General features: G+C 71.6%; 48 protein-coding genes (1 of these 48 running past the window's edge). 28 read left to right on the top strand and 20 right to left on the bottom strand.

Going from position 1 to position 57671, the window contains the following annotated elements:
• Nucleotides 1-154: 154 nt before the first annotated feature.
• On the bottom strand, nt 155-1792 hold the full coding sequence (locus ACFXKG_RS03745; RefSeq protein ID WP_384831816.1) for an ABC-F family ATP-binding cassette domain-containing protein: 1638 nt from the start codon (nt 1790-1792) through the stop codon (nt 155-157).
• Between the two features lie 207 nt (nt 1793-1999).
• Here ACFXKG_RS03745 and ACFXKG_RS03750 point away from each other — a divergent pair, with 207 nt between their 5' ends.
• Complete coding sequence (locus ACFXKG_RS03750; protein ID WP_384831819.1) at nt 2000-2962, top strand: FAD-dependent oxidoreductase; 963 nt, start codon at nt 2000-2002, stop codon at nt 2960-2962.
• A 117-nt stretch (nt 2963-3079) separates the two neighbouring features.
• Here the strand turns inward: ACFXKG_RS03750 and ACFXKG_RS03755 are convergent, their stop codons facing one another.
• A complete protein-coding gene (locus ACFXKG_RS03755; protein ID WP_384831822.1) occupies nt 3080-4432 on the bottom strand; it encodes a M14 family metallocarboxypeptidase in 1353 nt (450 codons plus the stop codon).
• The gene (locus tag ACFXKG_RS03760; RefSeq protein WP_384831825.1) at nt 4429-6456 is read right to left on the bottom strand and encodes a Xaa-Pro dipeptidyl-peptidase; all 2028 of its coding nucleotides are present in this window, start codon (nt 6454-6456) and stop codon (nt 4429-4431) included. Before ACFXKG_RS03760 ends, ACFXKG_RS03755 begins: the two co-directional genes overlap by 4 nt.
• Nucleotides 6457-6718: 262 nt before the next feature.
• Here ACFXKG_RS03760 and ACFXKG_RS03765 point away from each other — a divergent pair, with 262 nt between their 5' ends.
• Entirely contained in the window at nt 6719-7759 is a 1041-nt protein-coding gene (locus ACFXKG_RS03765) for a LacI family DNA-binding transcriptional regulator (protein ID WP_384831828.1), read from the top strand.
• A 64-nt stretch (nt 7760-7823) separates the two neighbouring features.
• On the opposite strand, the gene ACFXKG_RS03770 is transcribed toward ACFXKG_RS03765, so the two are convergent.
• Nucleotides 7824-10079 carry a glycosyl hydrolase gene (locus tag ACFXKG_RS03770; RefSeq protein WP_384831831.1) on the bottom strand — a complete coding sequence of 752 codons (2256 nt, stop codon included), beginning with the start codon at nt 10077-10079 and terminating at the stop codon, nt 7824-7826.
• A gap of 344 nt (nt 10080-10423) precedes the next feature.
• Here ACFXKG_RS03770 and ACFXKG_RS03775 point away from each other — a divergent pair, with 344 nt between their 5' ends.
• From ACFXKG_RS03775 to ACFXKG_RS03810, 8 genes are all read left to right on the top strand, one after another.
• Nucleotides 10424-11728, top strand: a complete 1305-nt coding sequence (locus ACFXKG_RS03775) for an ABC transporter substrate-binding protein (RefSeq protein WP_384831834.1) — start codon at nt 10424-10426, stop codon at nt 11726-11728.
• 330 nt (nt 11729-12058) lie between these two features.
• Complete coding sequence (locus ACFXKG_RS03780) at nt 12059-13027, top strand: carbohydrate ABC transporter permease (RefSeq protein ID WP_384831837.1); 969 nt, start codon at nt 12059-12061, stop codon at nt 13025-13027.
• Nucleotides 13024-13935, top strand: a complete 912-nt coding sequence (locus tag ACFXKG_RS03785) for a carbohydrate ABC transporter permease (RefSeq protein ID WP_384831840.1) — start codon at nt 13024-13026, stop codon at nt 13933-13935. The genes ACFXKG_RS03780 and ACFXKG_RS03785 overlap by 4 nt, the downstream gene beginning before the upstream one ends.
• A gap of 135 nt (nt 13936-14070) precedes the next feature.
• A complete protein-coding gene (locus ACFXKG_RS03790) occupies nt 14071-15468 on the top strand; it encodes a GH1 family beta-glucosidase (RefSeq protein WP_384831843.1) in 1398 nt (465 codons plus the stop codon).
• A 303-nt stretch (nt 15469-15771) separates the two neighbouring features.
• Nucleotides 15772-17145 carry an MFS transporter gene (locus ACFXKG_RS03795; protein ID WP_384831846.1) on the top strand — a complete coding sequence of 458 codons (1374 nt, stop codon included), beginning with the start codon at nt 15772-15774 and terminating at the stop codon, nt 17143-17145.
• A 101-nt stretch (nt 17146-17246) separates the two neighbouring features.
• Nucleotides 17247-17717 (top strand): type II 3-dehydroquinate dehydratase, encoded by a 471-nt coding sequence (gene aroQ / locus ACFXKG_RS03800; protein WP_384831849.1) that lies wholly within the window; start codon nt 17247-17249, stop codon nt 17715-17717.
• A gap of 35 nt (nt 17718-17752) precedes the next feature.
• Complete coding sequence (locus ACFXKG_RS03805) at nt 17753-18634, top strand: shikimate dehydrogenase (RefSeq protein ID WP_384832766.1); 882 nt, start codon at nt 17753-17755, stop codon at nt 18632-18634.
• A 126-nt stretch (nt 18635-18760) separates the two neighbouring features.
• Nucleotides 18761-19420, top strand: coding sequence for a TetR/AcrR family transcriptional regulator (locus ACFXKG_RS03810; RefSeq protein WP_384831852.1), 660 nt, complete (start codon nt 18761-18763; stop codon nt 19418-19420).
• Between the two features lie 41 nt (nt 19421-19461).
• On the opposite strand, the gene ACFXKG_RS03815 is transcribed toward ACFXKG_RS03810, so the two are convergent.
• From ACFXKG_RS03815 to ACFXKG_RS03830, 4 genes are all read right to left on the bottom strand, one after another.
• Nucleotides 19462-21675: a 3-hydroxyacyl-CoA dehydrogenase NAD-binding domain-containing protein gene (locus ACFXKG_RS03815; protein ID WP_384831855.1), complete on the bottom strand. Its 2214-nt coding sequence runs from the start codon at nt 21673-21675 to the stop codon at nt 19462-19464.
• 40 nt (nt 21676-21715) lie between these two features.
• Nucleotides 21716-22930: an acetyl-CoA C-acetyltransferase gene (locus ACFXKG_RS03820; RefSeq protein WP_384831858.1), complete on the bottom strand. Its 1215-nt coding sequence runs from the start codon at nt 22928-22930 to the stop codon at nt 21716-21718.
• An 86-nt stretch (nt 22931-23016) separates the two neighbouring features.
• Nucleotides 23017-24207 (bottom strand): CaiB/BaiF CoA transferase family protein, encoded by a 1191-nt coding sequence (locus ACFXKG_RS03825; protein ID WP_384831861.1) that lies wholly within the window; start codon nt 24205-24207, stop codon nt 23017-23019.
• Nucleotides 24208-24392: 185 nt separating this feature from the next.
• Entirely contained in the window at nt 24393-24974 is a 582-nt protein-coding gene (locus ACFXKG_RS03830; RefSeq protein ID WP_384831864.1) for a helix-turn-helix domain-containing protein, read from the bottom strand.
• 236 nt (nt 24975-25210) lie between these two features.
• Here ACFXKG_RS03830 and ACFXKG_RS03835 point away from each other — a divergent pair, with 236 nt between their 5' ends.
• The gene (locus ACFXKG_RS03835) at nt 25211-25918 is read left to right on the top strand and encodes a B3/4 domain-containing protein (protein ID WP_384831867.1); all 708 of its coding nucleotides are present in this window, start codon (nt 25211-25213) and stop codon (nt 25916-25918) included.
• Here ACFXKG_RS03835 and ACFXKG_RS03840 read toward each other — a convergent pair.
• On the bottom strand, nt 25908-26612 hold the full coding sequence (locus ACFXKG_RS03840) for an endonuclease V (RefSeq protein WP_384831870.1): 705 nt from the start codon (nt 26610-26612) through the stop codon (nt 25908-25910). The genes ACFXKG_RS03835 and ACFXKG_RS03840 overlap by 11 nt on opposite strands.
• A 236-nt stretch (nt 26613-26848) precedes the next feature.
• Here ACFXKG_RS03840 and ACFXKG_RS03845 point away from each other — a divergent pair, with 236 nt between their 5' ends.
• The 5 genes from ACFXKG_RS03845 to ACFXKG_RS03865 all read left to right on the top strand — a co-directional run bounded on the left by ACFXKG_RS03845 (nt 26849) and on the right by ACFXKG_RS03865 (nt 32276).
• Nucleotides 26849-27265, top strand: coding sequence for an SsgA family sporulation/cell division regulator (locus tag ACFXKG_RS03845; RefSeq protein WP_382891989.1), 417 nt, complete (start codon nt 26849-26851; stop codon nt 27263-27265).
• Between the two features lie 323 nt (nt 27266-27588).
• Nucleotides 27589-29226 (top strand): ABC-F family ATP-binding cassette domain-containing protein, encoded by a 1638-nt coding sequence (locus ACFXKG_RS03850; protein ID WP_384831875.1) that lies wholly within the window; start codon nt 27589-27591, stop codon nt 29224-29226.
• A gap of 107 nt (nt 29227-29333) precedes the next feature.
• Nucleotides 29334-30104, top strand: a complete 771-nt coding sequence (ddaH, locus tag ACFXKG_RS03855) for a dimethylargininase (RefSeq protein ID WP_384831878.1) — start codon at nt 29334-29336, stop codon at nt 30102-30104.
• A gap of 142 nt (nt 30105-30246) precedes the next feature.
• Nucleotides 30247-31224 (top strand): acyl-ACP desaturase, encoded by a 978-nt coding sequence (locus ACFXKG_RS03860; protein WP_365811914.1) that lies wholly within the window; start codon nt 30247-30249, stop codon nt 31222-31224.
• A 128-nt stretch (nt 31225-31352) separates the two neighbouring features.
• Complete coding sequence (locus ACFXKG_RS03865; RefSeq protein ID WP_384831882.1) at nt 31353-32276, top strand: chitosanase; 924 nt, start codon at nt 31353-31355, stop codon at nt 32274-32276.
• Between the two features lie 26 nt (nt 32277-32302).
• Here ACFXKG_RS03865 and ACFXKG_RS03870 read toward each other — a convergent pair whose 3' ends face one another.
• Nucleotides 32303-32560, bottom strand: coding sequence for a WhiB family transcriptional regulator (locus ACFXKG_RS03870; RefSeq protein ID WP_365811910.1), 258 nt, complete (start codon nt 32558-32560; stop codon nt 32303-32305).
• 244 nt (nt 32561-32804) lie between these two features.
• Complete coding sequence (locus ACFXKG_RS03875) at nt 32805-33668, bottom strand: NAD(P)H-binding protein (RefSeq protein ID WP_384831885.1); 864 nt, start codon at nt 33666-33668, stop codon at nt 32805-32807.
• 157 nt (nt 33669-33825) lie between these two features.
• Between ACFXKG_RS03875 and ACFXKG_RS03880 the strand changes: the two genes are divergently transcribed.
• Nucleotides 33826-34437: a TetR/AcrR family transcriptional regulator gene (locus ACFXKG_RS03880; RefSeq protein WP_384831888.1), complete on the top strand. Its 612-nt coding sequence runs from the start codon at nt 33826-33828 to the stop codon at nt 34435-34437.
• A gap of 24 nt (nt 34438-34461) precedes the next feature.
• Here the strand turns inward: ACFXKG_RS03880 and ACFXKG_RS03885 are convergent, their stop codons facing one another.
• Nucleotides 34462-35538 (bottom strand): multicopper oxidase domain-containing protein, encoded by a 1077-nt coding sequence (locus ACFXKG_RS03885; protein ID WP_384832769.1) that lies wholly within the window; start codon nt 35536-35538, stop codon nt 34462-34464.
• Nucleotides 35539-35784: 246 nt separating this feature from the next.
• The gene (locus ACFXKG_RS03890; protein ID WP_384831891.1) at nt 35785-36036 is read right to left on the bottom strand and encodes a hypothetical protein; all 252 of its coding nucleotides are present in this window, start codon (nt 36034-36036) and stop codon (nt 35785-35787) included.
• On the opposite strand from ACFXKG_RS03890, the gene ACFXKG_RS03895 reads away from it, so the two are divergent.
• Together ACFXKG_RS03895 and ACFXKG_RS03900 are read left to right on the top strand one after the other, a co-directional pair.
• Nucleotides 35990-38293, top strand: coding sequence for a ThuA domain-containing protein (locus tag ACFXKG_RS03895; protein WP_384831894.1), 2304 nt, complete (start codon nt 35990-35992; stop codon nt 38291-38293). The genes ACFXKG_RS03890 and ACFXKG_RS03895 overlap by 47 nt on opposite strands.
• An 83-nt stretch (nt 38294-38376) precedes the next feature.
• A complete protein-coding gene (locus tag ACFXKG_RS03900) occupies nt 38377-40557 on the top strand; it encodes an OmpL47-type beta-barrel domain-containing protein (RefSeq protein WP_384832772.1) in 2181 nt (726 codons plus the stop codon).
• 78 nt (nt 40558-40635) lie between these two features.
• On the opposite strand, the gene ligD is transcribed toward ACFXKG_RS03900, so the two are convergent.
• Nucleotides 40636-41661 carry a non-homologous end-joining DNA ligase gene (gene ligD, locus ACFXKG_RS03905; RefSeq protein WP_384831897.1) on the bottom strand — a complete coding sequence of 342 codons (1026 nt, stop codon included), beginning with the start codon at nt 41659-41661 and terminating at the stop codon, nt 40636-40638.
• 138 nt (nt 41662-41799) lie between these two features.
• Here ligD and ACFXKG_RS03910 point away from each other — a divergent pair, with 138 nt between their 5' ends.
• Nucleotides 41800-42864 carry an ATP-dependent DNA ligase gene (locus ACFXKG_RS03910; protein WP_384831900.1) on the top strand — a complete coding sequence of 355 codons (1065 nt, stop codon included), beginning with the start codon at nt 41800-41802 and terminating at the stop codon, nt 42862-42864.
• Nucleotides 42865-42879: 15 nt separating this feature from the next.
• On the opposite strand, the gene ACFXKG_RS03915 is transcribed toward ACFXKG_RS03910, so the two are convergent.
• From ACFXKG_RS03915 to ACFXKG_RS03930, 4 genes are all read right to left on the bottom strand, one after another.
• A complete protein-coding gene (locus ACFXKG_RS03915; RefSeq protein WP_384831903.1) occupies nt 42880-43374 on the bottom strand; it encodes a YchJ family protein in 495 nt (164 codons plus the stop codon).
• An 81-nt stretch (nt 43375-43455) separates the two neighbouring features.
• Nucleotides 43456-44376, bottom strand: coding sequence for an ATP-binding cassette domain-containing protein (locus ACFXKG_RS03920; protein ID WP_384831906.1), 921 nt, complete (start codon nt 44374-44376; stop codon nt 43456-43458).
• Nucleotides 44377-44381: 5 nt separating this feature from the next.
• Complete coding sequence (locus ACFXKG_RS03925) at nt 44382-45479, bottom strand: ABC transporter permease (protein ID WP_384831909.1); 1098 nt, start codon at nt 45477-45479, stop codon at nt 44382-44384.
• Nucleotides 45479-46501 (bottom strand): sugar ABC transporter substrate-binding protein, encoded by a 1023-nt coding sequence (locus tag ACFXKG_RS03930; protein ID WP_384831912.1) that lies wholly within the window; start codon nt 46499-46501, stop codon nt 45479-45481. Before ACFXKG_RS03930 ends, ACFXKG_RS03925 begins: the two co-directional genes overlap by 1 nt.
• A gap of 319 nt (nt 46502-46820) precedes the next feature.
• Here ACFXKG_RS03930 and ACFXKG_RS03935 point away from each other — a divergent pair, with 319 nt between their 5' ends.
• Both ACFXKG_RS03935 and ACFXKG_RS03940 read left to right on the top strand, forming a co-directional pair.
• Nucleotides 46821-47846, top strand: coding sequence for a LacI family DNA-binding transcriptional regulator (locus ACFXKG_RS03935; protein WP_384831915.1), 1026 nt, complete (start codon nt 46821-46823; stop codon nt 47844-47846).
• Between the two features lie 166 nt (nt 47847-48012).
• Nucleotides 48013-49029: a sugar phosphate isomerase/epimerase family protein gene (locus tag ACFXKG_RS03940; RefSeq protein WP_384831918.1), complete on the top strand. Its 1017-nt coding sequence runs from the start codon at nt 48013-48015 to the stop codon at nt 49027-49029.
• A gap of 71 nt (nt 49030-49100) precedes the next feature.
• Here ACFXKG_RS03940 and ACFXKG_RS03945 read toward each other — a convergent pair whose 3' ends face one another.
• Together ACFXKG_RS03945 and ACFXKG_RS03950 are read right to left on the bottom strand one after the other, a co-directional pair.
• Nucleotides 49101-49856: a GntR family transcriptional regulator gene (locus ACFXKG_RS03945; RefSeq protein ID WP_384831921.1), complete on the bottom strand. Its 756-nt coding sequence runs from the start codon at nt 49854-49856 to the stop codon at nt 49101-49103.
• Between the two features lie 166 nt (nt 49857-50022).
• A complete protein-coding gene (locus tag ACFXKG_RS03950; RefSeq protein ID WP_384832775.1) occupies nt 50023-50793 on the bottom strand; it encodes an IclR family transcriptional regulator in 771 nt (256 codons plus the stop codon).
• Between the two features lie 165 nt (nt 50794-50958).
• On the opposite strand from ACFXKG_RS03950, the gene ACFXKG_RS03955 reads away from it, so the two are divergent.
• The 6 genes from ACFXKG_RS03955 to mmsB all read left to right on the top strand — a co-directional run.
• A complete protein-coding gene (locus ACFXKG_RS03955; protein WP_384831924.1) occupies nt 50959-52122 on the top strand; it encodes a mandelate racemase/muconate lactonizing enzyme family protein in 1164 nt (387 codons plus the stop codon).
• A complete protein-coding gene (locus tag ACFXKG_RS03960; RefSeq protein WP_384831927.1) occupies nt 52119-53156 on the top strand; it encodes a zinc-binding dehydrogenase in 1038 nt (345 codons plus the stop codon). Before ACFXKG_RS03955 ends, ACFXKG_RS03960 begins: the two co-directional genes overlap by 4 nt.
• A 190-nt stretch (nt 53157-53346) precedes the next feature.
• A complete protein-coding gene (locus ACFXKG_RS03965; RefSeq protein ID WP_384831930.1) occupies nt 53347-54324 on the top strand; it encodes a hypothetical protein in 978 nt (325 codons plus the stop codon).
• Between the two features lie 7 nt (nt 54325-54331).
• Complete coding sequence (gene chvE / locus ACFXKG_RS03970; protein ID WP_384831933.1) at nt 54332-55438, top strand: multiple monosaccharide ABC transporter substrate-binding protein; 1107 nt, start codon at nt 54332-54334, stop codon at nt 55436-55438.
• Between the two features lie 53 nt (nt 55439-55491).
• On the top strand, nt 55492-57012 hold the full coding sequence (gene mmsA, locus ACFXKG_RS03975) for a multiple monosaccharide ABC transporter ATP-binding protein (protein ID WP_384832778.1): 1521 nt from the start codon (nt 55492-55494) through the stop codon (nt 57010-57012).
• A 5-nt stretch (nt 57013-57017) separates the two neighbouring features.
• Nucleotides 57018-57671: the 5' portion of a multiple monosaccharide ABC transporter permease gene (gene mmsB / locus ACFXKG_RS03980; protein ID WP_384831937.1), read on the top strand. The gene runs 597 nt beyond the window's last position; the window shows 654 of its 1251 coding nt (coding positions 1-654); it begins with the start codon at nt 57018-57020; the stop codon falls past the right edge of the window.

Genomic DNA, 57671 nt, shown 5'->3' on the forward strand with positions numbered 1-57671 from the left:
TCCGGGGCCCGTGGTCCGGGGCCCGTGGTCCGGGGCCCGTGGTCCGGGGCCCGTGGTCCGGGGCCCGTGGTCCGGGGCCCGTGGTCCGGGGCCCGTGGTCCGGGGCCCGGGGCTCTCGCCCGGACCGGCCCGGCGGGGTCCGGGGCGAAAGGCCTCAGATTTCCGTGACGCGGCCCGCGGCCACATCGAGACGGCGGGTCGTGCGGACCGCGTTCAGCATTCTGCGGTCGTGCGTCACCAGCAGGAGCGTGCCGTCGTAGGAGTCGAGCGCCGACTCCAGCTGTTCGATCGCGGGCAGGTCCAGATGGTTCGTCGGCTCGTCCAGGACGAGGAGGTTCACGCCCCGGCCCTGGAGGAGCGCGAGGGCCGCGCGGGTGCGTTCGCCCGGGGAGAGGGTGGTCGCGGGGCGGAGCAGATGGTCCGACTTGAGGCCGAACTTGGCGAGGAGCGTACGCAGCTCGGCGGGCTCGGTGTCGGGGACGGCCGGGCGGAAGGCGTCCAGCAGGGTTTCCGGGCCGTGGAAGAGGGCCCGGGCCTGGTCGACCTCGCCGACGAGCACACCGGAGCCGAGGGTGGCGTGCCCCGTGTCCAGCGGGAGCCGGCCGAGGAGCGCGGCGAGCAGGGTGGACTTGCCGCTGCCGTTGGCGCCGGTGATGGCGACGCGGTCGGCGCGGTCGATCTGGAGCGTGACGGGGCCGAAGTGGAAACCGCCACGGGTGACTTCGGCGCCGTTCAGGGTCGCGACGACCGCGCCGGAACGATCCGCGGAGGCGATCTCCATCCGCAGTTCCCACTCCTTGCGCGGCTCCTCGACCACGTCGAGGCGTTCGATCATCCGCTGCGTCTGGCGCGCCTTGGCTGCCTGCTTCTCGGTGGACTCCGTACGGAGGTTGCGGCCGATCTTGTCGTTGTCGGTCGCCTTGCGCCGGGCGTTCTTGACGCCCTTCTCCATCCAGGAGCGCTGGGTGTGGGCCCGGGTCTCCAGGGCCGCCTTCTTGTCCGCGAACTCCTCGTACTCCTCGCGGGCGTGGCGCCGGGCCCGCTCGCGCTCCTCCAGATAGGCGTCGTAGCCGCCGCCGAAAAGGGTGATCTTCTGCTGCGCCAGGTCGAGTTCGAGGACCTTGGTGACCGTACGGACGAGGAATTCGCGGTCGTGGCTGACGACGACCGTGCCGGCGCGCAGTCCGGAGACGAACTTCTCCAGGCGTTCCAGACCGTCGAGGTCCAGGTCGTTGGTCGGTTCGTCCAGCAGGAAGACGTCGTACCGGGAGAGCAGCAGGGAGGCGAGGCTCGCGCGGGCCGCCTGGCCGCCGGAGAGGCTGGTCATGGGCTGGTCGAGGCCGACGGTCAGGCCCAGCGAGGCCGCGGTCTCCTCGGCGCGCTCGTCGAGGTCGGCGCCGCCGAGGGCGAGCCAGCGCTCCAGACCGGCGGCATAGGCGTCGTCCGCGCCCGGCGCGCCGTCGACGAGCGCCTGGGTGGCCTCGTCCAGGGCGGTCTGCGCGGCGGTGACCCCGGTCCTGCGGCCCAGGAAGTCCCGTACGGTCTCCCCCGCGCGGCGCTCCGGCTCCTGCGGGAGGTGGCCGACGGCGGCGGTGGGCGGCGAGAGACGCAGCGCCCCGTCCTCGGGTGTGTCGAGTCCGGCGAGCAGCCGGAGCAGGGTGGACTTCCCCGCGCCGTTGGCGCCCACGAGCCCGATCACGTCGCCGGGCGCGACGACGAGGTCGAGCCCGGAGAAGAGCGAGCGGTCGCCGTGTCCCGCGGCGAGGTCCTTGGCTACAAGTGTGGCAGTCATCAGAGCGTCCGATCGTAGCGGAGTGCCGGTCGCGGCAGGCCCGCCGGAGCGGCGCGTCCGGGGCCGTCCGGGGCCGTCCGCGTCCGTTGTCGGGGGAGGTCCGTCCCGCGGGTGAGGGCAGGAGAGCAGGGTCTCCTCCGCAACGCGGGGGCGTCCAGCGGATATTGAGGGGCGGAGGGCGCTCCTCCGGACTTATAGGGTCGGTGCATGAGCGGCGGAACGTGCGATGTGATCGTGGTCGGTGGTGGGGTCATCGGGCTGACGACGGCGGTGGTGCTGGCGGAGAGCGGTCAGCGGGTGGGGCTGTGGACGCGTGATCCGGTGGCCAGGACCACCTCGGCGGTGGCGGGGGCGCTCATCTGGCCGTACCGCATCGAGCCGGCCCGGCAGGTCGGTCCCTGGCTGGAGCTGTCGCTGGAGCGGTACGAGCGGCTCGCGGCGGACGCGGAGCGGACCGGGGTACGGATCGTCCCCGGTCTGATGGCGCACACCCGGATCGAGGGGCTGGGGAGCTGGGCCTCCCGGGTGCGGGGGCTGCGTGAGGCGCGCCCCGGTGAACTGCCCGAGGGGGTCGGCCAGGGGCTGCGGGCCGAGGTTCCGCTGATCGACATGCCGGTCTATCTGCGGTACCTGAAGGCACGGCTGCGGGCCGCGGGCGGCACGGTCGAACGGCACTCGGTCACGGGTTTCGGCGAGCCGGCCGCCGTGGCGCCCGCCGTGGTGGACTGCACGGGGCTGGGCGCCCGGGAGCTTGTGCCGGACGTGTCGGTCCATCCGGTGCGCGGGCAGGTGGTGGTCGTGGAGAACCCGGGCGTCGAGGAGTGGTTCGTGGGGGCGCTGCCCGGCGCGCACGAGATGACGTACGTGATGCCGCAGCCGTACGGGGTGCTGCTCGGCGGGACAGCGACCGAGGGCTCCTGGGATCTGGGCCCGGACCAGGAGGAGGCCGACGCGATCGTGGCGCTCTGCGCGCGGGTGGTGCCCGCGTTGGCGGGCGCGCGGGTGCTGGAGCACCGGGTGGGGCTGCGGCCGGCCCGCCCCCGGGTGCGGCTGGAGGCCGTACCCCTGCCCGGCGGCGGGCGGCTGGTGCACAACTACGGGCACGGCGGCGCGGGCGTCACCGTGGCCTGGGGGTGCGCCGAGGAGGCCGCGCGGCTGGCCGTCGGCTGAGCACCCCACGGGAGGCCGGGGGCCGGGGCGGCCCGGGTCGGGGCTCGGACCCGCGGGGTGCGTCGGGTCCGGCTCCCCGCTGTCGGCTCCGGACTCCGGCCACCCGGCTCCCGGGGGTCAGCAGGCGGCGGGGGTGGCCTCGGTCAGGTGGTAGTCGGCCCGCTCGTCGAGGAGCAGCGCCGCCAGTGCCCGCCGGGACTGGCGCAGCGGTACGAACGCGCCCTCCCCCACGGGGACGGACACCACGCCGTGCAGGGCGAGTTCGTCCTTGACCTCCGCGTACTGCGCGGCGTCGAGCCGGTAGCCGCAGGGCGGGTCCTGGATGATCCGGTCGGGGGCCGCGGGGTCGTTGTCGGCGCCGCCGAGATAGATCGGTCCCCGGTCCTTCAGTCCGGCCAGCCGGGCGGCGGCGGTGGCCGCCGCGATCCGGGTCCGGCGCTCGTCGGTGAAGGTGAACAGACCGCCCAGGGAGTCGAGCTGGCTGGTCACCCGGCGCCGGTGGTTGAGGGACGGGTCGGCCTTCTCGGCGTCGGTCAGCGCGTTGACGCGGCTCTCGATGAGCAGGCCGACGGAGTGCTTGACGCCCGCCGCGTTGCGCAGGATGCGTTCCTGGCCGTCGCCCGCGGTCTGCCGGATGGGGTCGCCGGTCACCGGGTCGGTCCAGATGCCGTACGTGCCGATGGAGTGGCCCGCGGCCGTGGCCGCGGGGCGTACGTACCGCTCGGACAGGCTCCGCGACGCGTCGTGCACGCCGGGGGCGGTGTTGAGGTTGCGCGGCCAGAGGTCGAAGAGGTCCTTGTCGTAGTAGGGCGGGGTGGCGCCGTACTCGTGGAGGTCGTAGATGACGTCCGGGCCCCGGTCGCGGATGACGGCGGCCATGGCGCGGGCCTCGGCGGTGGTGAGTTCGATGTGGTCGCGGTTGATGTCTACGCCGTCGGAGTTGCCGCGGGTGTCGGCGGCGCGGCCGTCCGGGTTGGCGGTGGGCACGACCAGGACGCTCGTACGGTCCAGGAAGCGCCGCGTCGCGCGGTCCTGGGCGTAGGCGAGGTCACGGACGGTGGAGAGGCACGCCTCGCGTCCCGACGGTTCGTTGCCGTGCTGGCTGCACACCAGCAGGACGGTGACGGGGGCGCGCCGCGCGCCGAGTTCGACGAGCTGGAGCGGGCGGCCCTGCCGGGTGGTGCCGATGGTGCGGAGGGAGACGCGGTCGCCGCCCCGGACGACGGCGGAGAGGAACTCCTGCTCCTGCGGCTGGCTGGTCCAGTCGGCGCCGTCACTGGTCTCGAAGCCCGTACGGGGCGCGTCGGACGCGACCGACGATGCCATGCCCGGGGCCGGTCCGGCAGCCGTGGGCGCGGCGTGCGCGGGGACCATGGCGGTCGGCAGGACAAGGGCCACCGAGCACGCGGCCAGGACCAAAGCGCGTATTCCTGCCGTCAGGGCCGGCTTCATTTCCGTCGTCGTCCTCATCGGATGCGGTCTCCCGGGATCGGAGGGGTCGGGCGGGGCTCGGTCACGCCGGCGGTGAGGGGCGTGCGGGGCGCGTCCTGCGGGGGCGCGGCGCCGGTCGTGGCGCGGGCGAACGCCCGGGCGCCGCCGACGAACGGGACGTGCGCGGCGGTGCGGGCGAGGTCGAGGGTGAGCGTGGGGGTGGTGGACGGCGGTTCGATGAGCCCCTGGTCCGTACCGGCGACGATCAGCGCAAGCCGGTGCCCGGCGGGGACGACATGGTCGGTCGCGGCGAGTTCGAGGGTGATCGTGTACCGCGTGCCGGGGGTGAGCGGGCGGCCCTGGTCCGGGGACGCGTAGGTGCCCAGATCGGCCCAGCCGCGGCTGACGATGTTGTACCCCACGTCCGCGGTGCGAGCCGCGGTCTCCCGGTAACAGGAGCTGTCGGCCGTGGTACTCGGGCCCCAGCAGGTGCGTTCGGTGAGGGTGGTGATGCCCTCGCCGGAGGCGCCGTAGTCCCGGATGGTGTCGGGGCCGAGATCGACCAGGACCGCGGAGAGATGGGCGGTCGAGGTGGACGGGGTGGCCGTGACGGTCACCCGGGAGGAGCCGGACAGCCGCAGGTCCTGGCTGAGGGCCCGGGTGACGAAGCCGGTCTTGCCGGGGGTGGACCGGTCGATGTCGGCGGCCCAGTCGTACTCGCCGAGGCTCCGGTCGTCGGTGAAGGTCTCGGTGGAGCCGGGCGCGGCAGGTGTACGGCCGAGCGTGCCGACGCCGGGCTGTGCGCCGCTCGCGGGGCGCAGGGTCGTGGCGGCGGTGGTGCGCGGGGGCCAGACCCGGTCGGTGGTCCACCGGTCGGGGGCGCGTTCGATGTCCGCCATGGGCTCGCGGTCGATGCCGTTCTCGTAACCGAGGAGGTAGTGGTCGAACCAGCGGTGCAGGGTGGTGACCCAGGTGGCGCGGCGGAAGTCGAACGGGTCGACGTGGCCGGTCTGGGAGAGCCAGATCTTGCGCTCCACGCCGGCGTCGGCGAGCGCGTCCCACCACTGGCCGAGGTGCTTCGTACGGACGTTGAGGTCCTGCATGCCGTGGACGGCGAAGACGCTGGCCTTCACCTTGGCCGCGTTCCGCACGTAGTCGCGCTCGGTCCACAGGGGGGTCCGGTCGCCGCTGCGGGGGGCGCCGTCGACAAGCCGTTGCTGGACCGCCTGGCAGCGGGCGCGGGCCTCGGGGCTCTCCACGTAGTCGGAGAGCCAGGCCGGGCTCGAACGGTTGAGGGGCGCGCCCTGCGCGAAGTAGTAGTCGTACCAGGAGGAGATGGCGGCGATCGGGACGATCGTCCTGAGTCCCTCGACGCCGGTGGCGGCCACGGCGTTGGCGATGGTGCCGTCGTAGCTCTTGCCGATCATGCCGGTGGCGCCGGTGGTCCACCCCGCCCGGACGGGGTCGGTGCCGGTGCGGCTGCCGTAGGCGCGGGCGCGGCCGTTGAGCCAGTCGACGACGGCTTTGGCGGACTGGACGTCGGAGCGCCCGCCGGTGTCCACGCAGCCGTCGGAGCGGTTGGTGCCGGTCAGGTCGACGGCGACGAAGGCGTAGCCCCGCGGGACGAAGTAGTTGTCGTAGTGCAGGGGGAAGCCCGCCGGGTCGCCGTTCGCGTCGTAGGTCTTGCGCTGGCTCTCGTTGCCCCGTCCGCAGCAGGAGTAGTAGGGGCTCGCGTCCATGATCACGGGGATCTTGCGGCCCTGGAGGGCCGGCTCGCGGGGGCGGACGATGTCGACGGCGACGCGGTCGGCCTCGCCGTCCTCGTCGGCGTCGAGTCCGGTGTCGACCCAGACGGACTCCCTGACCGCGTCCTCGTACGAGTAGACGGGCCGGCTCTCCTTGACCCGCTCGGCGCTCACGCCGGGCGGGGCGCCCGGCTCGGCGCCCTGGGCCAGGGACGGGGTGAGCAGGACCCCGAACAGCGCGACGGAGGCCGCCGCGGCGAGCACGCGGCGCGACCTTCGTCCGTACGACCTGCGGGCACCCCGCGACCGGATCTCCATGGGGCGGAAGCTACCCCGGTCAACTCCCGTTCAAAAGAGGGCAGTCCTGGGATCGGGGAGACATCAGGAGGACACCGGAGGCGGGACCGGGGGGAATGCCGGGGAAGGTCGGGGGAACGTCAGGGGCCGCGGGCGTATGGGAGCGCTCTCAGCGACCATGGTCAGCGGCTAGTCTGGTGGTCCGTCCGGCTGCCGCGCCGCGCCCCCGCGCGGGCGCCGCTGCCGCGCGGTCCGCCGTATCCACCGACGAGGAGCGCACGTCGTGTCCGAGCCGCCCCCTGGGGCACGCCCCACTCTGGAAGCCGTCGCGGCGCGCGCCGGTGTCTCCCGGGCCACGGCCTCCCGGGTCGTCAACGGCGGCGCGGGGGTACGCAGGCCGCTGGTCGACAAGGTGCGGCGGGCCGTCGACGAGCTGGGGTACGTCCCGAACCACGCGGCCCGCTCCCTGGTCACCCGGCGCACCGGCGCGGTCGCGGTGATCATCGCGGAGCCGGAGATCCGGATCTTCTCCGATCCGTTCTTCTCCCAGCAGATCCGCGGGATCAGCAAGGAGCTGACCGCGCACGACACCCAGTTGGTGCTCCTTCTGCTGGAGGGGCCCGGTGACTACGACCGGATCGCCCGCTATCTGGCGGGCGGCCATGTCGACGGCGCGCTCGCCTTCTCCCTGCACACCGACGACCCGATACCGGCGATCACCCGGCGGGCCGGGATCCCGACGGTGTACGGGGGCCGGCCGGGCTGGACGTCGGCCGCGGACCAGCAGGACGTGCCGTACGTGGACGCCGACAACCGCGGCGGTGCCCGGGAGGCCGTGCGCTATCTGCGGGAGCTGGGGCGGCGGCGGATCGCGCACATCGCGGGGCCGCTCGACCAGACCTCGGCCATGGACCGGCTCGACGGCTACCGGGACGTGCTGATGGACGAGGATCCGGCGCTGCTCGCGGAGGGCGCGTTCACCGAGGAGAGCGGGGCGCGGGCGATGGCGGAGCTGCTGGAGCGCCGCCCCGATCTGGACGCGGTGTTCGCCGCGAACGACCTGATGGCGGCGGGTGCGCTCCGGGTGCTGAAGGAGCGGGGCCGTTCGGTGCCCGGCGATGTGGCGGTGGTGGGTTTCGACGACATGGACGCGGTGGTGGGGACCACGGCCCCGGCGCTGACGACCGTGCAGCAGGACATCGAGGGGCAGGGGCGGCTGATGGCGCGGCTGCTGCTGCGCGGGCTGGACCGGGACCGGGAGGGCTCCACCGCGCCCGCCTCCGTGATCACACCGACCACGCTGGTGCGGCGGGACTCGGCCTGAGCCGTGCCCCGCCGCACCGGTGGATCCGTCGGCGGAACGTCCGCCGGTGGACCGGGAGCGTCCGCTACTTCGTCGCGGTGGACCGGGCCGGGACGTCGAGCGTCGTACCGTCCGAGAAGGTGACGGTGGTGGCGGTGGCGCCGAAGTTGTGCGCCGCGTAGACCCGTACCCCGTTCCTGCTGAAGACGGCCGAGGTGGGCAGGGAGCCGGTCACCGTCGCGTCGGGGGCGCCCAGCGCGTCCAGTGTGGCGATCCAGTGGTAGGTGTGGGCCCTGGACTCGCCGGCCTCCGGCGTGTAGCCCGCGCCGCCCGCGTCCCACTTGGCCTTGGCGGCCGCGGGGTCGGCGAGCGCCTCGAACTCCCAGAGGATGTCCCGCCATTCGACGGCGGGGCCGCCGTTCTCCCGCTGCATCTCGGCGAGATTGCGCCTGATGGCGTCCTTCTCGCGGGCCAGGTGGAGCGAACCACCGGTGACGGGGAGGACGTTGATGCCGTGGATCTCCTCGGGGTTGGCGGTCCACCAGGTGGAGTACGCGGCGCCGCTGCCCCAGACCATGCCGACGGTGTCATGGCCGTACGAGGAGGGGAAGACCTCCTGGTCGGCGTCGAACCAGTACTGGGCGATCGCCTCGGACTCGGTGGCCAGCAGATAGCTTCCCAGGTCGCGCAGTTGGGTGTCGCCGGTGGCGGAGCCCCACAGCACCAGGGCGGCGCTGAGGTTGGTGGACTCCGAGGACGACTCCTGGTTGTTGCCCGCGGCGAAGCCCTGGTGTCCGGAGGCCCAGCTGTGGCCCGCGTACACGTCGAAGCCGCGCAGGAAGGGGAAGTCGGCGTCGGTGCGGCTGGGGTTGGCCGCGTCGCGCACCAGCGTCTTCACCATCGAGCCCCAGTTGGCGTCGGCGGCCCACGCCTGGTCGTACTGGGCGACGATCGCCGCGGCGTAGACGTAGTAGCTGTAGTGGAAGTGGTGGTCGTTCAGTTCGGTGTCGCTGCCGTACGACGCCGGGTAGCCGATGAGTGTCTTCCACTGCTGGTCGTAGCTGAACTCGCTCGCGCCGCCCGCCGTGAACCACTCCTCCAGCCTGCCCTTGAGCAGGCCGAGCAGCTTGTCACGCGTCGCGCCCTCGCCGATCTGGTCGGCCACGGGGACCAGTTGGGCGAGGCGGCCCAGCGCCTTGCCGGTCCAGTACGTGTCGGTCGCGCCGGAGAACGGATCGGCCGCGTTCGCCGCCTCGTCCAGATACCCCTTGAGCCGCGCCCGGTCCACACCGCCGCCCGCGGGCAGCGCCGGCAGCACCCCGGAGGTCTGCTGGCTCGTGGTGAAGGAGGTGGCCTCGCGGACCTTCATCGTGCCGCGCGGTGAGACATAGGTGTACGGGGTGAGCGCGTCGGTGGTGTGCAGCCACTGGTGCCGGTAGAGGGCCTGGAGGGTGCCGGTCTCGGTGCCCTCCTGCGGCTGGGTGGTGAGCCGGTAGGTCGCCCTGACCGTACCGGCGTCGGTGCTCCAGCTCACCTCGGAGCCGGTGACGAAGCTGTACGCGTACTTCCGGTACGTCGCCAGCGCGTCGGTGGAGGGCAGGACGGCGAGGGAGAAGTAGTCCTTGGCGCCGAGCCCCGCGGTGACCGTGGAACCGGACACCGACCAGTCGCTGCCGGTGGGCGCGAACAGGGCGTAGTGGTGGCCCGCGACGGTGATGCCGAGGACGTTGCCGTCGTCGGCGAAGACGGTGGGCGCGCCGGCGGTGGTGATCCGCGCGTCGCCGCCGGAGCCCTTGGCGTAGACGAAGGGCAGTCCGTGGCCGATGGTGGTCCGCAGGGTGCGGGCGCCGTCGGACCAGTAGGGCGTGACCGTCCAGTCGGACCAGGAGTCGGCCTTGGTGTCGGGCGAGTTGAGCCCGGTCAGGCCCAGGGTGAGATCGGCCTTGTGGGCGTACTCGTACTGGCGGCCCTCGCCGACGATCGCCGGGGTGGTCGGGTAGCCGACCTCCAGACCGCCCGCGGTCGCCTGGTAGGTGAGGGGGTGGCCGTACATCGGCGTGGAGTACGGGTTGTCGCCGTACCGCTGGAATGCCAGGGAGGACCACCAGTCGTTGGTGGGCACCGGCTCGTTCCGGGCGGCCTCGGTCACCTTCGGGGTGACGGGGGTGCCGGTGTTGGTGGTCGGGCCGGACGTGCCGGCGGGCCGGCTGTCCGAGTAACTGCCCGCTCCGACCGGGATGTCGGCGGCCACGGCCGGGGAGGCGGCGGGGCCGAGGCCGAGCGCGGCCAGAGTGCTGACCAGGACCAGCGCGGCGGCTGGTCTGGCACGGGAGACGGACATGAACGGCACCTCGCGGGGGGAGTTGTGGGGGTGTGCGGGGGTCTGTGGGGGATCGCGCGGGGAGACACGCGGTAGGGGGTGACCGCCGGGGCGGCCGGGCTGCCGGGAGCGCCGACGGTGGCCGCCGGGGCGACCGAGAGAGCGCTCTCAGATCCCAGGCAACGTAAAACTCCTGAAACAGAAGTGTCAATACGTTGGACACGGAGGCGAGTTACCGCTCAACGGCATCTGTTATGCGTTCGAGTCTTGACGGGGTGGGGCGCCCCGGGGCACGCTCCACCCCAGATTCTGAGAGCGCTCTCAATCGGCTCTCGTGTGTACTCCGAAGCCAAGGGAGGCTTCTCATGCCCATCGCCCGAGCCGCCAGCAGGGCCGCGGTCCGTCTCGGTGCGGTCGTGCTCTCCGGGACACTGCTCGTCGCCTGCGGGTCCGGTTCCTCGGGGGGAACCTCCGACAGCGCGGGAGGCAAGGTCACGCTGACCGTCGACCTCTTCGGATCCTTCGGCTACCAGGAGGCCGGGCTCTACGCGGAGTACCAGAAGCTCCACCCGGACATCACGATCAAGCAGAGCGACACCCAGGAGGAGCCCGACTACTGGAAGTCGCTCCAGACCCGGCTGGCCGGCGGGGGCGGTCTCGCCGACGTGCAGGGCGTGGAGGTCGGGCGGATCGCCTCGGTCACCCAGCAGCAGTCCGACAAGTTCGAAGACTTGAAGCAGTACGGCGCGGACACGCTCAAGGACCAGTTCGCCGAGGCCAAGTGGTCGGCGGCGACGACCCAGGACGGCCGGATCCTGGGGCTCGGCACGGATGTCGGGCCCGAGGCGATGTGCTACCGGACGGATCTGTTCAAGAAGGCGGGGCTGCCGACCGACCGCGCCGAGCTGGCGCAGAAGTGGTCCACCTGGGAGGGGTACCTCGACCTGGGCAAGCAGTACATGGCCAAGGCACCGGCGAAGAGCGCCTGGCTGGACAGCGTGGGCAGCCTCTACTCGATCATGATCGGCCAGGAGAAGGAGCGGTACTACGACGCCTCCGGCAAGCTGGTCTACGAGCGGAACCCGGCGGTGAAGACCGCGTGGGACACCTCGGTCGGAGCCGCGGGCGCCGGGCTGAGCGCCAAGCTCGACCAGTGGTCGCCGCAGTGGAACCAGGCGTTCGCGGCGGGCTCGTTCGCCACCATTCCGTGCCCGGCGTGGATGCTCAGCTACATCAAGGGCCAGGCGGGTGACACCGGTTCGGGCAAGTGGGACATCGCCAAGCTGCCCGGCGGGGCCGGCAACTGGGGCGGCTCGTACCTCTCCGTACCGCGCGCGGCCGAGCACAAGAAGGAGGCGTACGAGCTGATCAAGTGGCTCACCGCGCCCGAGCAGCAGGCCAAGCTCTTCCGTGAGCAGGGCCTCTTCCCGTCGTCCACCGGCGCCATCGCACAGGTCGCCGACGCGAAGGACCCGTACTTCTCGGGCGCCCCGATCGGCCAGATCTTCGGTGACGCCGCCAAGGCCGCGCCCGTACAGGTCCTCGGCGTCCACGACGCCAATGTCGCCCAGCAGATCACCAACGCGCTGAGCGAGGTGGAACGTAAGGGCACCCCGTCCGCGAAGGCGTGGTCGACGGTGAAGAAGGGCGTCGACAACGTCATCGGCTGACCCGGCCCCCGGTCGGTCCCGGCCCGCACCGACCGGGGCCGGGACCGACCGGGACCGCGACCGGCCAGGCCCGTTCGCCCCGCACCCGGCGGGAGGCACGGGCCGGGAGCAGCCGACGCCGCTTTCCCTCGGACTCCGGCATGCTCCTCACCGGGCTCCGTCACTCCTCTCTCCTGGCTCCGGCGCCCTCCTCCCCCGACTCCGGCACTCTTCTCTCCTGGCTCCGGCGCCCTCCTCCCCCGACTCCGGGACTCCTCTCCCTCGACTCCGGCGCCCTCCTCCCCCGACTCCGGCACTCTTCTCTCCCCCCCCGCTTGCGAAGGCCGATCCATGACCCTCACCGCCACCGCGAAGGCGGCGCCCCCGCCCGCGCCGGGGCCCCCGGCGTCCCGGGTGTCCGCCGTCCGCCGCTCCTGGCGCGCGTTCTCGCCGTACGCCTATCTCGCCCCGTTCTTCACCCTGTTCGCCGCCTTCGGGCTCTTCCCGCTGCTCTACACGGCGTATGTCTCGCTCTACCGGGTGGAGTTGCAGACGCCGGGCGACATGGAGTGGCGCGGCCTCGGCAACTACGCGGCGATCTTCACCGACACGTACTTCTGGACCGCGCTGCGCAACACCTTCACCATCGGTGTGCTCTCGACCGTGCCGCAACTGGTGATGGCGCTGGGGCTGGCCCATCTCCTCAACTACAAGCTGCGCGGCCGCACTTTCATCCGTACGGCGATGCTGCTGCCCTACGCGACCTCGGTCGCCGCCGCGACCCTGGTCTTCGCCCAGCTCTTCGGCCGCGACTTCGGTCTGGTCAACTACGTGCTGGGGCTGGTCGGCATCTCGCCGGTGGACTGGCAGACCGGTACCGTCGCCTCGCAGATCGCCGTGTCGACCATCGTGATCTGGCGCTGGACCGGATACAACGCGCTGATCTACCTGGCGGGCATGCAGTCCATCCCGAACGAGCTGTACGAGGCCGCCGAGGTCGACGGCGCGTCGCGCTGGCGGCAGTTCCTCCACGTCACGCTGCCGGGGCTGCGCCCGACGATCGTCTTCACCGTCGTCGTCTCGACCATCGGCGCCACTCAGCTCTTCGGTGAGCCCCTGCTCTTCGAGGGGTCCATCTCGGGCGGCATCTCCCACCAGTACCAGACGCTCGGTCTCTACCTGTACGAGCAGGGCTGGGGCTTCTTCCACCTGGGGCGGGCCGCCGCGATCGCCTGGGTGATGTTCCTGGTCATCCTGGTCCTCGTCGGGGTCAACACCCTGGTCGCGCGCCGCCGTTCGCGTAAGGAGGCCGGCCGATGACCACCCTCACCGCGCCGCCGACCCCGCCGTCCCCGCCCGACGGGGAGGAGCGGCGGCCTGCGCCCGCCCGGCGCCGGCGCCGGGCCGGACGCACGATGCACGGCGGCAAGCTCTCGTACGCGATCCTGACCGTCGCGCTGCTCTTCTCCGCGTTCCCGTTCTACTGGACGATCGTCGCGGCCAGCCGCTCCAACGCCGATCTGGCGAAAGTGCCGCCGACCCTGCTGCCGGGGCCGCACCTCATCGACAACTTCCAGGCGGTGCTGGAGGAGGCCGACATCGGCCTGGCGCTCCTCAACTCGCTGATCGTCTCCGGATCGATCACGGTGGGGACGGTGCTGTGCTGCACACTGGCCGGCTTCGCCTTCGCCAAGCTGCGCTTCCGCGGGCGCGGCGCGCTGCTCGCCGTCACCGTCGGCACGATGATGATCCCGCCGCAGCTCGGGGTGATCCCGCTGTTCATGCTGATCGCGGAGCTCCAGTGGGTCAACCAGCTCCAGGCCGTCATCCTGCCCGGGCTCGTCTCCGCGTTCGGTGTGTTCTTCATGCGGCAGTATCTGGTGCAGTCGCTGCCCGACGAACTCATCGAGGCCGCCCGGGTCGACGGCGCCTCCACCGCGCGCATCTTCTGGTCGATCGTGGTGCCCATCGCCCGGCCGGGGATGGCGGTACTCGGGATGCTGACCTTCATGGCCGCGTGGAACGACTTCTTCTGGCCGATCATCGCGCTCTCCTCGCAGAACCCGACCGTCCAGGTGGCCCTGCGCCAGCTCGGCGGCGGCTATGTGCACGACCAGTCCGTGATCATGGCGGGCACCCTGCTCGGCACCCTGCCGGTGCTGCTGGTCTTCGGCCTGCTGGGCCGGCAGATCGTCGGCGGCATCATGCAGGGCGCCGTCAAGGGCTGAACCCGGGCGCCCCGGGCCCGGCCCCTGAGCCCGCGCGTAAGGCGCCCAGGTCCGGGCCCCCGCGCGCCGTCCCCCCACCACCCGCACCACCCCTACCCTCACTGTTCCGTCGCTCACTCACGGGAGCCCCTCTTCATGACCGCTGTCGACGCTCACCCCCAGACCGCCGTGACGGCCCGCTTCCCCGCCGGCTTCCGGTGGGGTACGGCCACCGCCGCGTACCAGATCGAGGGCGCCGCCGCCGAGGACGGCCGTACCCCGTCCATCTGGGACACCTTCAGCCGCACGCCCGGCCGGGTACGCAACGGCGACACCGGTGACATCGCCGCCGACCACTACCACCGGATGGAGGAGGACGTCGCCCTCCTCAAGGAGCTGGGCGTCACCGACTACCGCTTCTCGGTGTCCTGGTCGCGCGTCCAGCCCACGGGGCGCGGCCCGGCCGTACAGCGCGGCCTCGACTTCTACCGGCGGCTGGCCGACGCGCTGCTGGCGGCGGACATCAGGCCCGTCGCCACGCTCTACCACTGGGACCTGCCGCAGGAGCTGGAGGACGCGGGCGGCTGGCCGCAGCGGGACACGGCGGGGCGGTTCGCGGAGTACGCGCGCCTCGCCGGCGAGGCCCTCGGCGACCGGGTGGCCACCTGGACCACCCTCAACGAGCCGTGGTGCGCGGCCTTCCTCGGCTACTCCTCCGGGGTGCACGCCCCCGGCCGTACGGACCCGGCCGCCGCGCTGCGCGCCGCCCACCACTTCAATCTTGCCCACGGCCTGGCCACCCGGGCGCTGCGCGACACGACACCGCGCGGAACCGAGATCTCGCTGACGCTCAACCTGCATGCCCTGCGGCCGCTCACCGACACACCGGCCGACCGCGACGCGGTGCGCAGGATCGACGCCGTGGGGAACCGGATCTTCCTCGATCCGGTCTTCCACGGGCGGCTGCCGGAGGATCTCGTCGCCGACACGGCCGCTCTGACGGACTGGTCGTTCGTCCGGGACGGTGACCTGGCGACCGCCGCGGCGCCCATCGACTCACTGGGCATCAACTACTACTCCCCCACCGTCGTCGCCGCGGGCTCCTCGGAGACGCCCTCGCCGTGGCCGGGCGCCGAGGGCCGGGTGCGCTTCGTACCGGCTCCCGGGCCGCGTACGGCCATGGACTGGCCGGTCGACGCGGACGGGCTGTACGAACTGCTCACCCGGCTCCGCGACGAGCTGCCCGGCACGCCGCTGATGGTCACCGAGAACGGGGCGGCGTACGACGACTACGCGGACCCCTCCGGCGCCGTCCACGACCCCGAGCGCGTGGCCTACCTCCACTCCCACCTCGGCGCCGTCCACCGGGCGATCACGGACGGCGCACAGGTCCGCGGCTACTTCCTCTGGTCGCTGCTGGACAACTTCGAGTGGGCCTACGGCTACAGCAAGCGGTTCGGCGTCGTCCATGTCGACTTCGCGACCCAGCGCCGTACGGTCAAGGACAGCGCGCGCTGGTACGCACAGGTCATCGGGCGCGGCGGCCTCGGCTGAGGCTTCCTGCCGCCCCTTCACCACCCCCCATGGCGCTCACCCCCCGGATCTCCCCGTCCGGGGGGTGAGCGCGTTCCGGGGCCGGTCCAGGACGACGAGCAGTTTCCGCGCGGTGTCTTGACAGTTTCGTACGCCGGTCCCAGGATCCTCGACAGCGTAATTAACTACCTAGTGCGTTAATTAGCGCCCCGGCGGATCCGGCGAGCCGGCCTGCCGTCATCCCCGTCATCCCCATCCCCCCGCTGCCTCTGTCATCCCCGTCCCCCCTCTGCCGCTGTCATCCCCTCCCCCAGAGGAGCACGCGTGTCCGCTCACTCGCTCGACGCCTCGAAACCGTCCCCCACCCCGCAGGGCAAGCCCCGGAAGGCGGCCGTGGCCGCCTGGGTCGGCAGCGCGCTGGAGTACTACGACTTCTTCATCTACGGCAGCGCCGCGGCCCTGATCTTCCCCAGGGTCTTCTTCAACCCGGACCATGCCGCGACCGCGACCCTGATCTCCCTCGGCACCTTCGGGGTGGCGTACGCGACCCGGCCGCTCGGCGCGTTCTTCCTCGGGCACATCGGCGACCGGCTGGGCCGGCGCCGGGTCATGGTGCTGACGCTCGTCCTGATGGGCATCTCCACGTTCCTGATCGGGTGTCTGCCCACGTACGACCAGGTCGGGGCCGCCGCGCCGGTCCTGCTGGTCCTGATGCGCATGCTCCAGGGGATCTCGGCCGCGGGCGAGCAGGCCGGTGCCAGCTCGATGACGCTGGAACACGCGCCGGAGCACCGGCGCGGCTACTACTCCAGCTTCACCCTCAACGGGACGCAGGCCGGTCAGATCCTCGCCACGCTGGTCTTCATCCCGGTCGCCGCGCTCCCCGACGACCAGCTCTACACCTGGGGGTGGCGGATCCCCTTCCTGCTCAGCGCGCTCGTCGCGGTGGGCGGCTATCTGATCCGGCGCAACCTGGAGGAGACCCCCGTCTTCCAGCAGGAGTCCGCGCGCCGGGCCCCGGCCGGGCTGCCGCTCGTCCACCTGCTGCGCGACCACTGGGCCGATGTGCTGCGCGTCGTCGCGGCGGCCACCATCGCGACCGTCTCCACCATCTTCACCGTCTGGGCACTGTCGTACGCCACCAGCGACGCGGTCGGCATGGACAAGACGGCGATGCTGTGGGTCGGTGTCGCCGCCAACGCCGTGGCCCTGCTCGCCATCCCGCTGTGGGCGAGGCTCTCGGACCGGATCGGCCGCAAGCCGGTCTTCCTGATCGGTTCGCTCGGCTCCGGGGTGATGATCTTCGTCTATCTGTGGGCGATCTCCACCGGTTCCTACCCGCTGGTGCTCCTCGCCGGCATCGGCTTCTTCGGTGTGGTCTACAGCGCGGCGAACGGCATCTGGCCCTCCCTGTACGGGGAGATGTTCTCCACCCGGGTCCGGCTCTCCGGCATGGCGATCGGTACGCAGATCGGCTTCGCCGTCGCCGGGTTCGCCGTGAGCTTCGCGGCACAGATCGCGGGACCCGACGGGGACGACTGGGTCGGCGTGGCGATCTTCACGGCCGCCTTCTGCGTACTCAGCTCGCTCGCGGTGGTGACCGGCCGGGAGACGTTCAAGGTGCCCACGACGGAACTCGGCGCCCGGCGGGACGCGTCCGGCGAGCGCTCGCCGGCCACGGAGTCGGTCTCGGCCTGAGCACCGCCCCGCCCCGCCCCTCCCTCACCCCGGTCCGTCCCTCCCCTCCCCTCCCCTCCCCTCCCCGCCCGGACTCCTCCGGCCCGACCGAAATGATCACGATGCCGAACTCGTCCGACCGGACGCCGGAGAACCCCGTACTCGTCCTCAACGGCCCCAATCTCAATCTGCTCGGCCTGCGGGAGCCGGCGGTGTACGGCACCGACACGCTCGCCGACATCGAGGCGCTCTGCCACACCACCGCGGCTCCGCTCGGCCTGCGGGTCGACTTCCGGCAGAGCAACCACGAGGGTGTCCTCATCGACGCCGTGCAGGAGGCACGCACCACGCACCACGGCATCGTGATCAACCCGGCCGGCTACAGCCACACCTCGGTGGCGCTGCGCGACGCGCTCGCCGCCGTGGACCTCCCGGTCGTGGAGGTGCACCTGTCCAACATCCACCGGCGCGAGGCGTTCCGGCACCACTCGTACGTCTCGGCCGTCGCCGACACCGTCATCTGCGGGGCCGGGGCGCACGGTTACGCGCTGGGCCTCGCGCAGCTCGCCCGGCTCGTGGGGGTACCCCGATGATGATGCCGGTGCCGCCCACGCAGCCCACACCGCCGATGCCGCAATCCTCGTACCTCACCGGGCTGATCGGCGCGGGCATCGGCCCCTCGCTCAGCCCCGCGCTGCACGAGCGGGAGGCGGACCGGCACGGGCTGCGCCTGCTCTACCGCACCATCGACATCGAAGAGCTGGGGGTCGGTCCCGAGGCGGTCGGCCAACTGCTGCGGGCGGCGCGGGCGCTGGGCTTCGACGGGCTCAACATCACCCACCCCTGCAAGCAGTTGGTGATCGAGCACCTGGACGAGGTGGAACCGGCCGCGGCGGCGCTCGGCGCGGTCAACACCGTGGTCCTCCGTGACGGCCGGGCGATCGGCCACAACACGGACGCCACCGGGTTCGCCCGGTCCTTCGCCCGGGGCCTGCCAGGCGTGGCCACCCGGCATGTCGTACAGCTCGGCGCGGGCGGGGCGGGCGCCGCCGTCGCGCACGCGCTGCTCACGCTCGGCGCGGACCGGCTCTCCCTCGCGGACACCGACCCGGTGCGGGCCACCGCGCTCTCCGACGCGCTGAACAGCCGCTTCGGCGCCGGGCGGGCGAGCGCCGTCGCGATGGAGCGGCTCGCGGCGCGGCTCGCCGACGCCGACGGGCTCGTCCACGCCACCCCCACCGGCATGGCCGGGCATCCGGGGCTGCCGCTGCCCGCCGGGCTGCTCCGGCCCGGACTGTGGGTGGCCGAGGTCGTCTACCGGCCGCTCGACACCGAACTGCTGCGGCTGGCCCGGGAGATCGGCTGCCCGACGCTGGACGGCGGCGCCATGGCCGTCTTCCAGGCGGCGGACGCCTTCCGGCTCTTCACGGGACGGGAGCCGCACGCCGAGCGGATGCTCGCCGATCTCGCCGACCTCGTCGGCGCTCCCGCCGCACAGCGCACCGCGTGAGCCCACCGCGCGGGGCGGGCGGACGGGTGCGGTGGCGACCAGGCGGGGCAGAGGCGTCTCGATAGACTGGGACGCCCGCCGCGCCGCGCCCGACCCGGGCCCGACGCCGACGCCACGAGGAGCCGTATGGCAGCCGCTGTCCCCCCGCCGCCCCCGCCCGCCACACGGACCCGGGACGCGGCACGGACGCGCGAGGAGATCCTCGACGCGGCGACGCGGGAGTTCGCCCGGGTCGGCTTCGCGGGTGCCCGGGTGGACGAGATCGCCGCGCACATCCACACCACCAAGCGGATGATCTACTACTACTTCGGCAGCAAGGAGCAGCTCTTCACCACCGTCCTGGAGCGGGCGTACGGGGTGATCCGCACGATCGAGCAGCGCATCGACGTCGAGCATCTCGACCCGGAGTCCGCGATCAGGCGGCTCGCCGAGGTCACCTTCGACCACCACGAGGCGCACCCGGACTTCATCCGGCTGGTCAGCATCGAGAACATCCACGAGGCCGAGCACATCAAGGCCTCGGCCACGCTCGGCTCGCTCAACTCCCCGGCCATCGACGTCATCCGCCGGATCCTGGAGGAGGGCAGGGCGAAGGGCGTCTTCACCGCCGAGGTCGACGCTCTCGACCTGCACGCGATGATCAGCTCGTTCTGCTTCTTCCGGGTCTCCAACCGGCACACCTTCGGCACCCTCTTCGGCCGTGACCTCACCGCCCCGGACCGGCGCGAGCACTACCGCACCATGCTGGGCGACATGGTCATCGCCTACCTGACAGCTGACGCCTGACGGAAGGCGCCTGACGCCTCGCGCCTGACGCGTAGTCGGGCCTACGCGTCCCGGAACGTCTCGCCCCGCTCCGCCTTCGCGACCAGCGCCGCCGGCGGCGCGAACCGCTCCCCGTACAGCTCCGCCAGCTCGCGGGCGCGCGCGACAAAGCCGGGCAGCCCGCCCTCGTACCCGTTGACGTACTGGAGCACGCCCCCGGTCCAGCCCGGGAAGCCGATGCCCAGGAGGGAGCCGATGTTGGCGTCGGCGACCGAGGTCAGGACGTTCTCCTCCAGGCAGCGGACGGACTCCAGTGCCTCGGCGAAGAGCATGCGCTCCCGCATGTCGCGCAGCGGCACATCGGTGTCACCCGTGCCGAAGTGTGTCCGCAGCCCCGGCCAGAGTCCGAGGCGCGCGCCGTCCTCGCCGTACTCGTAGAAGCCCGCGCCACCCGCGCGTCCGGGGCGGCCGAACTCCTCCACCATCCGGTCGACGACCTCGTCGGCGGGGTGCCCGGTCCAGTCGCCCCCGGCCTCCTCGACGGCGCGCCGCGTCTCCGCGCGGATCCTGCGGGGCAGGGTGAGGGTCAGCTCGTCCATCAGGGCGAGGACCTTGGCCGGGTAGCCGGCCTGCGCGGCGGCCTGTTCGACGGAGGCGGGCTCCAGCCCCTCGCCGATCATCGCGACGCCCTCGTTGAGGAAGTGCCCGATGACACGGGAGGTGAAGAAGCCGCGCGAGTCGTTGACGACGATCGGGGTCTTGTCGATCCGGCGCACCAGGTCGAAGGCGCGGGCCAGTGCCTCGTCCCCGGTCCGTCCGCCCCTGACGATCTCGACCAGCGGCATCCTGTCGGCCGGCGAGAAGAAGTGCAGTCCGATGAAGTCGGCCGGGCGCGACACGCCTTCGGCGAGCACGCCGATGGGCAGGGTGGAGGTGTTGGAGCAGAGCAGCGCGCCGGGCCGGACGGTCTCCTGGAGCTCCTGGAACACCTGGTGCTTGAGCGCCGTGTCCTCGAACACGGCCTCGATCACCGCGTCGCAGCCGGACAGGTCCGCCAGGTCGGCGGTGGGGGTGATCCGGGCGAGCAGCGCGGCACGGTCGGCCTCGGTCGTACGGCCCCGTGCGAGCGCCTTGGCGAGCCGCTTCTCCGCGTACGCCTTGCCCCGGGCGGCGGCTTCCCCGGAGACGTCCTTGAGGACGACATCCAGACCGGCGCGCGCGCAGGAGTAGGCGATGCCCGCGCCCATCATCCCGGCGCCGACCACGGCGACCTTGCGGACCTCGCGGGGCGCGATGCCCCGGGGCCTGCTCGCACCGGAGTTGACGGCCTGGAGGTCGAAGAAGAACGCCTGCATCATGTTCTTCGCGGTCTGTCCGGTGACCAGTTCGGTGAAGTAGCGCGCCTCGATGGTCCCCGCGGTCGCGAAGTCGACCTGCGCGCCCTCGACGGCCGCCGCGAGGATGTTGCGCGGCGCCGGGTAGGGGGCGCCGGCCAGCTGCTTCCGCAGGTTCGCGGGGAACGCGGGGAGGTGGGCGGCCAGGCGCGGGGAGGCGGGCGTGCCGCCGGGGATCCGGTACCCCTTGACGTCCCAGGGCTGGTACGACTCGGGGTGCGCGTCGATGAAGGCGTGCGCGCGGGCCAGCATCTCCTCGGCGGTGGCGGCGACTTCATGGACCAGGCCGGCGTCCAGCGCGCGCCGCGGGGAGTACCGGGTGCCCTGGAGCAGGACCTTGAGGAGGGCGTCGGCGATACCCATGAGCCGTACGGTACGGACGACCCCGCCGGCCGCGGGCAGCAGTCCGAGAGTGACCTCGGGCAGCCCGATCCGGGATCCGGGGGTGTCGAGGGCGACGCGGTGGTGGCAGGCCAGCGCGATCTCGTAACCGCCGCCCAGGGCCGCGCCGTTGAGGGCGGCGACCACCGGTTTGCGGAGGGTCTCGATCCGGCGCAGGGCGTGCTTGACGGCCAGGGACTCCTCGAAGACCCGCTGGGCGTCGGCGGGCCCGAGCGTGATCATGTCCTTGAGGTCGCCGCCCGCGAAGAAGGTCTTCTTGGCGGAGGTGACGATGATGCCGCGGATGGTGTCCCGCTCGGCCTCCGCGCGGTCGGCGACGGCGGTGACGGAGTCCCGGAACGCCTGGTTCATGGTGTTGGCCGACTGGCCGGGGTCGTCCAGGGTGAGGGTGACGACGCCGGTGGCGTCCCGCTCCCAGCGGATGGCGGACGCGCCGGCGGTCGCGGGGGCGCTCGGCGTGGCGGGGGTGGGCTCGCTCATGCTGCTGCTCCGTAGGGGGAGAGAAGGGGGAAACGGCCGGTCAGAGACGCTCGATGACGGTGGCGACACCCATGCCCCCGCCGACGCAGAGCGTGGCGAGGCCGTACCGCTGGTCCCTGCGCTCCAGTTCGTCGACGAGGGTGCCGAGGATCATCGCGCCGGTGGCCCCGAGGGGATGGCCGAGCGCGATGGCGCCGCCGTTGACGTTGACCTTGTCCAGGGAGAGCCCCATGTCGTCGACGAAGCGCAGGACGACCGCGGCGAACGCCTCGTTGATCTCGACCAGGTCGATGTCGTCGATGGTCAGTCCGGCCTTGGCGAGGGCCTTGCGGGTGGCGGGCGCCGGGCCGGTCAGCATGATGGTCGGCTCGGATCCGGAGACCGCCGCGGAGACGATCCGGGCGCGCGGCGTGAGCCCGTACCGCTCCCCCGTCTCCCGGGATCCGACGGCGACGAGGGCCGCGCCGTCCACGATGCCGGAGGAGTTGCCCGCGTGGTGGACGTGGTCGATCCGCTCGACCCAGTGGTACTTCTGCAGGACGACGGCGTCGAAGCCGCCCTTCTCGCCGATCTCCGCGAAGGACGGCTTGAGCGCGGCGAGCGACTCGGCGGTGGTGCCGGGGCGCGGGTGTTCGTCCCGGTCGAGGACGGTGAGTCCGTTGCGGTCGCGTACGGGCACGACGGAGCGCGCGAAGCGGCCGTCCTTCCAGGCCGCGGCGGCCCGTTCCTGGGAGAGCGCGGCGAACTCGTCCACGTCGCGCCTGCTGTAGCCGCCGAGGGTGGCGATCAGGTCGGCGCCGATGCCCTGGGGCGCGAAGCCGGTGTCGAAGCTGGTCATCGGGTCCATCGCCCAGGCTCCGCCGTCGGAGCCCATCGGCACGCGGGACATCGACTCGACGCCGCCCGCGAGGACCAGGTCCTCCCAGCCGGAGCGGACCTTGGCGGCGGCCAGGTTGACGGCTTCGAGGCCGGAGGCGCAGAAGCGGTTCTCCTGGACGCCGGCGACCGTGTCGGGCAGTCCGGCGGCGATGGCCGCGATACGGGCGATGTCCGAGCCCTGGTCGCCGAGCGGGCTCACCACGCCGAGCACGATGTCGTCGACGGCGGCCGGGTCGAGTCCGGGCAGCCGGCGGCGCAGCTCGTGGATGAGGCCGACGACGAGGTCGATGGGCTTGGTGCCGTGCAGGGCCCCGTTGGCCTTGCCGCGGCCGCGCGGGGTGCGGATCGCTTCGTAGACGAACGCTTCGGTGGTCACGGCGGCTGCCTTCCGTTGCGGGTGGGCGGGAAGAGCGGGCTAGGAGAGCGGGCGGGAGGAGGCGGGTGGACTGGTGGACTGGTGGCTCAGGCCGGACCGGACCGTTCGGCCCCTCCGGGGCTTTCGGGCGCGCCGGACGGAGCGGACGGAGCGGACGGATCAGGCAGACCGGGCAGGCCCCAGTCGCGGGCGACCTCGGCGCTGTGCGCCCCCGGTCGCGCGGGCGGGCGGCGTACCGACCCCGGTGTGGCGGAGAAGCGGGGCGCCGGCGCGGGCTGGACGAGGCCCGCGTGGTCGGTGAAGGTGCCCCGGGCCGCGAGGTGGGGGTGGCCGGGCGCCTCGCGCAGGGAGAGCACGGGGGCGACGCAGGCGTCGGAGCCCGCGAAGACGGCGGTCCACTCCTGGCGCGTCCGCGTCCTGAACCGGGCGGCCACGGCGTCCCGCAGCTCGTCCCAGCGCGCGAAGTCCCTGCGGTCGGGGACCTCGCCGGTCAGCCCGAGCAGTTCGACGAACTCGTTGTAGAAGCGCTTCTCCAGCGCGCCGACCGCCATGTACTCGCCGTCGGAGGTCTCGTACGAGCCGTAGAAGGGGCTGCCTCCGTCCAGCAGGTTGGCGCCGCGCCGGTCCTGCCAGCCGCCGGCGCCCATCATGGCGTGGATCATGGTGGTGAGATGGGCGGTGCCGTCCACGATCGCCGCGTCCACGACCTGCCCGGCGCCGTCCGGGGTACGGGCGTGCTGGAGCGCCGCGAGGACACCGATGACGAGGTAGAGCGCGCCGCCCGCGTAGTCCCCGAGCAGGTTGGCGGGGAGCGCGGGCGGCTCCTCCGCCTTGCCGATCATGGAGAGGGCGCCGGAGACGGCGATGTAGCCGATGTCGTGTCCCGCGCGGTCGGCGAGCGGCCCCTCCTGGCCCCAGCCGGTCATCCGGCCGTACACCAGCCGCGGATTACGGCCGTGGCACTCCTCCGGGCCGATGCCCAGGCGTTCGGCGACACCGGGGCGGTACCCCTCGATCAGGATGTCGGCGCGCTCGACGAGATCGAGGACGCGGGCCGGGCCGTCCTCGGCCTTGAGGTCGATGAGTACGGAGCGCTTGTTGCGGTTGGTGAGGTCGTACGCCGGGTCGATACCGAGCCCCGCGCCGCCGGGCCGGTCGACCCGTACGACATCGGCGCCGAGGTCGGCGAGGGTCATCGCGGCGAAGGGGCCGGGCCCGATCCCGGCCAGCTCGACCACGCGTACACCGGTCAGCGGACCGTCCGTCGTGCCTGTCATCCGGCCCCCAGCGGTGTGGCACCACCGATGTGACACCGGTGATGGTGAGAGTTCGTGTCCACTCCGCCCATGGCGCTCGGCGGAGTACGGCAGAGCAAGCGCTTAGCCCTGTGCCGAGCCTATGCCGTACCCGGGGTGTTCGGCCAAGCGGGTGCCGCGCGGACACCAAGCGGGTGCCACGCCGATCAGGAGGCGGCGGGGCCGGGCGGCAGGTGGACGGTCATGACCAGGTGGCAGGTTCCGGTGCCGGCGCCACGGTAGGCGTGCGGGGCGTCGCCGCCGAAGGTGGCGGTCTGTCCGGCTTCGACGGCGTGCTCGGTGCCGTCGACGACCAGGATCATCCGGCCGGCGGTGACACTGACGGTCTCCACGACTCCGGCCTGGTGGGGGTGGCTGGGGTACTCCTCGTCCGGTTCCAGCCGCCAGCGCCAGACCTCGACGGGCGCCGGGCCCGAGGTCGTCAGCATGAGCCGGGCCTCGCCGCCCCGTTCCCCGGTCCACAGCGGCGCGACGGCGTCGGCGGCCACGACACGGACGCGGTCTTCGGCCGGCCCCTCCAGCAGGGCGGACACCGAGACGCCGAGGGTGTCGGCGAGCCGGACCAGGGTGGCGAAGTTGGGGTTGCCCTGGGCCTTCTCCAGCCCCACCAGGGCTCCCTTGCTGACCTGGGCGCGCCTGCCGAGCTCGTCGAGCGACAGGCCCGCGCGGGCGCGCGCCGTCCGGACGTTGTGCGCGAGCGTCCGCAGGGCCCCGGCCGTCTCGGCCATCTGATCACTTCCTCACTCACCGCCCGACCATTCGAATGCACCGTGCGGTCGGTTGATTGACACACCTCGGTCGACCTGTTGTACGGTTCGGTCGTTCCATTGGGATGATAGAGGGTGCGGCGACGCGGCCCGTCCGCCCGCACCGCGCACGCCATACGCCTACGCGCACCCAGCCCCGGCCACACGATGTACGCACGCACGAAGATGTACGCACGCACGAAACGGAAATCCCGCCCATGACCACCTTCCGCCTCACCCCCGCCGTCGCGGACGCCTTCCCCGGCGCCCTCATCGCCCTGGTGACCGCCACCGGCCTGCGCGGCCGGGAGCCGTGGCCCCACACCGCCGCCGCCCTGGCCGAACTGGAGCAGGAACTCGCCGACGGCACCTGGCACCCCGCCGACGAGACCGACCCCCGCATCGAGGCGTGGCACACCGCCTACCGCTCCTTCGGCACCAACCCGCGCCGCATCCGCCCGAGCGTCGACGCGCTCGGCCGCCGCCTCGCCAAGAAGGGCGCGCTGCCGCGCATCGGCCCGGCCGTCGACTCCTACAACGCCGTCTCCGTACGGCACGCCCTGCCCGCGGGCGCCTTCGACCTGGACCGGGTCACCGGCGACATCGAGATCCGGCACGCGGACGGCACCGAGTCCTTCACCCCGCTCGGCGAACCCGACACCACCGAGACCCCCAAGCCGGGCGAGGTCGTCTACGCGGACACCACCGGCGTCCTGACCCGTCACTGGAACCACCGCGACGCGCACCGCACCCGCGTCACCGAGGACTCCGCCCGCGTCGCGTTCCTCCTCGAAACCGTCGACGCCGACCGGGACGGCGACCTCCTCAAGGCCGCGGCCGAGGAGTTGCACGGACTGCTCGTCCCGCACAGCGACAAGACCGAGGTGTACTACCTCGGCCCGGCACAGCCGCGGGTCACCGTCTGAGACCGCCGTCCGGCGCCGCGACCGCCGCGCGCAGCGCCTCGCGGCAGAGCGCGTCGGCCCGCCGGGTGGTCTCCGGCAGGCGGTATTCGGGGGTCAGCCGCAGGGTGTGGGCGCAGGCGGTGCCGAGGTCGACGCGGTGGCCGACCGAGACGAACACCGGCTTCACGCCCGCCCGGGTCCGCAGCGCGCGGCCGACCTCCTCGCCGTCGTCGGCGAGGAGCGGCGCAAAGTCGCCGCGCCGGTCGCCGGGGTCCGCGTACGAGAACGTGAACGGGTTCTTCGCCACCCCGATCACCGGGTGTCCGGTGACCACGCCCAGATGGGAGGCGAGCCCGAACCGGCGCGGATGGGCCCGGCCGTACCCGTCGCAGACGATCAGCCCGGGCCCGGCGGTGAGCGAGCCGAGCGCGGCGAGCACGGTCGGGATCTCCCGGAAGGCCAGCAGGCCGGGGACGTACGGGAAGGCCACCCGGCCCACGGCGGTGGCCCGGTCGACCACGTCGAGGGTGGCGGCGTCGAGTACGACGGCCGCGGCGGCCACGATGTCCCGCTCGTCGTCGTAGGCCACGTCGACGCCGGTCACCAGCCCCGTGCCGGGCGGCGGGCCCGCCTCGTCGAGCACGACACGCCCGCGCAGTTCGTCCTGGACGGCGCGCGCCTCGGCCTCGTCGGCGGGTGTCCTGATCGTCGTCATGATGACCACACCTTATGCGGCGGCCACTTGACGCTCTCGGCACCCGGCGGCCGCCCGGACGGGCCGCCGGCGCGACGGCCACCGGCGCGGTGTGACGCAGATCACCGCACGGTGACACAGCTCACTCCGGATTCCGAGCACGTATTGAGCCGCTCCACCGTCTTTCCCTTTAGGGGAGTACCGAACCCGTAGGGATGAGCCCGGCGCAGTCCGGATCCGACGAAGGGGAGCAGACCATGTCGCCCGTCATCGAACAGGCCGTGCAGGCCCGGCTGGTCTCGCCCTCTCCGCGGATGGAGACCGTCCCCGCGATGCTCTGTTACGACCGGGCCGACCCGTTCGCCGTACGGATGGAGTTCCCGCCCCCGGCGACCCTCGAAGGCACCGAGGTCACCTGGGAGTTCTCCCGTGAGCTGCTGGCGAAGGGCATGACCGAGGCGGCGGGCGTCGGCGACGTGCGGGTGCGGCCCTTCGGCTACGGCCGTACGGTCCTGGAGTTCCACGCGCCCGAGGGCACCGCGATGGTGCATCTGCGTACCGCCGAGCTGCGCCGGTTCCTGGAGCGCTCGCAGTGCCTGGTCCCGGCCGGCCGGGAGCACCTCTATCTCGACCTGGACCACGATCTGACGGAACTGCTGCGCGACGCGCGCTGACGACGACGCCCGCCCCCGGCTCCTCCCCCGCGGCCTCCCCCGGTCCGGCCTCCATCCGGCTCCCCTGCGCCGCGATTAATCCTTTGACCGCCGCCGGACAGCCTCGTACCGTGTCCCGTGGTCCTGTTGTCGTCGATCGGAGTGGACCGTTGCGCATCTGAGGTCCTGAGACACCGTGCCGCACAGCCGTGCTTCCTTCCGGCTGTCCGCCTCGTGTGTGACCTCGGCTGCCGAGCCGTCCCCTCGACCTGGACTTCCCTCCTGCTCGCGGTGTCTCCATCCGTTGCCCTGCCCCCTGAACCCCGCAGCAACCGGAGACGTGTATGTCCGCCGCCCCCGCCCACATCACCTGCACCGCGCTCTCGTTCGCCTGGCCGGACGGGACGGAGGTGTTCCATGACTTCCAGCTCGCGATCGGCCCCGGCAGGACCGGGCTCATCGGTCTCAACGGGTCCGGGAAGTCCACCCTGTTGAAGCTGATCGCGGGCGAACTCACCCCGGCCGAGGGCCGGATCGCGATCAGCGGCGACATCGGCTTCCTCCCCCAGACCGTGACGCTCGACACCGCCCTGCGGGTGGACGAGGCGCTCGGTGTCGCCGCGGCCCGCGCCGCGCTGCACGCCATCGAGGCGGGCGACGCGAGCGAGGAGCACTTCACCGCGGTCGGCGACGACTGGGACGTGGAGGAACGCGCCCAGGCCACCCTCGATCACCTCGGACTCGGCCGGCTCGGCCTCGACCGTACGGTCGGCGAGATGTCGGGCGGCGAGTGCGTGCTGCTCGGCCTGGCCGCGCTGCTGCTCGCCCGGCCGGACGTGCTGCTGCTGGACGAGCCGACCAACAACCTCGATCTGCACGCCCGGCGGCGGCTGTACGACGCCGTCGACTCCTGGTCCGGCGCCCTGGTCGTGGTCAGCCACGACCGTGAACTCCTGGAGCGCGTCGACCAGATCGCCGATCTGCGGGACGGCGAGGTGCGCTGGTACGGCGGCGCCTTCTCCGCCTACGAGGAGGCGCTCGCGCAGGAACAGGAGGCGGCGGCCCGTATGGTGCGGGTCGCGGAGGCCGACGTACACCGCCAGAAGCGCGAACTCGCCGACGCCCAGGTCAAATTGGCCCGGCGCAAGCGATTCGGCCAGAAGATGTCGGACACCAAGCGCGAGCCGAAGATCGTCATGAACGGGCGCAAACAGGCGGCCCAGGAGTCCGCGGGCAAGCACCGGATCCTGCACACCGAGCGGCTCGCCGAGGCGAAGGAGCGGCTGGACGAGGCGGTGGAGGCGGTACGGGACGACGACGAGGTCCGGATCGACCTGCCGCACACCGTCGTCCACCCGGGACGCGGCGTACTGACCCTGCGCGATCTGCGGCTGCGGTACGGGGCCGAGGTCAGCGGCGAGTACGCGATCCACGGCCCCGAACGGATCGCGCTGGTCGGCCGGAACGGCGCGGGGAAGACGACGCTGCTGCGCACCGTCGCCGGGGAGTTGCCGCCGGAGTCCGGCGAGGCGCTGGCCCATGTCCCGCTGCGCTTCCTGCCGCAGCGGCTCGACGTGCTGGACGACTCGCTCACCGTGGCCGAGAACGTCGCCCGCTTCGCGCCCGCGGCGACCAACCAGCAGATCAGGTCCCGGCTGGCGCGCTTCCTCTTCCGGGGCGCGCGGGCCGACCAGCGGGCCGGGACCCTCTCGGGCGGCGAGCGGTTCCGGGCCTCGCTCGCCGCGCTGCTGCTCGCGGAACCGGCACCCCGGCTGCTGCTGCTCGACGAGCCGACGAACAACCTGGACATGGCGTCCGTCCGCCGGCTCACGGCGGCGCTGGAGTCGTACCGGGGCGCGGTGATCGTGGCCAGTCACGACGTGCCGTTCCTGGAGTCGATCGGCATCACGCGCTGGCTGCTGCTCGACGGCGAGCTGCGGGACACCGACGCGGAGGAGGTGCGGGCGGCGGAACGCGGGTGATGATGGGCGGGCCGGTACCGGCCCGGGCCCGCCGGCCCGTCCCCGTACCGGTGGCCGGACCGTCTCCGGTCCGGCCCCGTCGCACCGGACGATACGGAGGAACACCCGTGCCCCACGGAAAAGCTCTGATCCGACGCCCGAGCCCGCGCCTCACCGAAGGGCTGGTCACCCACCTCGAACGGACCCCGGTCGACTCCGCGCTCGCGGTCGAGCAGTGGGAGCGGTACGGCGCGACGCTGCGTGCGCACGGCTGGGAGACCGTCGAGGTGGCGCCGGCCGACGACTGCCCGGACGGGGTGTTCGTGGAGGACACCGTCGTGCTGTTCCGCGACGTCGCGCTGATCTGCCGCCCCGGCGCCCCTTCCCGCCGCCCCGAGACCGCCGCGGTCGAGGAGGAACTGGTCCGGCTCGGCCGCACGGTCATCCGGATACGGGAGCCCGGCACGCTGGACGGGGGCGATGTCCTCAGGACCGGCGACACCGTCTACGTGGGGCAGGGCGGCCGGACGAACGCGGCGGGGGTGGCGCAGCTCCGCGCCGCCTTCGAACCGCTCGGGGCGCGGGTGGTGGCCGTACCCGTCACGAAGGTGCTGCACCTCAAGTCGGCGGTGACGGCGCTGCCCGACTCCACGGTCATCGGTTTCGACCCGCTGGTGGACGACTGGTCGCCCTTCCCGCGCCGGCTCTCCGTACCGGAGGAGCCGGGCTCGCACGTCGTCCTGCTCGGCGGCGGGAAGCTGCTGATCGCGGCGAGCGCGCCGCGGACCGCCGAACTGCTGTCGGATCTGGGCCATGAACCGGTGCCGGTCGACATCAGCGAGTTCGAGAAGCTCGAAGGGTGTGTGACCTGCCTTTCCGTGCGGCTGCGGGAGCGGTGAGGGGGCGCGGGAACGTGGACGACCTGAGGTGATCGCGAGGTGATCCAGGGGCCGGGCTTGGCCCCTCGCTTATTCGGGCCTTAACCTACGGTGTCGTAACCTACGAACCCGTAGGTAAAACTCCCGTCCCCCTGGAGCACCCGTGTCGATCACCTCTCCCCACCTCGGCAGTTCGTCGGAAGCGTGGACCGACGCCCGGCTGCTGTACGCGCTGGAAGAGGTGGTGGAGAAGGAACTCAACCGCCATCTCAAGGTCGCCAAGGACTGGATGCCGCACGAGTACGTGCCCTGGTCGGACGGCCGCAACTTCCCCGGCATCTTCGACAACGGGGAGGCGTGGGAGCCGGCGCAGTCGAAGGTCACCGACATCGGCAAGATCGCGCTCGTCGTCAATCTGCTGACCGAGGACAACCTCCCCAGCTACCACCACGAGATCGCCAGCCTCTTCGGCCGCGACGGCGCCTGGGGCACCTGGGTGCACCGCTGGACCGCGGAGGAGGGCCGGCACGGCATCGTGATGCGCGACTACCTGCTCACCTCGCGCGCCGTCGACCCGGACAAGCTGGAGCAGTTCCGGATGGCGCACATGGCGGAGGGCTTCGAGTCCGACAACCGCCACTCGATGCTGCACTCCGTCGCGTACGTCGCCTTCCAGGAGCTGGCGACCCGCGTCTCGCACCGCAACACCGGCCACCAGTCGGGCGATCCGGTCTGCGACCGGATGCTGGCGCGCATCGCCACCGACGAGAACCTGCACATGGTCTTCTACCGGAATCTGCTGGGCGCGGCCTTCGAAATAGCACCGGATCTGACGATGCAGGCCGTGCGCGACGTGGTCGTCCAGTTCCGGATGCCCGGACACGGCATGCCCGGATTCGAGCGTGCCGCCGCGCAGATGGCCATCGGTGAGATCTACAACATGCGCATCCACCACGACGACGTGCTCCAGCCCGTGCTGCGCTTCCTGAAGGTCATGGAGATCGGCGGGCTCGGCCCCGAGGGCCTGAAGGCGCAGGAGGAACTGGGCCTGTACATGGGCGGGCTGGACTCCGAGGCGAGCAAGTTCGACGAGAAGCTCGCCGCCCGCAAGGCCCGGATGGCGGCGCGCGCGGCGGGCTGAGGACCCGCGGCCTGACCCTCACATGCCCGCGGGCGGGTACTGCCGCCCGCGGGCATGTGAGGGGGCGCACGGCGCGCGATGGGGCGTACGGCTGAAGGCGCGCGCCGGTGCGTCGTACCCTGTGCCGGATGAAGCCTGTTACGCGCCTCTTCCTCATAGGCGCCCCTCTCCTGGTCGCCGCCGTCGTGGTCTTCGGCGGCGGCGACGGCGGTTCGGCGGTGCTCGCCGACCATCCGCCGGAGTATCCCGAGCGGAGCACCGCCCCCGCTCCGCTCCTCTCGGCCGACGCGGACGAGCTGGAGAAGGCGGAGAAGCGGATCGAGAAGCTGCCGCCGGGCCTCGCCGCTCCCGCGAAGAAGGAGATCGCCGCGCGGCTCGTCGCCAGCGCGGAGAACTCCACGCTCGACTGGCGCGGCCAGTACGGCGCCATCGAGGACGTCGGGGACGGCAACGGCTACACGGCCGGGATCATCGGCTTCTGCTCCGGGACCAACGACATGCTGCACCTCGTGGAGTCGTACACGAAGTCCCATCCGGACAATCCGCTCGCCTCCTACCTCCCGGCGCTGCGCGCCGTGGACGGCAGCGACTCGCACGAGGGTCTCGACCCGGGTTTCCGGGACGCCTGGGCCCAGGCCGCGGAGTCGGCGGACTTCCGTACCGCGCAGGACAGGACCCGCGACACGCTGTACTTCGACCCGGCCGTCCGGCTGGCCAAGATGGACGGGCTCGGCACCCTCGGCCAGTTCGTCTACTACGACGCGATGGTCCTGCACGGCCCGGGCCTCGACGCGGAGGGCTTCTACGGCATCCGGGAGGCGGCCCTGAAGAAGGCGAGGACGGCGGCCGAGGGAGGCGACGAGAAGGCGTACCTCTCCACCTTCCTGGACGCGAGCCGGTCCGTGATCAAGACGAAGTCCGTCACGGCACAGCGCGACTCCTCACGGATCGACACCGCGCAGCGCCTCTTCCTGCGGGACGGCAACATGGATCTGCGGCTGCCGCTGCGCTGGCAGGTGTACGGGGAGACGTTCCGCATCGACGCGGTGTGAGCGGCCGGGTGCGGCCCGGCGCGCGTTCAGCCGCTGCGGCGCCGGAGGTTCTGCCGCTCCTTCTCGGAGAGCCCGCCCCAGACCCCGAACCGCTCGTCGTGGTTGAGCGCGTACTGCAGGCAGGCTATCCGCCCCTCGCAGGCGCCGCAGAGCCGCTTGGCCTCACGGGTGGAGGAGCCGGGGGCGGGGAAGAAGAACTCGGGCCCGGTCTGGGCGCACAACGCGCTCTCCTGCCAGGAGAGTTCGTCGGTCGTGGTGGTACTGGTGGTGATATTGATCGGCATGTCGCACAGGTTGCCCGCCCGCGATAAACGAATGATTGACGAACCGTCAACGCCCCGTCGGACGGGTCCTGTTCACCGCGCCCCGGCACCTCCGACGGTGACCGGTGCCGCGCGCACCGTGACGCCGGGCCCTCGGCCCGCCGTCACCGTAGGGTGGCATTCGGTGACCGAGAAGTACAGCGGCCGGCGCGGCGTGGCGCGCCGACCGCTCGCCCGGATCCGGGCCGGGCCTCACCACCGACCGTCAGCGCATCGCCTGTTCGGCGAACGCGCGGAAGGCACGGGGCGGGCGCCCGGTGACGCGCTCGACGGTGTCGGTGGTGCGGTCCTCCGCCCCCTCGGCGATGGAGAGATCGAGTCCGGCCAGCAGCGCGGCGAACTCCTCGGGCAGGTCGGCGGCCAGGCGGTCGCGCAACTGCTCGAAGCCGAGCGACCGGTGGGCCACGGGCCGGCCGGTGACCTCGGTGATGACGGCCGCGACATCGTCGTAACCCAGCGCCTCGGGGCCGGTGATGACCAGCTCGCCGCTGGGCGCGGGGTCGTCGGTGAGGGAGTGGACGGCGACCGCCGCGATGTCGTCGGCGTCGACGAAGCCGACCCGGCCCCGGCCGGTCGCGGAGAAGATGAGGCCCTGCTCGCGGATGCTCGTGACGTGCCTGGGCTGCCCCGTGAAGTTCTGCATGAACCACGACGGCCGCAGCACCGCCCACTCGCCGAAGAGGCCGGCGAGCTCGCGGTGCACCTGGCCGACCGCCGGGCCCCCGGCGGGTACGGCCGAGGAGCTGAGCAGGACGGCGCGCCGGACACCGGCGGCGCGCGCCTGCCGGAGGAAGGGCAGCATGACGCGGGCCGGGTCCGGTTCGCCGACGGGAGGGACCAGATAGACCCGGTCCGCGTCGCGCAGGGCGTCGGCGTGGGTCGCCGTGTCGTACCAGTCGAAGCGGACGGGCTCGGCGCCACCGGGCCGGGCGGGGCGGGCGGGGCGGCGGCTCGCGGCGCTGACCCGGTGGCCGAGCGCGGTGAGCCGGGACACGACACGGCTGCCGGTGGTGCCCGTGGCTCCGGTGACCAGGACGGTGCGGTCGGCCCCGTACGGGGAATGGCTCATCGCAGGCTCCATCTTCTACAATACGGACCGTAAGTCCGATTAAAGATATGGACCGTCGGTCCGCTTGGCAAGCGGAGCGCCGGGCTGCGGAAATGCCGGGCTGCCGGGACGCCGGGCGGGAGCGGGAACGGGAACGGAGAGAATGGGAGCGCGGCGGGTGGGCAGTGAAGACACACGGAGTCCGGAGGCCGGGGCGCCGCGCAAGGAGCGCACGGACGCGGCGCGCAACCGGGAGGCGGTCCTGGCCGCGGCCGACACCCTGTTCGCGCGCAGCGAGAGCCCGCGCAGCGTGTCCATGGACGAGATCGCGGCGGCGGCCGGCGTCGGCAAGGGCACGCTCTTCCGCCGCTTCGGCGACCGCACCGGGCTGATCCGGGTGCTGGCCGAGGCGCGGATCGCACCGCTGCGGCAGGCCGTCGAGGCCGGGCCGGGACCGCTCGGCCCCGACACCCCGCCGCGCGACCGGGTACTGGCGCTGCTCGACGCCGTACTGCGGTTCAAGCTGGACAACCGCCATCTGGCGCTGGCCCTGGAGGAGGCGGGCAGCGGCAGCCCGTACGACGCGGGCCACTACGCGTGGTGGCACGGCACCCTCGAACAGACGCTGCGCCGACTGCCCGCCGTCGCCGACAGCGGCTTCACCGCGCACGCCCTGCTGGCCGCCACGCGCGCGGATCTCGTCGAACACCTCGCCGGTCAGGAGGACATGACCGGCGAGGAGATGAGGGAGCGCCTGGCGGCCTACGCCGCGCGAGTCCTGGACGCCTGAGGGCGGCGCGCCCCGGAACCGCCGTCAGTGGCCCGAGTGGTCGGCCTTCGCGTCGCTCTTCGCGTCGGCCTTCGGATCGGACTCGGCATCGGCCTTCGCGCCGGCCTTCGCGCCGCTCTTCGGATCGGCCGACGCGGCCGGATGATGCGGTTCGTACCCCGGGATCGTGCCGTCCGCCTTGGCGACCAGCAGGAGGCCGGCCATGCCCATGTCGGAGTGGCTCTGGACATGGCAGTGGTACATCCAGGCGCCCGCGCCACCGCGTTCGCCCGCGATGACCTGGAAGCCGAAGGAGTCCGCCGGGCCCGTGATCTTGTTGTCGATCACCCGGCTGGGGTCGTCGGGGCCGGTGAGCAGGCCCGTTCTGTTGTCCGCCCAGCGGTGCCCGTGCATATGGAACGTGTGGTAGAACTCGCCGTGCGTGATCATGATGATCTCGACGCGATCGCCCACCGTCGCCTCGAAGTTGGGGCTCTCCGCGCCGGGCTTGTTGTTGATCGACATGTCGTTGAAGACGATCGTGAACTGCTTGTCCGGCAGGATGTCGCCCTTCCTGCGGACCACGACGGGACCGTACAGCCCCTTGCGGATGCCGCCCGTGCCGTGGTCCGTGCCCACGACATGGTCGTGGTAGTGCCAGTAGCCCGCGCTGCCCTGCTGCCAGGTGCCGTCCTTGCGCCTGCCGGGGGCGTGGGTGCGCCAGGTGTACGTACGGGTGCCGCCGGGCTCGACATGGCTCCGGCTCATCCGGGTGCCGTCGTTGGCGATGTCGTAGTCCACGCCGTGCGGGTGGAGACTGACGTCGACATCGCAGTTGTTCTCGAAGTCGATGTGGAGGGTGTCGCCCTCGTTCAGCTCGATGAGCGGCCCCGGGATGGTGGCCTTGCCCTTCTCGAAGCCGTACCCCATCTGGCCGTTCGGCAGGTTCTCGGCGTACAGGCTGATCCGGCGCACCTGGCCGCCCGCCGGAGCGGTTCTGGGCGGGGTGTCGGCCGCCGAGGCGGCCGGGGCCGAGGCGGCGGCGACCGACAGCGAGGTCGCCCCGGTCGCGGCGACCGCACCTCCCGCCAACAGCCGCCGGTTGAAGCTCCTTCGGTCCATGGCCATCGTGAACTCCCCAGTGCCGTAAGGACGTTTGCGGGGCACATGAGACCCCGGGGACGGCCACACGGTAGACCAGCGACCGCCGTTTATCCACACTCAGGACAAAGTTGGTGGGATTGCGGTCGTACCTATTGGCGTACCGACGAAAGAGGTCTAGTTTCAGGCGCTGTTGCTGTGCCCACAAGACCGTGTCCAAGACTGTGTCCAGAGAGGGGTGGGTGAACACATGCAGCCTGCACCGCATCACCGGTCGAGATTCCCGGGAACGACGAGAACCACGAGTCCGAAGAGGTCGAGAAGGGCGAGACGCGGCGTTGCCGCGGCCCTGGCGGCCGGTGCCCTGGCGGCGTCGCTGCTCGGCTCCAACGCCGCGACCGCGAGGCCGTATCCCGAACCGGCGCCGACAACGTTGTCCCTTCCGTCGCCGCCCGGCGGCGAGAACGTGAGGGTGCTCGTCTTCCACGCCTCGGCCACCGAGGAGTCGCCGGTCGTCAACGCCGGTATCGAGGCCGTCGAGTCGATCGGCCTGTCGGGGCCCGCGGGCGAGCGGTTCACGACCGTGGCCACGGACGACGCCTCGGTCTTCACCAACGCCACCAAGCTCGGCAGGTTCAACGCGGTCGTCTTCCTCACGGGCGGCGGCGATGTGCTCGACCCCGAGCAGGAGGCGGGCCTCGAGTCGTACATGAACGCGGGCGGCGGCTTCCTCGGGATCCACGACGCGGCCCGTACCGAGCCGTACTCCGACTGGTTCACGGGGCTCATCGGGGCCCGGCCGACGGGCGCCCCGAGCAGCGTGCAGCGGGCCACCGTCGAGGTCGGCGACCGGATCAATCCGGCCACCAAGAACCTTCCGCTGGAGTGGAAGCGGCCCGACAAGTGGTTCAACTGGTCGGCGAACCCGAGCGGCAAGGTGCACACGGTGGCCCGGGTCAGGGAGGCCAGCTTCAAGCCGGCCACCGGGGCCAACGGCGCCGACCATCCGATCTCCTGGTGCCGTGACTACGCCGGCGGGCGGTCCTTCTACACCGGCATGGGCGGTACGGCCGAGTCGTACGCCGAGACGGACTTCCGCGACCACCTGCGCGGCGCCCTCAACTGGACGACGCGGATCTCCCGCGCCGACTGCAAGGCGACGATCGACTCCAACTACACGGCGGAGCGCGTCACCCAGCCGAACCAGCCCGGTCAGCAGGACCAGATCGGCGAGCCGCACGGCATGGTCACCACGCCCGACGGGCGCGTGCTGTACATCGGCCGCGGCGGCGGCGACAACGCGGCCCCCGTGGTCACCGACTGGAACAACCCGGAGATCGGCAAGGGCCTCGGACAGGTCCACGTCTACGACCCGAAGACGAAGAAGGTGACCCTCGCGGGCGCCCTCACCGTCTTCGGCAACAAGGGCGGCGGCGGCGAGCTGATCAAGGTCGAGGAGGGGCTGCTCGGGATCGAGCTGGACCCCGCCTTCGCGACCAACGGCTGGGTGTATCTGCACTACACACCGCACTCGCAGCTCAACCGGGACACCCGGATGGCCGAGCGGCGCGTCTCCCGCTTCACCCTGGACAGCACCACGAACAAGCTGGACCTCGCCTCCGAGAAGGTCCTGCTGAAGTGGCCGGTGCAGGTCAACAGCTGCTGCCATTCCGGCGGCGGGATGGCCTGGGACTCCAAGGGCAACCTCTACATCGCGACCGGTGACAACAACTCCTCCGGTTTCACCGACGGTTACTCCGGCAACAACCCGCAGCCCGCGTACAAGGGCGTCTCCTTCGCCGACGCGCGCCGCACCGCGGGCAACACCAACAACCTCAACGGGAAGATCCTGCGGATCCACCCAGAGCCGGACGGCACCTACACCCTGCCCGAGGGAAACCTCTTCACCGGCAAGGAGCAGGCCGAGGGCGGCGGCAAGACCCGCGGCGAGATCTATGTGATGGGTGTACGCAACCCCTCCCGGATCTCGATCGACCGGAAGACCGACACCCTGTACGCCGGCTGGGTCGGCCCGGACGCCGGTGCGCCGAGCACCACGTGGGGTCCGGCCAAGTACGACACGTTCTCCGCGATCACCAAGGCGGGCAACCACGGCTGGCCGTTCTGCATGGGCAACAACCAGCCCTACCGGGACCGTAACCTGCCCGACCCGTCCAAGCCGCTGGGGTGGTACAACTGCGCCGCCCCGAAGAACGAGTCCCCCAACAACGACGGCCTGGTGAATCTGCCGCCCGTCACCGGCAACACCATCTGGTACTCGCCCCAGGGCGGCGGCCCCGACTTCCCGCGCGACGCCAACGGCATCCCCAGCTACAAGGCCGAGGAGAGCACCTACCTGCTGCCGTGGCTCAAGGGCGGTGGCCAGGCGACCATGAACGGCCCGGTCTACCGGTACGACGCGCAGAGCACGAGCGCGGCGAAGTGGCCGGAGTACTGGGACGGCAAGTGGTTCGTCGGCGACTTCTACGACGCGACGGACAGCCCGCGCCACGCGGTGGTGACCGATCCGAAGACCGTGGGCAAGGGCGGGCTCCCGGTGCACGCCGAGACCCTGAAGAAGATCATCCCGGTCGGTCAGGGCGGCATCCGCAACCTGATGGACTGGAAGTTCGCCCCGGACGGCTCGCTCTACGTCCTCGACTACGGGCGCGGCTTCTTCACCTCCGACTCCCAGTCCGCGCTGTGGCGCGTGACGTACAAGGGCGGCGAGCCGACCCCGGCCGCCGGTGACCTGGCCAGGAAGGCGGCGCAGTGAGACGCGAGTTGAGACACCGGCCGGGGCGCCGGGCGGCCCACCGGTCGCGGCGCCTGTGGACAGCCCTCCTGGGCGCGTTGCTGATGGTGCTGGGGCTGACCTCGACGGCGGCCGTCGGGCAGCCGTCGAGCGGCGCCGGCGACGACCGGCGCCCGGGCGCGAGCACGGCGGCGGCCCAGGTGCTCACCTGGACCGCGGGCAACGCCATCGACAAGTACCTGAGCTTCCCGACCACCGCGGTGGCCGGGCCGACCACGATCGTCTTCGAGAACAGCGCGGCCACCGGCAACACCACCGGCATGCCGCACACCCTCACCTTCGACGTGTCGGATCCCGAGTACAACAACGACGTACCGCTGAACATCCTGGCCAACCCGAGTGACGCCAACGGCGGCAAGTACACCACCGAGGTCAACCTGACCCCGGGCAAGTACCGCTTCCACTGCGTCATCCCCGGGCACGGCACGATGACCGGCATTCTCACCGTGACCGAGGCGGGCGGCGGTGACGACACCACCGCTCCCACCACCTCGGCCAAGGTCGAGGGCCAGCAGAACGCCGACGGCGCGTACGTCGGTTCGGCGACGGTCGCCGTGACGGCGACCGACGACGGATCCGGGGTGGCGACCACCGAGTACGCGGTCGGCGCGGACGGCCCGTGGCAGCCGTACACCGCCCCGGTCGTGGTCGACCAGGTCGGCGAGCACACCATCAGGTACCGCGCCACGGACAAGGCGGGCAACGCGTCCGAGGCGAAGTCCGTCGCGTTCACCGTGGTCGCCCCGCCGACCGACGACACCACGGCCCCGGAGACCTCGGCGACCGTGAGCGGTGACCAGGACGAGGCGGGCGACTACCTGTCGATGGCCACGGTCACCGTCACCGCCTCCGACACCGGTTCGGGCGTCAACACCATCGAGTACGCGCTCGGTGCCGACGGCGCCTGGCAGCCGTACACCGCCCCGGTGATGGTCCACGAGGTCGGTACGCACACGGTCCGCTACCGCGCCACCGACAAGGCGGGCAACGCGGCGGCGGTCAAGTCGGTGTCGTTCACGGTGGTGGAGCCGCCGGTCAAGGACACCACCGCGCCGGTGACCGGAGCGGTGGTGACCGGCGACAAGAACTCCAACGGCGCCTACATCACCAGCGCGAAGGTGACCCTCACGGCGACCGACTCCGAGTCGGGTGTGGACCGGATCGAGTACTCCCTCGACAGCGGCCCCTACCTGGCGTACACCACCCCGGTCATCGTCGACCGGGTCGGCTACCACGCGCTCTCCTACCGGGCGACCGACAAGGCGGGCAACACCGCGCAGGCCAAGCAGGTCTCGTTCACCGTCGCGCAGGGCGGCGGCGTACCGGCCCCCAACTGCCCGGAGTTCGACGAGCGGCTGACGGTCATCGTGGGCACGGTCGACTCGGGCGTGCCGAACCGGCTGACCCGTAACCGGTGCACGATCAACGAGCTGATCGAGGACGAGAAGGAGTGGACCTCGGCGGCCCTCTTCCTCAAGCATGTCGACAGCGTGCTCGACAAGCTCCTGACCGACAACGTCATCGACGACCGGGAGTTCAGGAAGATCACCAAGGCCGCCAAGCAGTCGAAGATCGGCACCCCCGGGCAGACCGAGGGCTACCGTCCGCTCTTCGACGGCACGGCCGAGTCCCTGGCCAAGTGGGAGCAGGTCGGCGGCGGCAAGTTCGCGCTGAGCGGCGACGGTGCCATCACCAGCAGCACCACCGTCGAGGGCATGGGCATGCTGTGGTTCCCGCAGCGCACCTACGGCGACTTCTCGCTGAAGCTCCAGTTCCGTGACGACGCCCCGGGCAACGGCAACGCCAACGGCGGTGTGTTCGTACGGTTCCCGAACGTCCGCAACCACCCGGAGGAGTCCCGCCCCGAGTGGGTCGCCATCAACTACGGGCACGAGATCCAGATCCTGGACCGCCCGGACGGCGACATGTACAAGACCGGCTCGATCTACGGCTTCGACCGCGTGGGTCTGGGCGGCGCGGGCGTCACCCCGAAGGGCACCTGGAACGACTACGAGATCCGGGTGGAGGGTCAGCACTACACGATCCTGCGCAACGGGGTGCTGATCAACGAGTTCGACAACGTGGGCGGGCAGACGTTCTACCCCGAACGCGCCGGTGACCCGGGCACGGACGGCCGGCGGTACGCCACCGGTTATGTCGGGCTCCAGGTCCACGGCACGACGGACGTCATCTCGTACCGCGACATCCGCATCAAGGAGCTGTGACCGCGACCGCGGTCCGCTGACGGTGTGTCCCCTCTCGGCGGAGAGGGGACACACTGCTGTTACGGGCTTCCGCCGCGTTCACGAACTCTCGCGCTTCGCGCGGCTCGGCTGCACCCGCTTCGGCTCCCCCGGCATCTTCGGGTAGTCCGGCGGGTACGGCATGTCCCCCAGCCCGTGGTCGCGTTCGTACCGGTCGGCCAGTTCGAGCAGCCCGTCGAGCCGGTGCGGCCGGTCCGCCATCTCGGCGTGCACGTCACCCACCTCGGCGTAGCGCACCGGCATCGTCGCCAGGTCGAAGTCGTCCGGCGCCACGTCGTCCAGCTCCTCCCAGCGCAGCGGCGCGGAGACCGGGGCGTGCGGGCGGGGGCGTACGGAGTAGGCGGAGGCGATGGTGCGGTCGCGCGCGGTCTGGTTGTAGTCGACGAAGATCCGCTCGCCGCGCTCCTCCTTCCACCACGCGGTGGTCACCCGGCCCGGCATCCGCCGCTCCAGCTCGTGGCCGACGGCGATGGCACACCGCCGTACCTCGGTGAACGTCCAGCGTGGCTCGATCGGCACGAAGACGTGCAGCCCCCGGCCGCCGGAGGTCTTGGGCCAGCCGCGCAGCCCCTGTTCCGAGAGGAACGCGTGGAGTTCGTGGGCGGCCCTGACCGCGTCGGCGAAATCGGTGCCGGGCTGCGGATCGAGGTCGATGCGCAGCTCGTCGGGGTGGTCGGTGGCGTCCCGCCGTACCGGCCAGGGGTGGAAGGTGAGGCAGCCCAGATTGGCCGCCCAGAGGACGGCGGCCGGCTCCGTCGGGCAGATCTCGTCGGCCGAGCGCCCGCTGGGGAACTCGATCCGGGCGGTGGGGATCCAGTCGGGGAGGTTCTTCGGGGCGCGCTTCTGGAAGAAGGACTCGCCGTCGACGCCCTCGGGGAAGCGCTGCAGGGTGGTCGGACGGTCGTGGAGCGCGCGGGTGATGCCCGGCGCCACGGCCAGGAAGTAGCGCGCGACGTCCAGCTTGGTGTAGCCGCGCTCGGGGAAGTAGACCTTGCCGGGGCTGGACAGCCGTACCGTCCTGTCGCCCGCCTCCAGCTCCACCGCCGCACCCGCGCCTGCGCCCATGGGGACCACGGTAGGCGGGGCCCGCGCGGAGCGCATCACTGGACGGGGCCGCGCACCGGCCGCCGCGCGGGCGCACACCGGGCGGTACGGGCGGACACACGCCGGGCGGCACGGGAGGTTCTGTCCGACAATCGGTCCATGGACCTGCCGGTGATGCCGCCCGTGAGACCGATGCTCGCCAAGTCCGTGGCCCGTATCCCGCCCGGCATGCTGTACGAGGCCAAATGGGACGGCTTCCGGGCGATCGTGCACCGGGACGGCGCCGAGCTGGTGATCGGCAGCAGGACCGGGAAGTCGCTCACCCGCTACTTCCCCGAGCTGGTCACGGCGCTCCTCGCCGAGCTGCCCGAGCGCTGTGTCGTCGACGGCGAGATCGTGATCGTGCACGGCGACCGGCTCGACTTCGAACTGCTGACGGAACGGATCCATCCGGCGAAGTCCCGGGTGGACCTGCTCGCCGAGCGCACCCCGGCCAGCTTCGTCGCCTTCGACGTGCTCGCGCTCGGCGACGCCTCGCTGCTCGGCGTGGACCAGGCACGCCGCAGGGAGGCGCTGGAGGCGGCGCTCTCCCCCGCCCGTCCCCCCGTCCATGTCGCGCCCGCCACCACCGACGTCGAGGTGGCACGGGAGTGGTTCGAGCGGTACGAGGGGGCCGGTCTCGACGGGGTGGTGGCCAAGCCGCTCGATCTGCCGTACCGCCCGGACGTCCGGTCCATGTACAAGATCAAGCACGAGCGGACCGCCGACGCCGTGGTGGCCGGCTACCGGGAGCACAGGAGCGGGCCGGTGGTCGGTTCGCTCCTCCTCGGCCTGTACGACACGGCGGGCGTCCTCCAGCACGTCGGGGTCTGCGCCGCGTTCCCCATGCGGCGCCGCGCCGAGCTGGCGGCGGAGCTGGCGCCGCTGCGCATGGCGAGCGCCGAGGGCCATCCGTGGGCGGCCTGGACGGAGGAGGCCGCGCACGAGAGCGCCCGGCTGCCGGGCGGCCCGAGCCGCTGGTCCGGGAAGAAGGACCTGTCCTGGCTGCCGCTGCGGCCCGAGCGGGTCTGTGAGGTGGCGTACGACCACATGGAGGGCGACCGCTTCCGGCACACCACGCAGTTCCGCCGCTGGCGGCCGGACCGTACCCCCGCGAGCTGTACGTACGCGCAGCTGGAGGAGCCGGTGCGGTACGACCTGTCGGAGGTGCTGACGGGGCGGTGAGCCCAGGAGCTGCCGTCAGTCCAGGAACGTGCCGTCCACGTAGACCCAGGCCCCGGCGTGCCGGGCGAAGCGGCTGCGCTCGTGCAGCTCGCCGGGGCGGCCGCCGTCGGTGAAGCGGGCGCGGAAGGTGACCGTACCGGTGGTGTGGAAGGCGCTGCCTTCGGTGGTCGCCAGGATCTCCAGGCCCTGCCAGAGCGTTTCGGGGTCGAGGTCCAGGCGGGCCGGCCGGGTCGCCGGATCCCAGGTCCTGAGCAGGTACGCGGCGTCGAGCACGACGAAGGCGCTGTAGCGGGAGCGCATCAGCAGCTCGGCGGTGGGCGGGGTGGCACCGGCGCCCACCGCCTCGGACCCGGTGTGGAACCGCCCGCAGCACGAGCCGTACGGAGCGCTCCCTCCGCAGGGGCAGGGCGACCCGCCGGTGACGGGCCGCCCCGCCCCCGCGGACCGGCCGGTCCGGACGGTTCGGCCGGTCCGGCCGGGACGGCGGCTGGGTGCGGGGCGTCGGGCCATGGGATCGGTGCTCCAGGACGGGTTACGGGTACGGGGACGAGGACGGGCGGACACCCAGCCTAGGGGCTCTCGTGCCACGGGTCACCCGGTGCCGGTTCCGGCCTCGGTCCCGGCCTCGGTCCCGGCCTCGGTCCCGGTCCCGGCCGCGGCCGCTTCGGGGAGCTTCGCCACGTCCACCCCGGTGACCTGCGCCAACTCATGCTTGAGCGCGGCGAGTTCGGCGCCACCGGCCATGTGGTTGGTGAGGGCTTCGAGGCTGACCTCGCTGCGCGCGGAGCTGAGTTCGAGGGTGCCGAGGCGCAGCACCGTGAAGTGGTCGCCGACCATGTAGGCGTGGTGCGGGTTGTGGGTGATGAAGATGACGCCCAGACCGCGTTCCCGGGCGGCGGCGATGTACTTGAGCACCACCCCGGACTGTTTGACGCCGAGCGCGGCGGTCGGCTCGTCCAGGATCAGCACCCGGGCGCCGAAGTACACCGCGCGGGCGATGGCCACGGACTGCCGCTGACCGCCGGAGAGCGAGCCGACGGGCTGGTCGAGATCGTCGAGCACGATGCCCATGTTGCGCAGTTCCTGGTCGGTGACGCTCTTCATACGCGGGATGTCGAGCATCCTGGCCGGCCAGCGGCCCCGGGTCAGCTCGGAGCCGAGGAAGAAGTTCCGCCACACCGGCATCATCGGTACGGTGGCGAGGTCCTGGTAGACGGTGGCGATGCCGTGGCCCAGCGCCTCGCGCGGCGTGGTCAGCCGGACCGGCTCGCCGTCGATGAGGAACTCGCCCTCGGTGTGCTGGTGCAGCCCGGATATGATCTTGATCAGGGTGGACTTGCCGGCGCCGTTGTCGCCCAGCACGCAGCTCACCCGGCCCGGACCGACGGCCAGGTCGACGCCGTGCAGGGCGCGGATGTTGCCGTACTGCTTGCCGACTCCGCGCAGTTCGACGACCGGCGCTCCGCCGCCGCGGCCGGTGCTCCCGCCCTGGGCGGTCGTGGTGGTTGCCATGGGGTTCACCTCCGGGTCGCCTGCTTGCGTACCCACAGATTGAGGAGGACGGCGACGAGCAGCATCGCGCCGAGGAAGAACGTGAACCAGTCGGGGTTCCAGTTGGCGTAGACGATGCCCTGGGTGACCATGCCGAACATGAATGCGCCGACCATCGGGCCGAAGGCCGACCCGTACCCGCCGGTCAGTACGCAGCCGCCGATCACCGCGGCGGCGATGTAGAGCAGTTCGTTGCCGATGCCCTCGCCCGACTGGACGGTGTTGAAGGCGAAGAGCTGGTGCATGCCGACGAACCAGGCCGCGAAGCCGACGATCATGAACAGGGCGATCTTGGTGAAGGTCACGGGGACGCCGACGGCGCGGGCGCTGTCCTGGTTGCCGCCGACCGCGAAGATCCAGTTGCCGTACTTGGTGCGCAGCAGCACCCAGGTGGCCAGGACGCCGAAGACCACCCACCACACCACGGTGATCCGGACGCTGGTCCCGCCGACCGCGAGCTCCGAGGAGAAGATCTTGCGGGCCTGGTCGAAACCGTCCATGTCACGGATGGAGTCGGTGGCGACATTGCCAGTGATCAGTTTGGTGACCGCGAGGTTGGCGCCCTGGAGCATCAGGAAGGTGCCGAGGGTGACCAGGAAGCTGGGCAGACCGGTCCTGACGAGCAGGAATCCGTTGAAGGCCCCGACGGCGAGGGAGACCACCAGCGCGAAGACCACGCCCACCCAGACGTTCATGGAGAGCTGGAAGGCGACCATGGAGGCGGTGAGCGCGGAGGTGACCACGGCGACACCGGCCGACAGGTCGAACTCACCGCCGATCATCAGCAGCGCCACGGCCAGCGCCATGATCCCGATGGTCGACGCCTGGTAGAGCATGGTGTTGAGCGAGTCGAACTGCCGGAAGGTGGGGGCGACGGAGAAGAAGAAGACGTAGACGGCCACGGCGCCGATCAGCGCGCCGATCTCCGGCCGGGCGAGCAGCCGGTGCACCGGCGAGCGCCGCGCGGTGCGGCCGTCCCGGCCACCGGCCCCGGCGGATCCCGGCGGCTCCGGCGCCGCCGGGGCGGGACCGGCCGCCGGACTCACGGCGGACCCCACGCTCATCACCGGGTTCCCTTCTCGGCGAACCGCGCGATCCTGTCGACGTTCGTCTCGTCCACGAACGCCGGGCCGGTCAGGACCGGTTCCGCGCCGCCACCGCTGAAGTTGCCGTTGTTCTTGTACAGCCAGAGGTTGTCGACCGCCAGATAGCCCTGGAGGTACGGCTGCTGGTCCACCGCGAACTTCACGTCGCCGTCCTTGACCGCGCCGGCCAGTTCCTTGTTGAGGTCGAACGTGGCCACCGCCGCCTTGCTGCCGGCGTCCTTCGCGGACTGGATCGCGGTGAGCGCGAACGGGGCGCCGAGGGTGACGATGTAGTCGATCGACGAGTCCTGCTGAAGCTTGGCCTCGATGGTCGACTTCACCGACGGCATGTCCTTGCCGTTGACGTAGAGGATCTCGGTCTTGCCCTGGAACGTCTTCTTCACGCCCGCGCAGCGCGCCTCCAGGGCGACATGCCCCTGGTCCTGGATGACACAGATGCTGTGCTTGGCGCCCACCTCGTTGAGCCGGTCGCCGAACGCCTCGCCCGCCACGCCCTCGTCCTGGCCGAAGTAGGACTGGAGCCCGAGCTCCTTCCAGTCGTCGAGACCGGCGTTGAAGCCGACGACGGGGATGCCGGCCTGCTCCGCCTTGGCGAGCACGGCCTTCATGGCCTCGGGTTTGGCCGCGGTGACCGCGATGCCGTCGACCTTCTGGTCGATGGCGTTCTGGACCAGGTTGGCCTGGTCGGCGGCGCGCTCGTCGCTGGAGTAGACGAGGTCGACGTTGTCCTTGTCCGCCGCGGCCTGGGCGCCCTTGCGGATGATGTCCCAGAAGGTGTCCCCGGGCGGCGCGTGGGTGACCATCGCGATCTTCATGCGCGGGGTGGTCGCCTTGCCGGTCGTCGCGGAGTCCTGGTTCTCCTGGGCCTTCTTGCCACCGGACTCGCTGGAGCAGCCCGCGGCCAGGAGGACCGCCGCCATGCCGACGGCCGCGGCGGCGAGGGTTCTGCGGGAGCGGGGGGAGTGGATCGTGCGGTTCATCGTCCTGCACCTCACGGAGTGAGTGGGCGGAGAGGGGGCCTGAGCCCACCGGACCGCAACGGAGGGACGCGACGTCGCCGTTGCAGGACTGGAGCAAACTCCAGCCGGGGCCCGGTGTCAATGGTTTGTCAGGACAACACTTCATCTGGACGTCACAGCACGATAACGTCGCGGATACCCGGGAGAGCCGCCGCCCGCCGTCCGCGCCGGATTCCCCGACACCCGGACTCATGGATCGATCCAGATCCGCACGGTGCCGCTGTGTCACCATCGGTGTCAAGAGCAGGGTGACAGGTGGCAGCAGGAGTCGGGAGGCCGTGTGGAGCGGACCGGGGGCGGCCGGGACAGGCGCGCCACGATGCGGGACGTGGCCGCGCGGGCTGGAGTGTCGCGCTCGCTGGTGTCCCTGGTCTTCCGTGACGAGCCGGGGGCCAGCCCCGAGACCCGGGACAAGGTGCTGCGGGCGGCGGACGAGATCGGCTACCGCCTCGACCCCACCGCGCGTCTGCTCCGCAGCAGCCGCAGCCGGCTGCTCGGCGTCGTCCTCGACACCCGTAACGCCTTCCACGCCGATCTGGTGGACGGGATCTACGCGTCGGCGGAGGAGGCCGGTTACGAGGTCTCGCTCAGCGCCCTGGCCCCCACCCGCGACGAACACAAGGCCGTGGAGCGGCTGATCGCCTACCGGAGCGAGGCGCTCATCCTGCTCGGCCCCGAGTCCACCCCGGAGGCGCTGTCGGAGCTGGGCCGGCGGATCCCGGTGGTCACGGTCGGCCGCGGGGCCACCGCGGAGACCGTGGACTCCGTCCACATCGCGGAGGCGGACGGCGCGCGGCAGTCCGTCGACCATCTCGTCGGTCTCGGTCACCGCGCCGTCGTCCACGTGGACGGCGGCCGGGCGTCGATGGCCGACGAGCGCCGCAGGGGGTACCGCCAGGCCATGCGGCGGCGCGGGCTGGCCGACGAGATCCGGGTGGTCCCCGGCGACCACGACGAGACCGCGGGCGCCGACGCGGCCCGGGCGCTGCTGGCCGGGGACACCCTGCCCACCGCCGTGATCGCCTACAACGACCGCTGCGCCGCCGGTCTTCTCGACGTCTTCCTGCGGGCGGGCGTACGGGTGCCGGCCGATGTCTCCGTCGTCGGCTGCGACGACAGCTCACTGGCCCGCCTGGCCCACATCAGCCTCACCACCCTCTCCCAGGACGCCGAGCGGATGGCCGAACTCGCCGTCCAGGCCGCCGTGGAGCGGCTGGACGGCGGACGGAGCAAGCCCCGGGACGTGGTGATCGGTCCGCATCTCGTGGTGCGGGCGAGCACCGCGCACCCCCGTTCGGCCGGCTGACCCGGCACCTGCCCCCGGACACACTCCGTGTGCGACGGCTTCTTGACAGGGGCCGAGGCACCGCCACATAGTCGCTACTGGATCGATCCAGTGCAGCCGCCACTCCCCCACTTCGGCTCTCCCAACTCCCGTGCTCCGCACCCCTCCACCGATACGGAGAACGCCCATGAAGCTCGGCGCCTACACCGCCTGCCTGCACGACAAGACGCTGGACGAGGCCCTCGAAGTGGTCCGCGAGCTGGGGCTGACCGCCGTCGAGCTGAACGCCGGCGGCTTCCTGCCCGCCCCGCACCTCCCCGTCGACGCCCTGCTCGCCAGTTCGCGGGCCCGTACGGAGTTCCTGGCCCGCCTCGACGCGGCGGGCGTGGAGCTCACCGCGCTGAACGTCAACGGCAACCCCCTGCACCCGGACCCGGAGGTCGGCGGCAAGCACGCCCGCGACCTGCGCACCGCGATCGAGCTGGCCGGACTGCTGGGCGTACGTCACGTGATCACCATGTCCGGCCAGCCGCAGGCACACCCGGGCGGGCTCACCCCCGCCTGGACGGTGGAGCCGTGGCACAGCGGGGCCACCGAGGTCCTCGACTACCAGTGGAACGAGGTGGCCGTGCCGTTCTGGAAGCAGATCGAGGAGCCGGCCCGGCGCGCGGACGTACGGGTGGCCATCGAGATGCACCCCCACAACCTGGTCTACAACCCCGTCACCCTGATGCGGCTGATCGAGCGGGTGGGATCCACCCAGATCGGCGCGGAGATGGACCCGAGCCATCTCTTCTGGCAGGGCATGGAGCCGCTGGTCGCCATCGAGTACCTCGGGGACCGTGTCTTCCACGCGGCGGCCAAGGACGTACGGATCAACGAGGACCACGTCAAGCTGCACGGCGTCCTCGACGACCGGTTCCGCACCCCGACACGGGAGGAGCCGGGGGCGCTCGGCCTGATCGGACTCGGGGGGCGTTATCTGCTCAACGAGTTCCCCGTGGACGCCCCGTGGCAGTTCGTCGCGGTCGGGCGGGGCCACGACACCGCGTACTGGACGGAGTTCCTCGCCGCGCTGCGCCGGATCGACCCGGACATGGCGGTCAACATCGAGCACGAGGATCTGGAACTGGGCCAGTTCGAAGGGCTCCGGGTCGCCGCCGACACCCTGCGCGCGGCCGTGGCGGAGCTGCCGGCCGGCTGACGCACCGGCTCACCGCCCGGCCGCCGTCGCCGTCGTTGTCGCCGTCACCGCCGGTGCCGGGACCAAGGCGGTCAGGACTGGACGAGGAGCCGGAACTCGAAGGCGTACCGCGAGGCCCGGTAGATGTGGGTGCCGAACTCGACGGCGCGGCCGGTGTCGTCGTACGTCGTGCGCTCCATCGTCAGCAGCGCGGCGCCCTCGGCCTCGTCCAGGCTCTCGCCCTCCCGTGCGGTGGCATTGCGCGCGCCGACCGTCTGGCGGGCGCTGTGCAGGGTGATCCCGACGGCCCGCATCAGCCGGTAGAGGCCGGTCTCCTCCAACTCCTCGGTGTCCAGGCGCAGCAGGCCCGGCGGCAGGAAGTTGCGCATGTACGCCATCGGTTCCGCGTGGCTCAGCCGCAGCCGCTCCAGGGCGACGACCTCGCTGCCCTCGGCGACGCCGAGCGCGGCGGCCACCTCGGCGGAGGCGGGCTCCGTCGTGTTGCGCAGGACGCGGGTGGTGGGGCTCTGTCCGGCCTCCCGCAGGTCGTCGTAGAGGCTGCTCAGCTCCAGCGGGCGCTTGACCTGGCTGTGCACGACCTGGGTCCCGATGCCCCGGCGGCGGACCAGCAGCCCCTTGTCGACCAGCGACTGGATGGCGTGCCGGACGGTGGGGCGCGACAGCCCGAGCCGTCCGGCCAGTTCGATCTCGTTGCCGAGCAGGCTCCCGGGGGCGAGCTGGCCGTGCTCGATGGCGCTCTCCAGCTGCTGGGCGAGCTGGTAGTAGAGCGGCACCGGACTCGACCGGTTCACCGAGAGTTTGAGGGCCGTGGGATCAGGGGTGTTCACGGGGCGAGAATATCCGCCGTAAGGATGACAGGCACCTTCGACGTCAGATTGTTGTGACAATAGGGGATTTCCCCCGTGCTGCCCTCACCCAGGGCACACCCACGACACCCCTGCCCCCCCTTCGCACCCCGGACACCCCTGGCACCCCTGCCCCCGGGCCCCGCCCTCAGGGCCGGGGGCGGTGTCCGAGGCGTATGGAGAGCGCGCTCGCGCCCTTGACCGCGAGCTGGGACAGCTCCGTCTCGCGCTCGTCGCTCCAGCGGATCATCGGTACGGAAATGGACAGCGCGGCGACGACCCGGCCCGCCCGGTCCCGTACCGGCGCGGCCACACAGCTCACGTCGGGGTTCGACTCGCGGTGCTCGACGGCGACGCCGTGCTCCCTGATCCCCGCCAGCTCCGCGTGCAGCACCTCGGGGTCGGTGATGCTGTCGGGCGTCATCGCGATGAACTCGTGGCCGTCGATACGGGCCGCCAGCTCGCTCTCGGAGAGCGAGGCGAGCAGCATCTTGCCGACCGAGGTGCAGTGGGCGGGCAGTCTGCGCCCGGCGGCGGACACCATCCGGACCGCGTGCGTGGAGTCCACCTTCGCGATGTAGATGACGTCGGTCCCCTCCAGGATCGCGACATGGACGGTCTCGTCGCAGGTCTCGGCGACCTCGCGGGCGACCTGCCGCCCCTCGGCCGCGAGGTCGAGCTGCTCGGCGTACCGGCTGCCGAGCTGGTAGGAGCGCACGCCGAGCCGGTAGCGGCCGGGCTGTCCGGGCACCGGCGCCAGGTACGAGCGCGCGGCGAGCGTGGTGATCAGCTCGTGCACGGTGGTGCGCGGCAGTTGCAGTTTGCGGATGACATCGGGCGCGGAGAGCGTCCCGTCGCCCTCCAGGAACAGTTCGAGAATGTCCAGGGCCCGCGTCACCGCGGGGACGAGCCGTCCCATGGCCGACCACCCACCCGTCTCGTTCGGTACTTCGGCCATCGGCCGGAATGACGAACACAGGCTAACCGCCGCGCTACCCATTGACACCCCTCGGAGCGTCTGAATACCGTCACGCCACGATTTCGAACGTGTGACGAAATACCGAACACACCCTGGGGACCAGTCTTGCGCATCACGGGAATCAGCACACACGTCGTCGGTACGCCCTGGCGTAACCTCACCTACGTCCTCGTCCATACCGACGAAGGCCTCACCGGCGTCGGTGAGACGAGGATGCTCGGCAGGACGGACGCGCTCGTCGGTTATCTGCGCGAAGCCGAGGCCAACCATCTTCGTGGATCGGATCCCTTCGCGGTAGAGGACCTCGTACGCCGGATGAAGTACGGCGACTACGGACGCGCCGGCGAGATCGTCATGTCGGGCATCGCGGTCGTCGAGATGGCCTGCTGGGACATCAAGGGCAAGGCGCTGGGCGTGCCGGTGTGGCAGCTCCTCGGCGGGAAGGTCACCGACCGCGTCAAGGCGTACGCGAACGGCTGGTACACCACCGAGCGCACCCCCGACGCCTACCACAAGGCGGCCCAGACCGTGATGGCGCGCGGCTACCGGGCCCTGAAGATCGACCCGTTCGGCACCGGCCACTTCGAGCTGGACCGGGCGGCGAGCAACGAGGCCGTGGCGCTGATCGAGGCGGTACGGGACGCGATCGGGCCCGAGTCCGAGCTGATGCTGGAGATGCACGGCCGGTTCAGCCCGTCGACCGCCGTACGGCTGGCGCGCGAGCTGGCGCCGTTCGCCCCGGCCTGGCTGGAGGAGCCGGTGCCGCCGGAGAACCTGAAGGCGCTGAGCAAGGTCGCCGACAAGGTCGACCTGCCGATCGCGACCGGTGAACGCATCCACGACCGGATCGAGTTCCGGGAGCTCTTCGAGTCGCAGGCCGCCGACATCATCCAGCCGGACGTCGGCCACATCGGCGGCATCCTGGAGACGCGGAAGCTGGCGGCGACCGCCGAGACGCACTACACGCTGATCGCACCGCACAATGTCGGTGGCTCGGTGCTGACCGCCGCGAGCCTCCAAGTGGCCGCCTGTACACCGAACTTCAAGATCCTTGAGCACTTCAACGACTTCGCCGACGCGGAGATCAAGAAGGTGGTCAAGGGCGCCCCGCAGGTCGACCCGGAGACGGGCTGCTTCGAGATCTCGCACGCGCCGGGGCTCGGTGTCGAGTTCGACGTGGAGGCAGCGGCGGAATTCCCGCAGCAGCAGGCGCGGTTCGACCTGTGGGCCGAGGGCTGGGAGAAGCGCGACCCGAAGGAGAAGCGATGAGCGACCGGCCCGGTGCGGCGGTGACCGGCAGATCGGTCGTCGTCGAACGGCCCGGCACGCACCGCCTGGTGACCGGCGAGGTGCCCGCGCCGGGCCCCGGTGAGGTACGGGTACGGGTCGCCGCGGCCGGTATCTGCATGAGCGACCGGGAGGTGTACGACGGCCACCGCGACCCGGCCTATGTGCGCTACCCGGTGACACCGGGCCACGAGTGGTCGGGGACCGTCGAGGCGGCCGGCCCCGGCGTGGCGCCGGAGCTGGTCGGGCGCAGGACCGTCGCCGAGGGGTTCCGCGCCTGCGGGACCTGTGCGCGCTGCCGCACCGGCGAGACCTCGCTGTGCACGGGCGGGTACGAGGAGACGGGCTTCACCGTTCCGGGCGCCTTCGCCGACCATGTCGTGGTCCCCGCACGGTTGTTGCACCTGCTGGACGACGACGCCGACCTGCGGGCGGCCGCCCTGCTGGAGCCGGCCGCGGTGGTCTCCGCGGCGGTACGGGCCGGCCGCCCCGAGCCGGGCGAGCGGATCGCCGTGGTCGGGGCGGGCACGCTGGGGCTGCTCGCGGTCCAGTTGCTGGCCGCGACCTCCCCCGCCGAGCTGACGGTCATCGACCCGCGCGCCGAACGCGGCGCCGCGGCACGGCAGTTCGGGGCGACGGACGCCGGCAACCCGGAGGAGGCCAAGGAAGCGCACGGGCGCTACGACCTGGTCGTGGAGACCGCCGGGGCGCCGACGAGCGCCGCCGCGGCGTGTCAACTGGCCCGGCGTGGCGGCCGGGTGGTGCTGACCGGTATGTTCGCCCCCGGCGCCACCGGGATCGACCCGGCGGTGCTGACGCTCGGTCAACTCGCCGTGCACGGAGTCTTCGGCGCGCCGTCCGCCGCCTGGGCCTTCGCCGTACGGGCCTTCACCTCGGGGGTGCTGAACCCGGGGCCGCTGATCACCCACGCGTTCCCGCTGGAGCGGTTCGGCGAGGCCGTGGCGCTGGTGGGCGGCGGGGATCCGGGTACGGGAAAGGTGCTGCTGCTCCCGTGACCGCCGCTCCCGTGAGCCGATGTCCGGCACCACCCGCGCACCACCGCCACCACCGCGCCACCGCACCGCCCGTACCGCACGGAACGCCCGCACCGCCCGTACTGCCCGTATCGCCCGCACCACCGGGCACACCGCCCACGACCGACGCGTACGACGCCCCGTGCGTAGGACCGAACCGAAGGACTCGTCCGTGACCGACGCATCAGCCCCCGCCCCCCGCCGTCCCGGCGAGCAGGCGCTCGCCACGCTCGGCCTCGCCGCGCCCGCCCTCAGCCCCGCGGACGCCTCCGCCCACGCCTTCCCCGACGGGGGACTGTGGCGGACCGAGATCCCCTCCGTGGAGGGCCCGGAGAGCCTGGCCGAGGTCCTCAAGGAGTCCGCCCGGCTCGATGTGCCCATCCACCGCATCAGCCAGGGCAGCGGCGTGTGGATGCTCTCCGACGCCGACATCACCGAGATGGTCGACGCCTGCGCCTCCCGCGACATCGAACTGTGCCTGTTCACCGGACCGCGCGGCACCTGGGACATCGGCGGCTCGACCCGTACGGACTCCGGGGGAGCGGGACTGCGCGCCCGCGGCCACGACGCGCTGGCCGGCTGTGTCGAGGACGCCCTGCGCGCCACCGCGCTCGGCGTGAAGTGCCTGCTCGTCGCCGACGAGGGCGTGCTGTGGACGCTGCACCGGCTGCGCGTCCAGGGTGTGCTGCCGGCCGACACCACGTTCAAGGTCTCGGCGCTGATCGGCCCCGTCAACCCGGCCTCGTACGCCGTCTTCGAGCACCTCGGCGCCGACTCGATCAACATCCCCTCGGACCTGGCGCTCGCACACTTCACCGAGATCCGCCGGGTCAGCCGCGCCCCCATGGACCTCTACATCGAGGCCCCCGACGACCTCGGGGGCTACGTCCGGATGTACGAGGCGGCGGAGCTGATCCGGCGCGGCGCCCCGCTCTACCTCAAGTTCGGACTGTCGAAGTCCCCGGGCATCTACCCTTTCGGTGCCCAACTCCGCGAGACCGCCCTCAGCAGCGCCCGGGAACGGGTGCGGCGCGGCAGGCTCGTCCTCGATCTGCTCGGCCGCCACGGCGCCGACGGCGGCATGTCGCCGCTCGGCTCCCGGCTGCCGGGTCCGCTCAGCCGCTTCCCTCTGAACGAAGACAAGGACTGATGTACCCATGCGAACTCGCCGAGCCGCACTCGCCGTTACCTCGCTCTCCCTGGTGCTCTCACTCGCCGCCTGCGGGCAGAGCAGCGAGGGGGGCGGCAAGGACGACACCAAGGGCGGCAAGGGTTCCACCGTCGGCATCGCGATGCCGACGAAGTCGTCCGAGCGCTGGATCGCGGACGGCAACAACGTCGTCTCCGAACTGAAGAAGCTCGGCTACAAGACCGACCTCCAGTACGGCGAAGACAACGTTGCCCAACAGGTCGCGCAGATCGAGAACATGATCACCAAGGGCGTGGACGTCCTGATCGTCGCGGCCATCGACGGCAGCGCCCTGAGCGATGTGCTCCAGCAGGCCGCCGACCAGAAGATCAAGGTCATCTCGTACGACCGGCTCATCCTCGGCACCAAGAACGTCGACTACTACGCGTCGTTCGACAACGAGAAGGTCGGTGTCCTCCAGGCCACCTACCTGATCGAGAAGCTGGGGCTGGAGGAGGGCGGCAAGCAGGGCCCGTTCAACATCGAGCTGTTCGCCGGTTCCCCCGACGACAACAACACCCAGTACTTCTTCAACGGCGCGATGAAGACCCTCAAGCCGTACCTCGACGACAAGCAGCTCGTCGTGCGCAGCGGGCAGACCAAGCTGAACCAGGTCACCACCCTGCGCTGGGACGGCGGCACGGCCCAGAAGCGCATGGACGACCTGCTCACCAGGGCGTACGGCTCGGAGGACGTGGACGCGGTGCTCTCGCCGTACGACGGGATCTCCATCGGCATCCTGTCGTCCCTCAGGTCCGACGGCTACGGGACAAAGGCGAAGCCGTATCCGCTGGTCACCGGGCAGGACGCCGAGGTCGCCTCGGTGAAGTCGATCATCGCCGGCCGGCAGACCATGACCGTCTACAAGGACATCCGCCTGCTGGCGAAGACCGCCGCCCAGATGACGGACGCGATGCTGAACGACAAGAAGGTCGAGGTCAACGACGAGAAGTCGTACGACAACAAGTCCAAGGTCGTCCCGGCGTTCCTGCTGACGCCGGTCGGCGTCGACAAGTCCAACTACCAGAAGGAACTGGTGGACTCCGGCTACCTCAAGGCTGAGGACCTGAAGTGACCCTTCCAGCAGGTACGGCGGGGGCCGCCGGTGCGGCGGCCCCCGTCCTGGAGATGCGCTCCATCGTCAAGACCTTCCCCGGGGTCAAGGCGCTCTCCGATGTCACCCTGACCGTGGCCCCGGGTGAAGTGCACGCGATCTGCGGCGAGAACGGGGCCGGCAAGTCGACCCTGATGAAGGTGCTCAGCGGGGTCCACCCGCACGGGAGTTACGAGGGCGAGATCCTCTTCGAGGGCGCCGCCTGCGCCTTCAAGGACATCCGGGCCAGCGAGGCCCAGGGCATCGTCATCATCCACCAGGAACTCGCCCTCATCCCCTATCTGTCGATCGCCGAGAACATCTTCCTGGGCAACGAGCACGCCAACCGGGGCTTCATCAGCTGGAACGACACGCTCCGGCACGCCGCCGAGCTGCTCAAGCGGGTCGGTCTGGACGAGCATCCGGGGACCCGGGTCGCCGACATCGGCGTGGGCAAGCAGCAGCTCGTGGAGATCGCCAAGGCGCTCGCCAAGCGGGTCAAGCTGCTGATCCTGGACGAGCCGACGGCCGCGCTCAACGACAGCGACAGTGCCCAGCTCCTGCGGCTCATCAAGGAGTTGAGGGATCAGGGCATCACCTCGATCATCATCTCGCACAAGCTGAACGAGATCTCGGAGGTGGCGGACTCCGTCACCATCCTGCGGGACGGCAGGACCATCGAGACGCTCGACGTGCGCGCGGAGTCGACCACCGAGGACCGGATCATCCGGGGCATGGTCGGCCGCGATCTCGACCACCGCTTCCCCGAACGCACCCCGTACGAGGGCGATCCGGCGGCCCGGCCCGCGCTGGAGGTGCGGGACTGGACCGTGCACCACCCCATCGACCAGCAGCGCAAGGTCGTGGACGGGGTCTCCGTCGAGGTCCGCAGGGGCGAGATCGTCGGGATCGCGGGGCTGATGGGCGCCGGCCGCACCGAGCTGGCGATGAGCGTGTTCGGCCGCAGTTACGGCCGCAACATCAGCGGGACGGTCCTCAAGAACGGCACGGAGATCCGGACCAGGACGGTGCCGGAGGCCGTCGGCCACGGGATCGCGTACGTCACTGAGGACCGCAAGCAGTACGGGCTCAACCTCATCGACACCGTCGGCCGCAACATCACCCTGGGCGCGCTGTCCCGGGTGGCCAGGCGCGGGATCGTCGACGAGCACGAGGAGAGCCGGGTCGCCGAGTCGTACCGCAAGAGCATGAACATCAAGACGCCGACGGTGTTCGAGCAGGTCGGACGGCTCTCCGGCGGCAACCAGCAGAAGGTCGTGCTCAGCAAATGGATCTTCGCGGGTCCCGATGTGCTGATCCTCGACGAGCCCACCCGCGGGATCGACGTCGGCGCCAAGTACGAGATCTACACCGTCATCGACCAGCTCGCCGCGGAGGGCAAGGCGGTCGTCTTCATCTCCTCGGAACTCCCCGAGCTGCTCGGCATGTGCGACCGCATCTACACGATGGCGGCCGGCCGACTCACCGGTGAGATCCCGCGCGCGGAAGCGACCCAGGAAGTACTGATGCGCCACATGACCAAGAACACGAGGTAGTCGACATGGGTCCCGTCACCACCGACACGCCGAAGGGCGACACACCGAAGGGCGCCCCACCGGCACCTCCGTCCGGGCGCTCCTCCACGGGGGCGCTGCTCATGGAGGCCGCGCGCCGTAACATGCGGCAGTACGGCATGCTCGTCGCGCTGGGCCTGATCGTCGTCCTGTTCCAGATATGGACGGACGGCGTCCTCCTCAAGCCGAACAACGTCACCAACCTGGTCCTCCAGAACAGCTACATCCTGGTCCTGGCCATCGGCATGATGATCGTGATCATCGCGGGCCACATCGACCTGTCGGTCGGCTCGCTCGCCGCGTTCGTCTCCGCGGCCTGCGCGGTGATGATGGTCGAACACGACATGCCCTGGGTCCCCGCGCTGATCCTGGGGCTGCTGATCGGCGCGGTCGCCGGCGCCTGGCAGGGCTTCTGGATCGCGTACGTCGGCATCCCGTCGTTCATCGTCACCCTCGCCGGGATGCTGATCTTCCGCGGCGCCACGCAGATCTTCCTGGGATCGCGCTCGCTCGGACCGTTCCCCGAGGGCTTCCAGAAGATCTCGACCGGCTATCTCCCGGAGGTCGGTCCTGCCACCAACTACCACAACCTGACGCTGCTGCTGGGGCTGGCGCTGCTGGCGTTCGCCCTCTTCCAGGAG

The sequence above is a fragment of the Streptomyces sp. NPDC059255 genome (assembly GCF_042752355.1).
GTDB lineage: Bacteria > Actinomycetota > Actinomycetes > Streptomycetales > Streptomycetaceae > Streptomyces.

Bases quoted from the DNA above. Each gene is read 5' to 3' on its own strand.
- ACFXKG_RS03745 (WP_384831816.1), bottom strand. From the start codon at position 1,792: ATGACTGCCACACTTGTAGCCAAGGACCTCGCCGCGGGACACGGCGAC.
- ACFXKG_RS03750 (WP_384831819.1), top strand. From the start codon at position 2,000: ATGAGCGGCGGAACGTGCGATGTGATCGTGGTCGGTGGTGGGGTCATC.
- ACFXKG_RS03755 (WP_384831822.1), bottom strand. From the start codon at position 4,432: ATGAGGACGACGACGGAAATGAAGCCGGCCCTGACGGCAGGAATACGC.
- ACFXKG_RS03760 (WP_384831825.1), bottom strand. From the start codon at position 6,456: ATGGAGATCCGGTCGCGGGGTGCCCGCAGGTCGTACGGACGAAGGTCG.
- ACFXKG_RS03770 (WP_384831831.1), bottom strand. From the start codon at position 10,079: ATGTCCGTCTCCCGTGCCAGACCAGCCGCCGCGCTGGTCCTGGTCAGC.
- ACFXKG_RS03775 (WP_384831834.1), top strand. From the start codon at position 10,424: ATGCCCATCGCCCGAGCCGCCAGCAGGGCCGCGGTCCGTCTCGGTGCG.
- ACFXKG_RS03780 (WP_384831837.1), top strand. From the start codon at position 12,059: ATGACCCTCACCGCCACCGCGAAGGCGGCGCCCCCGCCCGCGCCGGGG.
- ACFXKG_RS03785 (WP_384831840.1), top strand. From the start codon at position 13,024: ATGACCACCCTCACCGCGCCGCCGACCCCGCCGTCCCCGCCCGACGGG.
- ACFXKG_RS03790 (WP_384831843.1), top strand. From the start codon at position 14,071: ATGACCGCTGTCGACGCTCACCCCCAGACCGCCGTGACGGCCCGCTTC.
- aroQ (WP_384831849.1), top strand. From the start codon at position 17,247: ATGCCGAACTCGTCCGACCGGACGCCGGAGAACCCCGTACTCGTCCTC.
- ACFXKG_RS03805 (WP_384832766.1), top strand. From the start codon at position 17,753: ATGCCGCAATCCTCGTACCTCACCGGGCTGATCGGCGCGGGCATCGGC.
- ACFXKG_RS03810 (WP_384831852.1), top strand. From the start codon at position 18,761: ATGGCAGCCGCTGTCCCCCCGCCGCCCCCGCCCGCCACACGGACCCGG.
- ACFXKG_RS03815 (WP_384831855.1), bottom strand. From the start codon at position 21,675: ATGAGCGAGCCCACCCCCGCCACGCCGAGCGCCCCCGCGACCGCCGGC.
- ACFXKG_RS03825 (WP_384831861.1), bottom strand. From the start codon at position 24,207: ATGACAGGCACGACGGACGGTCCGCTGACCGGTGTACGCGTGGTCGAG.
- ACFXKG_RS03830 (WP_384831864.1), bottom strand. From the start codon at position 24,974: ATGGCCGAGACGGCCGGGGCCCTGCGGACGCTCGCGCACAACGTCCGG.
- ACFXKG_RS03835 (WP_384831867.1), top strand. From the start codon at position 25,211: ATGACCACCTTCCGCCTCACCCCCGCCGTCGCGGACGCCTTCCCCGGC.
- ACFXKG_RS03840 (WP_384831870.1), bottom strand. From the start codon at position 26,612: ATGACGACGATCAGGACACCCGCCGACGAGGCCGAGGCGCGCGCCGTC.
- ACFXKG_RS03845 (WP_382891989.1), top strand. From the start codon at position 26,849: ATGTCGCCCGTCATCGAACAGGCCGTGCAGGCCCGGCTGGTCTCGCCC.
- ACFXKG_RS03850 (WP_384831875.1), top strand. From the start codon at position 27,589: ATGTCCGCCGCCCCCGCCCACATCACCTGCACCGCGCTCTCGTTCGCC.
- ACFXKG_RS03865 (WP_384831882.1), top strand. From the start codon at position 31,353: ATGAAGCCTGTTACGCGCCTCTTCCTCATAGGCGCCCCTCTCCTGGTC.
- ACFXKG_RS03870 (WP_365811910.1), bottom strand. From the start codon at position 32,560: ATGCCGATCAATATCACCACCAGTACCACCACGACCGACGAACTCTCC.
- ACFXKG_RS03875 (WP_384831885.1), bottom strand. From the start codon at position 33,668: ATGAGCCATTCCCCGTACGGGGCCGACCGCACCGTCCTGGTCACCGGA.
- ACFXKG_RS03885 (WP_384832769.1), bottom strand. From the start codon at position 35,538: ATGGACCGAAGGAGCTTCAACCGGCGGCTGTTGGCGGGAGGTGCGGTC.
- ACFXKG_RS03900 (WP_384832772.1), top strand. From the start codon at position 38,377: ATGGTGCTGGGGCTGACCTCGACGGCGGCCGTCGGGCAGCCGTCGAGC.
- ligD (WP_384831897.1), bottom strand. From the start codon at position 41,661: ATGGGCGCAGGCGCGGGTGCGGCGGTGGAGCTGGAGGCGGGCGACAGG.
- ACFXKG_RS03910 (WP_384831900.1), top strand. From the start codon at position 41,800: ATGGACCTGCCGGTGATGCCGCCCGTGAGACCGATGCTCGCCAAGTCC.
- ACFXKG_RS03915 (WP_384831903.1), bottom strand. From the start codon at position 43,374: ATGGCCCGACGCCCCGCACCCAGCCGCCGTCCCGGCCGGACCGGCCGA.
- ACFXKG_RS03920 (WP_384831906.1), bottom strand. From the start codon at position 44,376: ATGGCAACCACCACGACCGCCCAGGGCGGGAGCACCGGCCGCGGCGGC.
- ACFXKG_RS03925 (WP_384831909.1), bottom strand. From the start codon at position 45,479: ATGAGCGTGGGGTCCGCCGTGAGTCCGGCGGCCGGTCCCGCCCCGGCG.
- ACFXKG_RS03930 (WP_384831912.1), bottom strand. From the start codon at position 46,501: ATGAACCGCACGATCCACTCCCCCCGCTCCCGCAGAACCCTCGCCGCC.
- ACFXKG_RS03940 (WP_384831918.1), top strand. From the start codon at position 48,013: ATGAAGCTCGGCGCCTACACCGCCTGCCTGCACGACAAGACGCTGGAC.
- ACFXKG_RS03950 (WP_384832775.1), bottom strand. From the start codon at position 50,793: ATGGGACGGCTCGTCCCCGCGGTGACGCGGGCCCTGGACATTCTCGAA.
- ACFXKG_RS03960 (WP_384831927.1), top strand. From the start codon at position 52,119: ATGAGCGACCGGCCCGGTGCGGCGGTGACCGGCAGATCGGTCGTCGTC.
- chvE (WP_384831933.1), top strand. From the start codon at position 54,332: ATGCGAACTCGCCGAGCCGCACTCGCCGTTACCTCGCTCTCCCTGGTG.
- mmsA (WP_384832778.1), top strand. From the start codon at position 55,492: ATGCGCTCCATCGTCAAGACCTTCCCCGGGGTCAAGGCGCTCTCCGAT.